This window comes from Parabacteroides distasonis (genome assembly GCF_004793765.1).
GTDB lineage: Bacteria > Bacteroidota > Bacteroidia > Bacteroidales > Tannerellaceae > Parabacteroides > Parabacteroides distasonis_A.
Window position 1 is genome coordinate 1 of sequence record NZ_SRYM01000008.1, and the last position, 57,671, is coordinate 57,671.

The following is a 57,671-nucleotide window of genomic DNA, read 5'->3' on the forward strand; positions in this document are numbered from 1 at the left end:
AGGAATCCCTTTATTTATTTCCTTTTTTGAGTGGAACGAGAACCGGTGAGGCGGCTTACAAGGAATCGTAACTACAGGGCGGCCGCGCCAAACCATCATCTGAAAGGCGTCCCCTCCCTCTTGCGGATCTACGGACTTTACCGTCACAGCCTTATAACAACGTGTTTTTTCGCGTGTTAAAATCCGGTTAACATTCCGGGGGCGGAAGGGGCTGATGTGCAAAGCTCTACCTTCGTAGTAAGTCCGGTCCTTAGGACTGGGCTTACTACGAGGGCAGAACGAGGGCAGAACGAGGGCAGGGCGGTCCTGTCATGGAGATGTTTCATTCGTACGGGAGATGAGGAGCATGTTGATCCAGGCTTGGTATTTTTAATATCAAATGATGAGACGGGTAGTAAAATGATGTGTTTGGGTAAAGAAAACCTAAGATCTTTTCTAATTCCTCGTTGGTTTCGGTATATGTATATCCCGAAGAAATCTCTAAAAACCGATATCAATTTTATTTTTGTCTGGTTATGAACGTAATTTGGGAGGTTGCCTTGTTAGAATATCGGTTGGCCCAGAATCAATCATTATTGGTCTATATCCCATATAATCCTAAAAATAGGTTAGCGAAAGGAGTGTACACTTGAGTATTCTTATTATTTTTGCGCTTTTAAAAGTAAGTACATGAATTTTGATATAGTGTTTGTGTTGCTGGCCCTAATCGGTATGATCGCAGCCTTGGTATGGGATAAGATGCGGCCGGGAATGGTTCTTCTGACAGTGGTCGTATTTTTTCTCTGCGTAGGCATTCTTACTCCCAAGGAGATGCTGGAGGGCTTTAGCAATAAAGGGATGATAACCGTAGCCATGCTCTTCCTTGTCAGTGAGGGAGTGCGGCAGAGCGGGGCTTTAGGCCAATTGATCAAGAAACTGCTTCCCGAGGGGAAGACCACCGTCTTCAAGGCGCAGGCGAGGATGCTCCCGCCCGTGGCTTTCGTGTCGGCGTTCCTGAATAATACGCCGGTGGTGGTTATTTTCGCCCCGATCATCAAGCGATGGGCGGAGGCGGTGAGGCTTCCAGCCACGAAATTCTTGATCCCTCTCTCGTATGTCACGATATTGGGCGGTATATGTACCTTGATAGGTACTTCTACGAATCTGGTGGTGCACGGCATGATTCTGGAGGCGGGATATGAGGGCTTTACGATGTTTGAGCTGGGGAAAGTCGGTATTTTTATCGCTATCGCTGGTATTTTATATTTGTTCGCTTTCTCGAATAAACTGCTTCCGGACTCGAGGACGGATACGGTATCCGAAGACGGGGAGGATGAGAATCCCGGGAATTTCCACCGGGTGGAGGCCGTGCTGGGCGCACGCTTCCCGGGTATCAACAAGACCTTGGGAGAGTTTAACTTTACCCGCCATTACGGGGCGATCGTGAAAGAGGTGAAAAGCGGCGGACAGCGTTTTACCCGTAATCTGGATACGGTGGTATTGCATGAGGGCGATACCTTGGTGCTGTGGGCGGACGATTCTTTTATCCCTACATGGGGTGAGTCTAGTGTCTTCTTGATGTTGGCGAATGGTAATGAGGCAACAGAGCTGGTATCGAAGAAGAAACGTTGGCTGGCTTTAGGACTGTTGATCTTTATGATTACGGGGGCGACGGTAGGAGAGTTGCCAGTCGTGAAAGAGGCCGTTCCTAGTATGCGCTTGGATATGTTCTTCTTTGTCTGCATTACGACAATCATCATGGCGTGGACGAAGCTTTTCCCGCCTAAAAAATACACGAAATACATCTCTTGGGATATCTTGATAACGATCGCTTGCGCTTTCGCTATCAGCAAGGCCATGGAGAATTCCGGCTTTGCCTCCATGATAGCCCGCCATATAATCGGTATGGCCGACAATTTGGGGCCGTATGCGTTGCTGGCGATTCTATTTATTATTACCAATATATTTACGGAGTTGATCACGAATAACGCCGCGGCGGCATTGAGCTTCCCGATCGCTTTGTCGGTGGCTACGCAATTAGGCGTTGATCCGACCCCATTCTTTGTCGTGATCTGTATGGCGGCGTCGGCTAGTTTCAGTACGCCGATCGGCTACCAGACCAACCTGATCGTGCAAGGCGTGGGAGGCTATAAGTTCACGGATTTCGTGAAGGTGGGCCTGCCCTTGAACTTGATCACGTTCTTGATCTCCGTGTTTGTAATACCTATGATATGGAAGTTTTAGAAAATAATATCTATCCGATTTTCGACCGTATGCTGGGTCGTGAGGATAAAGAGGCGCTTCTGGGGCAAAGGGGCGTGATGGTGTGGTTCACGGGTTTGAGTGGCTCGGGGAAAAGCACGATCGCTATCGCCTTGGAGCGTGAGTTGCATAAACGGGGATTGCTTTGCCGCATCCTCGACGGGGATAATATCCGCAGTGGTATCAACAATAATCTCGGGTTCTCGCCGGAGGACCGGGTGGAGAATATACGCCGGATCGCCGAGGTGGGTAAACTGTTTGTCGATACGGGTGTTATAACCATAGCGGCTTTTATCAGCCCGAACAACGAGTTGAGAGAAATGGCGTCCGCTATCATCGGTAAAGCGGATTTCTTGGAGGTTTACGTAAGTACGCCGCTCGCCGAGTGCGAACGCCGTGACGTGAAAGGCCTGTATGCCAAGGCCCGGAAAGGCGAGATCAAGGAGTTTACCGGGGTTTCCGCCCCGTTCGAGGCGCCGGAGCGTCCGGACCTGTCCTTGGATACCTCCGTATTGAGCGTGGAGCAATCCGTGAGCCGGTTGTTGGAGTTGATCGTACCGAAAGTAGAAATTAAACACTGAAAAAAGATATGTCTGATTACAAGTTAAGTCATTTACAGGAGCTGGAGGCTGAGTCTATCCACATCATCCGTGAGGTAGCCGCCGAGTTCGAGAATCCTGTTATGCTTTATTCCATCGGGAAGGATTCTTCCGTGATGGTCCGTTTGGCCGAGAAGGCTTTCGCTCCGGGTAAGGTTCCTTTCCCGTTGATGCACATCGATTCGAAATGGAAGTTTAAGGAGATGATAGAGTTCCGTGATTCTTACGCGAAGAAATTCGGCTGGAACTTGATCGTGGAGTCTAATATGGAGGCTTTCCACGCGGGCGTGGGCCCGTTCACGCATGGAAGCAAGGTGCATACGGACTTGATGAAGACGCAAGCTTTGCTTCATGCCTTGGATAAATATAAGTTCGACGCCGCTTTCGGTGGCGCCCGCCGCGACGAGGAGAAGAGCCGTGCGAAGGAACGTATCTTCTCGTTCCGCGATAAGTTCCATCAATGGGACCCGAAGAACCAGCGCCCGGAGTTGTGGGATATCTATAACGCCCGTGTGCATAAGGGCGAGAGCATCCGTGTATTTCCGCTATCGAACTGGACGGAGCTGGATATCTGGCAATATATCCGTCTGGAGAATATCCCGATCGTTCCCTTGTATTTCGCCAAGGAGCGTCCGTGCGTGGAGATCGACGGTAATTTGATCATGGCGGACGACGACCGCTTGCCGGAGCAATACCGGGACCAGATCCGTATGCGTATGGTCCGTTTCCGTACGTTGGGCTGCTGGCCGCTGACCGGCGCCGTGGAGAGCGAGGCGGATACGATCGAGAAAATCGTGGAGGAGATGATGACTACGACGAAGAGCGAGCGTACGACCCGTGTGATCGACTTCGATCAAGACGCTAGTATGGAGCAGAAGAAACGGGAAGGGTATTTTTAACACAGAAGAGACATGGCAGATACAAAATTAAATATAAAGGAATTCCTAGATAAGGACGAGCAGAAGGACCTGCTGAGATTCTTGACCGCAGGCTCGGTGGATGATGGTAAATCGACCTTGATAGGTCGATTGCTGTTTGATAGTAAGAAAATATACGAGGATCAGTTGGATGCCTTGGAGCGTGACAGCAAGCGTATGGGCAACGCCGGCGAGCATATCGACTACGCTTTGTTGCTGGATGGCTTGAAGGCCGAGCGTGAGCAAGGTATCACGATCGATGTGGCTTACCGTTATTTCAGCACGAACAACCGTAAGTTCATCATCGCCGACACCCCGGGGCACGAGCAGTACACCCGGAATATGATCACGGGTGGTTCCACGGCGAATCTGGCGATCATCTTGGTGGATGCCCGCACGGGCGTGATCACGCAAACCTGCCGTCACACCTATCTGGTATCTTTGCTGGGGATCAAGCATGTGGTACTGGCCGTGAATAAGATGGACTTGGTGGACTTCGACAAGGATACGTTCGACCGGATCGTGGCGGATTATAAACGTTTCGTGGAGCCGCTGGATATCCCGGATATCACGTATATCCCCTTGTCGGCCTTGGATGGCGATAACGTGGTGGAGAAGAGTGATCGCACGCCTTGGTATGAGGGTACGTCTTTATTGGATTATCTGGAGAACGTGCCTATCGACTTGGATCGTAATTACGAGGACTTCCGTTATCCGGTGCAATACGTGTTGCGCCCGAATCTGGATTTTCGTGGGTTTAGCGGCAAGGTGGCCAGCGGTATCGTGCGTAAGGGAGATACGGTGATGGCGTTGCCTTCCGGGAAGACCTCGAAGGTAAAGAGCATCGTCACCTACGAGGGGGAGTTGGAGCAGGCTTTCCCGCCTCAATGTATTACGATCACCTTGGAGGACGAGATCGATATCTCCCGTGGGGAGATGCTGGTGCACCCGGATAACTTGCCGATCCGCGACCGTAATTTCGAGGCTATGTTGGTGTGGATGGATGAGGAAGCCATGGATGTGAACAAGCAGTTCTACATCAAGCAGACCACTCATACGACACGTGCCCGTGTGGATAGTATCCGCTATAAGGTGAACGTGAACACGATGGAGCAATCTTCCGTGGATCATCTGGAGCTGAACGAGATCGGCCGTGTGGTATTTACTACCGGCAAGGAGTTGTTCTTCGATCCGTATAGGAGGAATAAGCAGACCGGCTCGTTTATCTTGATCGATCCGATTACGAATAATACGTCCGCCGTGGGTATGATCATCGACCGTGTGGACGCTAAAGATATGGTGACGGAAGACGCTTTGGCTACCTTGAACCTCCCGGAGATGGGAATCGGAGAGGAGCACTATGAGGCGATCCGTAAGGTTTGTGAGGAGTTGGGCCGGCAGGGCGTATCTGTGAAATGTATAACGGAAAAACGATAGGATATGGGATTGTTGGAGTTTGATAAGCTACCGATCAATACGTTGGTCGGGGCGGATTGGGATACGTTCAGGAAGGTGACGGCCCGGCAGCAGATAGACAAGGGCTTTAAGGGTAAGTATCGCCTTACGACCGGTGTTTGCCGCCTGTTGAGCGCCTTGAAGCCGATCGAGGATAGCCGGTTCAAGAAATTGGCCGATAAGCCGCTTGAGATGGACCCCTTGTTTATCTTGGGGCATTGGCGGAGTGGTACGACTTTTGTTCATAATATCTTCGCCTGCGATAAGCATTTCGGTTATACCACGACGTACCAGACGGTATTCCCGCACCTGATGCTCTGGGGGCAGCCTTTCTTCAAGAAGAACATGGCTTTCTTGATGCCGGATAAGCGTCCGACCGATAATATGGAGTTGAAGGTGGATCTTCCGCAAGAGGAGGAGTTCGCCTTGTCGAACATGATGCCTTATACATATTATAATTTCTGGTTCTTCCCGAAACGCTGGATGGAGTATTGCGATCGTTACTTATTGTTTAACGATATCACGGAGGAGGAGCGGCGGATCTTCATGGATACTTTCATGCGTCTGGTTAAGGTTTCCCTCTGGAATACGAACGGTACGCAGTATTTGAGCAAGAACCCACCGCATACGGGGCGTGTGAAGACATTGCTGGAGATGTTCCCGAACGCTAAGTTCATCTACTTGAAGCGAAATCCGTATACGGTATTCGAGAGTACCCGCAGTTTCTTTACGAATACGATCCAGCCATTGCGTTTGCAGGATATCACGAACGAGCAGATCGAGGCGAACTTCATCGAGGTATATCGCCGTCTTTTCTATAAGTACGAGGAAGAGAAGCACCTGATACCGGAAGGCAATCTGGTGGAAGTGAAGTTCGAGGATTTCGAGAAAGACGCTTTCGCCATGACGGAAAATATCTACGGGACATTAAACTTACCCGGCTTTAAGGAGTCTAAGGCGGATATAGAGAAGTATCTGGGCAAGAAGAAGGGCTACAAGAAGAACCAATACAAGTACGAGGATCGTACGGTCCGGCTTGTAGAGGAAAATTGGGGCATGGCCTTGAAGGAATGGGGCTATAGCTTATAAATAAAGGGTTAGATAGGTATTAAATTGATAGAGGGATGGGTTTGAGTTTAAGAAAGAAAGCGTTATTTTTGGCAATCGCTTGTATGCCTCTGTCCGTGGTTCTCGCGGACGGGGATGGGGTGACATCGGAGAATGTGGTGCCCTTCGCTTATGGAGACATGGATAATTGGATTGTCCGTGAGATTCATGAGTCTGGCATTATCGGGGGAAATACGAAATGGCTTTATGAGCTGGGACCCTCGGATACGATTGTCGGTAATACGGCGTTTCGTAATATGGGCGGTTCTCCGTGGGCTACTTCCAACGTGATGGCGAAAGTGGCGGGAGTGGTGAAAACCAATACGTCTGTTTTCCCGGAGAAACGGGGGGATGGGATGTGCGCCCGCATGGAGACCCGTTATGAGAGCGTGAAGGTTTTCGGTTTGGTGGATATCGAGGTGATCGCCGCCGGCTCCGTTTTTTTGGGTACGGTGCATGAGCCGATCAAGGGAACAAAAAACCCTCAAGCGATGTTACAATCAGGAGTGCCTTTCTCCAAGAAGCCGAAAGCGTTGCGGTTTGATTATAAGGTGAAAGCCGCTCCCGAGAAGAATCGGGTACGTAGTACGGGATTCAGCCGTAAGAGTACGGTGGCCGGGCAGGATTCCTTGGCGGTGATCTTGTTGTTGCAGAAACGATGGGAAGACGCGGAAGGGAATGTTTATTCCAAGCGGGTCGGTACGATGGTGCAACGCTATACGGAATCTACCCCTGATTGGGTAAATGACGCTACTTACCCGATCCTTTATGGAAATATAACATCCAAACCCGAATATAAACCGTATATGCGTATACAAGTAGAGGAACGTTATACGTTAAATAGTAAAGGAAAAAGCGTTCCTATCCAAGAGGTAGGCTGGGCGGAGCCGGGCGAGGCACCTACGCATATGGTGTTGCAGTTCACCTCCAGCCACGGAGGAGCCTATATCGGCTCTCCGGGAAATACGTTTTGGATAGACAACGTAGAATTAATATACTAATATGGTCGAAGCAAAGATAAAAGCCCTGCGTGATGAGCTGGAGCGGCATAATTATAATTATTATGTGCTTTCGGCACCGACAATATCAGACTTTGAGTTTGATAAGATGATGAAAGAGTTGCAGGAACTGGAGACGGCGCATCCCGAGTTCGCCGATCCGGATTCCCCGACTCGGCGAGTGGGGAGCGACCTCTCGAAAGAGTTTGAGCAAGTGGTACATAAATATCCGATGCTTTCGTTGGGTAATACGTACTCCGAAGATGAGATCCGTGATTTTTATGATCGTACGACCCGCTCCTTGAATGAGCCTTTCGAGATTGTGGCGGAACTTAAATATGATGGCACTTCTATCTCTTTGACCTATGAGAAAGGACGCTTGACGCGTGCCGTGACCCGTGGCGACGGTACTCGTGGTGATGACGTGACGGCGAATATCAAGACCATCCGTTCGGTTCCATTAAGACTCCGGGGTTCTGATTTTCCGGAGGAGTTCGAGATCCGTGGCGAGGTATTGCTGCCTTGGGCGGAGTTCGATCGCTTGAATAAGGAGCGGGAGGAGCAGGAGGAACCCTTGTTCGCCAATCCTCGCAATGCCGCTTCCGGTACGTTGAAACAGCAGAACCCGGCTATCGTGGCCTCCCGTAAGCTGGATGCTTATTTCTATTATTTATTGGGTGAGAACCTGCCGGCCGAAGGGCATTATGAGAATTTGCAGGCGGCTCGCGCATGGGGTTTTAAGATTCCGGACGTGATCCGCAAATGCCAGAGCCTACAGGATATATTCGATTATATCGCTTATTGGGATGTGGAACGTAAGAACCTGCCCGTGGCGACGGATGGAATCGTGTTGAAGGTAAACTCGCTTCGTCAGCAGAGGAACTTAGGTTTTACGTCGAAAAGCCCTCGCTGGGCGATCGCTTATAAGTTTCAGGCGGAGCGTGCCGAGACTCGCTTGAACTCGGTCTCTTTCCAAGTGGGACGGACGGGGACGGTCACTCCGGTGGCAAACCTCGAGCCTGTATTGTTGGCGGGGACGGTGGTGAAGCGGGCTTCCTTGCATAATGCCGATATTATCGAGGGGCTTGACTTGCATATCGGCGACCAAGTGTATGTGGAGAAAGGCGGGGAGATCATCCCGAAGATCGTGGGAGTGAATGTGGAGGCTCGTTCGATGCTGATGGGGGATAAGGTCCGCTTTATCCGTGTGTGTCCGGAGTGCGGGACTCCTTTGGTGCGTCCGGAGGGAGAGGCGGCGCATTACTGCCCGAACGAGTCGGGCTGTCCTCCTCAGATCAAGGGGCGTATAGAGCATTTCGTGACCCGGAAGGCGATGAATATCAATATAGGCCCGGAAACGGTGGAGGATTTGTACAACGCCGGTTATGTAAAAGACTCGGCGGACTTATATACGTTGACGGTTGCCGATTTATTGCGTCTGGAACGGTGGGCGGAGAAGAGCGCCCAGAATCTGATGTCGAGTCTGGAGGAATCCAAGCAAGTTCCTTTTGAGAGGGTCTTGTTCGGTCTGGGGATTCGTTTCGTGGGAGAGACGGTCGCTAAACGCTTGGCCTCGGCTTTCCATTCGATCGAGGCATTGGAGCAGGCGTCCTTAGAGGATTTGGTAGCCGTGGACGAGATCGGCGAGCGGATCGCCCAGAGTGTATTGAGTTATTTCTCGGACGAGAAGAACCGTACGTTGGTGAACCGATTAAAGGAACAGGGCTTGCGGATGGCGGTTTCCGAGGAGCAATTGGCGAATCGTTCCGAGAAGTTGAAAGGATTGACGATCGTGATCAGCGGGACATTTTCCAAGCATTCACGTGACGAGTATAAGGCGATGATTGAGCAACATGGCGGCAAGAATAGCGGTTCCGTCTCAGGGAAGACCGATTATATCCTTGCCGGCGAGAATATGGGACCGGCCAAGCTGGAGAAAGCGGCGAAGCTGGGTGTGAAGATTATCAACGAGGATGCGTTTTTAAATATGCTGGAATAAATGTTCACCAATTATTTTATCAAGAAGAAGATACAGGCTTTAGCGTCGGACGCCGGGGGACGTCCGCATCGTTCCCTTTCCTTGGATGAGGCACGTTCGCTTTTGGTCTTGTATAATATAGAGGATCACGAGGACGTCATGAGGGCCTTAGAGCCTTTGCGCAAGGCGAAGAAGGACATCAAGACGTGTGTATATGTGCCATCCGGAGGAACGGACATTCCTTTCGACGACTCCAATATTCCTGTACATTCAAAGAACGATCTCAACGCGTGGGGATTCCCTTCCGATGGTATCTTGAAAAAGGTGGGCGCTCTCAAGGCGGATATCTTGATCGATATCACCCGGCCGGGTTGTTATGCCTTGCAATACATCGCTCTCCGGCATCCATCCGCCTTCAAGGTCGGGATTAAGTATCCGGGCCAAGAATGGTACGACTTAGGCTTGACTGTAACAGATAAGGACGATATTCCGTATTTATTCGGACAGATATTATTTTATTTGCGTTCCATCCGTGCTAAATGATATAAATTCCTTATTTTTGCAGTGCTAAATAACAAAAAGGAATATTTTCCCCATGGCGGACATAAATTTAAAAGGAATGGGTGTGGCGTTGATCACGCCATTCAAGGAAGATGAGAGTGTAGACTACGAGGCGTTGGGCAAGCTGGTGGATTATCAGGTGCAGAACGGTACGGATTATTTGGTGGTGCTGGGAACTACAGCGGAAACCCCTACACTTACGGAAGAAGAAAAGAAAAACATTATAAACTTGGTAGTGACTCGTGTACGGGGTCGTATCCCTATCGTATTAGGTGTGGGAGGTAATTGTACACGGTCGGTTGTCGAGAAGTTGAAGACCGATAATTTCGAGGGTATAGACGCTATTCTCTCGGTCGTACCTTATTATAATAAACCTTCCCAAGAAGGAATTTACCAGCATTACAAGGCGATTGCCAACGCTACTCATTTACCGATCGTACTCTATAATGTACCGGGGCGTACGGGTGTGAACATGACGGCCGAGACTACGCTTCGTATCGCCCGTGAGTTCGACAATGTGATTGCTGTGAAAGAAGCTTCCGGCAATATCACCCAAATGGATGATATCATCAAGAACAAGCCGGCCCGTTTCAACGTGATCTCCGGTGACGATGGCATTACTTTCCCTTTGATGACGTTGGGTGCGGTGGGAGTGATCTCTGTGATCGGTAACGCCTTCCCTCGTGAGTTTAGCCGTATGGTACGTTTGGCCTTGGCAGGTGATTATGATAGCGCCCGTACGATTCATCATAGCTTCACGGAGCTGTTCAGCCTGTTGTTCGTGGATGGGAATCCGGCCGGCGTGAAGAGTATGCTGAATATGATGGGATTTATCGAGAACAGGCTTCGTCTGCCTCTGGTCCCTACACGTATCGTTACGTATGAGAAGATCCGTGAGGTTCTGCGACAGTTGAGCATTAAGTGCTGATCCGCTTTTAACGGCAACGATTCTTTCCATAGTACTTCCTTGAAAGTACTCAAGTAACCATAATAAGAGTACCGTAGTACTTCCTCGAAAGTACTGCGGTACTTTCATTATAGTACTATAGCGATACCCCAACTTCTCATACCGATACTTCAACGTTGATTTCGCTCACCTGCGTGCCGATGATGGTCTCCTTTATTCCTAAAGCGTACGATCGCTGGTTCTTTCGCTGCTCTGGCTGTGTCCCACGCAAGCCTTGAAGCGGGTGGAAGGATATTACCGACCTTGGACCGTATATTGGTTAGTAAGGTGAGAGTGCCGGATTTTAAGACGTGGTTTACGTCATGATAGGTTCTTTTTCAAAGTGAAGAAAAAAGTAACCCCTTTTCCCGGACTGCTCTTCGCGGATATTTGTCCTTTATGGAAATTAACCCCGTTTTTAACGATGGATAATCCTAATCCGGTTCCTCCGATCTTACGGCTGCGTCCCTTGTCGACCCGGTAGAAACGTTCGAATATGCGATTGATATGTTCTTCCGGGATACCCACTCCATTATCGGAGAAGCTAAAGTAATAATATTTAGGATCTTCTTTATAGCAGTTGACGGAAATCTTTATGTTTTCTCCCGCATAAGCGATCGCGTTGTCATATAGATTCCGGAATATGGAATAGAGTAGGGAGTTATTCCCGACCACGGTCGGATCTCCCGGAAGGATAATTTCCGATGTGATGTGTTTTTCTTCCATATCTTGTGAGCATTCTTTTTGTATCTCGGCGATAAGCTTCGTGATATTTACTTCCGTGAGGTCGAACATCTTGGATGCCTCGTCAAGTCTGTTTAATACGGAAATATCTCGTAATAATCCTGTAAGGCGGGTACTTTGGGAATAACAACGTTCCAAGAAAAATTGACGTTTGTCCGGACTCAAATCTGGGTTGGATAGGATTGTTTCCAAATACCCTTGAATGCTGCTGACCGGTGTTTTCAGCTCGTGAGAGACGTTCTGCGTAAGCTGTCGTTTCATCCGGCTTTCTTCTTCTTGACGGGATATATCATTGATGGAAATCTCATAACTATTATCGAGAAATAAAATACATTCGATCAAGAATATTTTACCGTTCTTGTCAATAGTCACGGACTCTCTTAATACTTTCTTTTTCCGATTCAGATTCCGGATATTCTTATTTAAGAAGGTACGGATTGGTTCTAATTCGGCTATATCAGTAACGTCTTCCACTTGGTGGATCTGGGTGTCGGATATGACATTTATGAATTGGATGAATAGGATGTTAGAGAGAATCTCCCGCCCTTCACTTGTAAACATGGCGAAGCCTTCCTTGGAATATTGGAAATGTTTGATAAGCTTTTCCCGTTCCATGGATAACTCGTTTTTCGCTTTCTGTTGCCGATGGTATAAGGTTACGATATTCTGTGAGATATCACCTAGTTCATCATTCGGGAAAACATAATCGACCGCAGGCATTCGGCCTTTTTCTACGTTTAATGCGAAATCCCTTAGTTTGGATATTGTTTTACCTATGCTGAAAGTAAAACGGGAAAGTACAAAGAAGAAAATCAAGGTCATCAATGCCATGAAATAAATGAAGTCCTTGTTTACCGTCAATATCCCTCTTACATATGGGTCGTAGGGCAGGGCTGAGCGGTAAATATAACCTCCTATATTCGATGCCGAATAGAAATACCTTTTTCCCGTAGATTCCGAGGAACGGATAGCGAATCCTTCATTGTATAACCGGGCTTTGCGTACCTCGCTCCGGTCGTTATGGTTATTAAACTCGTCCGTCCCGCTATTATCAAATAGTACGTCGCCGGACGGATCTATAATGCTTACCCGCAAATCCTTTTGAGGGATATCGTCCATGAAACTTATTACGGTCTGGTTGATGTCCGTACTTTGTTGGCATTTACGGAATAATTGATAATTATAGTTACTCAACACATTGTTCAACTTTTCTTGTGCGAACTCCCTTTCCCGCTGATATTGGAATAGCAGGAAACAGACCGTAAAGCCCAAGAACATAAAAAAGACCGACCAGAAAAGCCGTTGGCTAAACGGTATCCGGTGTCTTTTCTCACCATCTATCTTTACCATGATTCAGCGACAATATTAGCCTTCAAAACAATAACCGAAACCTAAGCGAGTTACGATGTTCTTTCCATAAGGACCTATTTTCTTACGTAACCGGGTGATGTTGACATCGATGGTACGGTCTAGAACATATACCTCGTCTTTCCAGATGCGAGACAGTATTTCCTCTCTGGAGAAGACGTTCCCTTTATTTTCCAATAGAAGTTTTAGTATCTCAAACTCTTTTTTGGTCAATGGAACTTCCACCCCGTCTACCGTAGCCTTGATACGTTTTGTATCAAGGGCTAGTGTCTCATACTCGAGTTTCTCGATCTCTTTTTCTTTTGATCGTTCGGAAGTTCTTCTTAGCACGGCCTTAACACGCGCTATCACTTGGCGGATGGAGAAAGGCTTGGAGATATAGTCGTCCGCCCCGAGATTGAACCCTGTGAGCATATCGTTCTCCGTATCTTTGGCCGTGAGGAAGATGATAGGGGTATTGGCCGTCTTCTCATCTTGTCGCAGGATACGTACCATCTTGAAACCGGAGATTTCTCCCATCATGACATCCAATAACAATAAATTGTAAACGGTCAGATCCTTTTTCAATGCCTCTTCCGCACTATAGGCGGTATCTACTTCATAACCTTCTATTTCTAAGTTGAATTTAAGGATCTCACACAAATCCTCTTCATCATCCACTACAAGAATACGAGTTGTTGCCATAAGCTGTTCTGTTTTTAAAAGAGGGCCTTACAGCTCTCCATATACAAATATAATTTCTTTTTGGCAAAGAACGGATATTCTTATTTCGGAGAAATGAAATATATGTTACATTGCTGTTAAGATCGCTCGGTCGTGGAGAGTACGTACGATACAAGTTTCTCTTGCGAGCTTATTGTGCGGAATTTTACTTGGGGTCCATGCATTCCGGCCTACAGAAACGGATGGTTAAATGAAAGAACCGTGTGGTCTAGAAGATATTTTACAATACAAATTCTCTAACAAATAAAATATTATGTATCTTTGCCGCATGACAAAGACATTTAAATCGGATTTGGTTTTGTAAACAATCTGTACTTTTCATACAGATTGTTCCTTCGTTTGTTCTCGGATAACTCCTTTCGAGAAAAATTTTTCATTGTTAAAATTTTAGTTTAATCCGCATACGATGATGAAAGCCTTGTAAGGCTTTCATCATCGTATGTAAAATATCGTAAAAAAATGAATACTGAAAATAAAACAATTCACGATTTCGAACTTGATTTAATTTGCGACTTTTTCTCCAATATGGAACGGCAAGGACCCGGAAGCCCTGAAGTGACATTAAGAGCGTTGAGTTTTATAGATAACCTCACCGATAAAATCTGTAATAGCCGATATCGGTTGTGGAACGGGTGGCCAAACAATGGTATTGGCTCAACATGTACGGGGACAGATTACCGGACTAGACTTTCTTCCCGATTTTATTAATATCTTTAATCGTAACGCAAGGAAGTTAGGCTTACAAGATAGGGTAGAAGGTATTGTCGGTTCGATGGATAGTCTTCCTTTTCAAAATGAGGAATTAGATCTGATTTGGTCGGAAGGAGCCATTTATAATATCGGCTTTGAACGGGGATTGAACGAGTGGCGTAAGTATTTGAAGACAGAAGGATATATTGCTGTTTCCGAAAGTTCGTGGTTCACGGACGAACGTCCTAAGGAAATCAATGACTTCTGGATAGATGTATATCCTGAGATAGATACGATTCCCAATCAAGTAGCCAAGATACATAAAGCAGGTTATCTTCCTGTCGCTACATTTATATTACCGGAAAATTGCTGGACAGAACATTACCTTGCCTCAAAGATCGAAGCCCAGAAGATTTTTCTTGATAAATATGAGGGAAATCAAATCGCCGAGGAATTCTGTGCGCTTCAATCTGTTGAGGACCAGCTATATCACAAGTATAAGGCTTTTTATGGCTATGTGTTTTTCATCGCAAAAAAGATAAATCCTTTTCAAAACTTGTAGACGAGGTGAAAAAGTATAAGATGAATTTCTAATCTTTAATAAAGTAGTGTGGGCATTCTAGGTAAAGAATGCCTACACTTTTCATTTATCCTTGTTGTTGAATAACTATTTAGAAAGGGATTTGACTATCCTTATTAGTTGATTAAGTTAAGGAGATAAATTTCGGATACTGTATTTGTCATGTTAAATTAAAATTTTGTATAAACAAAAGGGCGACAATGTCTGTTTAAAACAACAAACAGATGATTTTATTTATTAATCTAAATTAAGATATATGATACCGAAAGTGGAGATAGAAGCAGGCAAGGCGAATTTAATTTGTGAGATTTTAGGCGTTAATGATTTGCGGGACATTAACTTGCTTGATGAGTACCGTGATATATTTATAAAATCACAAAAAATTGCATATGAGAAAGAATCTGTTAATGATATGAATTGTACAGATTGAATTCTTTGATAGAGAGATTCTAGCTTATTTTATAGGATGGGAAATATATTGTTTACTAGTATATTATAGTTTTATTATGTTTCTTTGTTAGAAAACTATAGTTTGTTCGGCAGAAGACGATACACAAGTGACAAAAATTTATATACCAATAAAATGATTTAGTATGGAAGCGAAATTTTGCCAAAGTTGCGGTATGCCGCTACAAAAGAATGAGGAATATTGTTGCTATTGTTATAAGGACGGAGCCTTCACGATGAACTGTACGATAAGTTTCCGTAAAAAGCGTTTATCTGTGCTTCGGCCTGCCGGATTAGTTTCATCGGAATGCGGGGTTTCTTCTCGAAGAAGTCCATTTCTATTTGAATGGAATTTTTCTTAATGGAGCGGCTCCAATTGCCTATTATCTTTCCGTTGTACAAGATAACCGGATAGAAGGTGCCGAATCGGTTGAACGCTTTTGGATGATGTTCTAGTGGCAATACGTCCGTGCGGTTTTTGTAACTGATCAAGTATTCATCGAAGGCGGGGAGGAGACGCAGGACAGGTTCGCTCTCATTTTTTCCTTTCCATGATTGGTGGATGAAATATTCACGGGAATCGAACGTCTCGGTCATTAACTCCGTTTTGATCAGATTGATAGCGATCCTACACTCGGTAGCGGTTAACCCAGACCACCAAACAAAATCCTGCAATTGGGCCGGGGAGTGGCTTTGAAAATATCTGGATGCCAATCTCGCCAGAGCCTCTTCCCTGCAAAGCTCACGAGTAGGAGGGACACGTTCGTCCAATAAGGCGTAAGTCGTTTTCTTTCCTTTATCGATCCCGCTACAGACGATACCTTCCACCTCACCCCATGTAAGGAAAAGGTTTGCGTGATCCTTGGTGGGCAAAATCCCGGATTTTTGCAATTCCGCCGTTACTTCTTGTTTGGTCAGGCTTTTGTATCCTTCCAGTATCTTTCCGATCTGATCTAGGCATCTTGTGAATAGCGTTTTTTCTGTCTTCCCAAAATGTCCCTTGGCGTACGACATAACGGCAGCCTTGATACGCTTGGAAGATAGCATAAGCATCCAACGGATATCCTCGGCGGGCACGAAATGCCAAGTAGGACGCATCACATGGGTACGTAGAATATCACCTTTGTACAAAGCCTCATCTACCGTTTCAAGGGAAGAGGATCTCAAGCGAATACCGATCGCCCATTTGGCCATCTCATACTCCTGCGCTTGGATAGCGCCCATCCAAGAGACCAACTCTTTCGGGGTCTCAAATCGGGGTTGTTCCAATTGTTGGCTAGCTACTCGTATATGTGTTATCATAATATATGAATATAAACGCAAATGTACGAAATAAAGCGTTAAACATCCCATAATCTTGAAGATATACTCATTCTTTTTGTACCTTCACGCTAGAAACAATTAGTGAAGTTTATGACGATAGCGTATTTAAATGTGGCTACTGACCGGCAACACTTGGATATTCAAAGGAAAGAGATCTCTTCTTTTGCCGCAGCCAAGGATATCCATGTGGATAAATGGGTCATGGAAGTATCCGGAGAGAAAGCGAAACAACCGGGGCCAAAGTTAAAACTTGTTCTCGAACGCTTGAAGAAAGGGGATGCCTTGATCGTTTCGGATATTACCCGTTTGTGTCTTACCTTATATGAGTTGATGGGGATACTTACCGTTTGCATGGAGAAGGATGTGACGGTCTATTGTATAAACGACCGTTATATATTCGATGACCGGATGGATCGCCAGTTGATGATTAATGTATTCAAGCAAGTAGACGAGATTGATCACAGTCTGGTTTCCATACGTACAAAAGATGCTTTGGAACAGGTGAAAAGTACGGGAAAGCGGTTGGGACGTCCTAAAGGCTCGGAATCTAAGTTGTTCTTCTTAGACGCCCATAAGGGGGAGATCATGAACATGTTAGAGCGGGGAGAATCGGTAGGATCGATTTGCGAGCATTTCAACGTCTCTAAGAATACTTTTTATAAGTATAGGAAGAAATTCTTCAGATCGTAAGGATTGGTTTTAATACCAATCCTTTCGTTTCATATATAGCCAAGTCAATACTCCGGTAGCTATCATGATGGCCCAAGCGATGAAATAACCGTAACGCCAATCCAATTCCGGCATCATCTTGAAGTTCATACCCCATACGCCCACCAAGAATGTCAAAGGGATGAAAAGGGTGGAGACAATCGTCAACCGCTTCATGATGGCATTCATCCTGAAATCGTTATTGGATATATAAAGATCGACAAGGGAAGAGGTGATTTCCCGGCAGCTTTCTGTTGTTTGGATAACGAATTGGAGTTGGTCTTGCAGGTCATTATAGATCGGTAGGATATCCGGAGTGATAATCCCGTTCTCTGTTCGTAATAGTTTTGAGAATTGATCTTTCAGCGGTTGGCTATTCTTACGGATAATCATGTACTCATGGCGGTGTTGTTGGATCAGGGAACCCATATTTCCCTGATCGTTTTTAGGATCGAGCAAGGTCTCTTCTATATCCTCTAGTATCTCTTCCACTTTTGAGACCGATTCTACTAAATTCGCTATGATCGTGTTTAGAAGGAAAGCGAGTAGCAATCCACTGCCTTTTTTTCGGATGTTCAGCATGTTGGATAGTAGTGCTTTATGGACGGCCTCGAATACGGGGTTGTTGCTTTCCGTGAAAGTGATAACCGTATTGTTCGCTACCAGTATGCTGATGTGTTCGGACCGCATCTCATTATTGATATCGTAATAGCAGGAGTTTAATACGATAAGCATTCGTCCTTTGTATTCCTCCACTTTAACCACATGTTGGGGAGTCAGGATATCCTTAGCGTCCAGATTGTGCAGGCCGAAATCTTTTACGATACGGGTAATGGCATCCGCATTGGTCAATCCGCTAACCTCGAACCAATTGATCTGATTTGGATCGGTTAGTTTGCTGAAAGAGGTGTCGGTTATCCGCACCTCTTTCGTATGCAAAGATTGTTCGTTGTATTGCGTGAGACGGATGCCGGTTGCTGTCTCATGTTCACCGGCGTAATAATACTTGTCCGACAAATGCCGGTTGGATATATGTCTTTTCTTGTGTGTATATTCATACCGCCTCATAATAGGGATCTCTTTTTAATCAAACTCAACAACGGTGATGCCGGCACCTCCGAACTGCACATGTTCGTCTTGAAAACGACGGACACCGGGAACCGTGCGCAGATAATCCCGGATTAGCTGACGTAAGATACCTGTACCAGTTCCATGTAAAATGCGAACCTTACCTGCCCCGACTTGAATGGCATCATCGATAAAATAGGTCACGCTTTGCAATGCCTCATCACCCCTCATTCCTCTAACATCGATTTCTTGCTTAAAGTTTATCTTCTTCTCATGCATATTGTCAGTGGTCTGGGAGCTGACGAACGTGCTTTTCTGGATTTCCCGTTTGATCTGGCTTTTACTAACCTTCTCCAACTGCTCCAGTTTAACCGTACTTTTGATCATCCCGAATGCTACTACGGCCTGTTTTCCTTGTAGTTCCATAACGGTTCCGGCAGAAACCTGCCCTTTTAGGCGTACATTGTCGCCGACCTCTATCACCTCTTTATTAAATATCGGTCGGGCCGCCACTTTTTGTTTCTGTTTTTTCCGTTCGTTCCGTTCCTTGAGCTTGGCCATCTTGCGTGCGATCTTATCGTCCTCTTCTTCGGTCGCCATGACGGAGTTCTTAAACTCTTCCAAAGCTTTGCGAGCCAATTTGGTCTGTTCTTTTTCCGCTTGGGCCTCCTTGATCTCACGGACGGTATTCTCGATTTTGGCGTTAGCTTCCGCTAGAATACGTTGGGCCTCAGCCTTTGCCTCTCGGATGATCTCTTTACGTTGCTTGTTTACGGCTTCCAGATCTTGTTCGTAACGGGAAGTGACATCTTCCAGTTTTTTCTCCTGCTGACGGATATTCTGCCGTTTGCTTTCCCAGTACCGTTTATCGCGTACGATATCTTGCAAGTATTTGTCCATATTGATATAATCCGCTCCGACGTTCGCGGAAGCGTCGGCTATTACGTCCTCGGGCAGACCGATCTTGCGTGCGATCTCTACGGCGAACGAGCTACCCGGGTTTCCGATAGAAAGCTTGAACAAGGGCTGCATCAAATGGCGGTCGTACAACATGGCACCGTTTACGATACCCTCCGTATCCTCGGCGAAATGCTTCAAATTTTGGTAGTGGGTCGTGATTACGCCAAAGCTATGGTTCCGGTTGAAGCGATCCAATAAAGCCTCGGCGATAGCGCCGCCAATCTGGGGTTCCGTACCGCTACCGAACTCATCGATTAGGATAATGGTTCGCTCGTTACAATTCTTCACGAAATACTTCATGTTGGTAAGGTGGGAACTGTAGGTACTCAAATCGTTCTCGATGCTTTGCTCATCACCGATATCAATGAATATATGCTCAAAGATCCCGGTTCTTGATCGCTCATGCAAAGGGATCAATAAACCACATTGCAACATGTATTGAAGTAATCCGACCGTTTTCAGGCAAACGGATTTACCACCGGCGTTCGGACCGGATATGATCAAGATCCGTTTTTTCTCGGTCAACTCGATGTCGAGGGGAATAACCTGCTTGCCTTGTTTCTGTAAAGACAGGAATAAGAGCGGGTGCACAGCACGTGCCCAATCCATTTGTCGCTTATCCTCTACGATTGGCTTGATCGCTTTGACTTGCTCCGCAAATAACGCTTTCGCACGAATGAAGTCAATGTCGGCAAGAAACTCGTATGATTGCAGGATATCCGGAGCTAAAGGACGGATCACATTCGTGAATTCCGTCAGTATCTTAATGATTTCCCGGCGTTCTTCCCCTTCCAGTTCCCGGATGCGGTTATTCGCTTCCACGACCACCTCCGGCTCTATAAAGACCGTCTTGCCACTGGCGGACTCATCATGTACGATACCTTTTATCTTTCGTTTGAAGGCCGGGGCTACCGGGATCATCAAACGGCCGTCGCGCATGGTCGGTGTCACGTCCTTATCGACAACCCCGTCCGATTGCGCCGCACGGAGGATGGATTGCAGGCTGCGGGAAATACCGCTCATCGTGATCGTCATTTCCCTGCGGATTTGCGATAGGGTGGAGGAAGCGCTGTCCTTGACCTTGCCGAATTTATCGAGGATACTATCGATCTTTCCAATCAATTGGGGGAAGACAAAGATATCTCCCGCCAATTCAGTCAAGGCCGGATATTTGATTTCCTCATCGTCCATGGGCTTGAAGAAGCGTACGATGTCATTGATCGTTTGCAGGGAACGTTTGAGGTCGAACAACTCCCGTTCATCCAGCCAAGTACCTTCCGGCCGAATCCGTTTCAAGGAATAGCGCACGTCGAAGAAATAACTGGCGGGGAATTCCGTGTCTCCGTGTAGGATACGGATAAACTCGTCGGTTTGTTCCAACCGCTTGGACACGACCTCGAAATCGGCGGAGAATCCCATCTCCGCTACCCGCTCTTCTCCGAGCGGGCTTAAGCATTTTTCTGTGATTAAGTGACGGATCTTATCAAATCCCGTCTTTTGTTCAAAATTTTGTGGATATATCACGTGTTTGTAAAATCTTTATTTGATCTCTACCGTCACTTCGGTGCGAATGGTAGGACGGATAATTACTTCTAATTTTGTCTTGCCACGCTTTATATTAAATGTACAGGCGTTGTTGCCGGACGGATTAATATAAGGGGCGAAATAGTATAAATAAGAAAATGCCGGCAAGTAATCGGAGCTTTGAGACGCATCCGCTATTTGGGGATATTTGAATACGTCCCAGAACATGCAATACTTGAAACCGTTCGCGTCCGTAAACATCGTCTTCGGATCACGATATTGCATCGTGTTCGTGATAAAGCGTTTGTAGGCGGATGAGAACTCCTCTGCCGAATGATCCATCTTATGATGGCCGATCTTTTCTATAATGTCACGAGGGCGGATGCCTGCCGCATAAGCGGGAGAATTCTGATCTACGTCAACCACCTGATCCAATTTATCGATATCGTAACTGATACCCGTATAATTATAGGTCTTCTTGCTTACCTTGAACGGTACGTTACGTCCGTATTTCGTGTATGGATATTGCATACACATCAACGGGACATGCACCTGGGCGTATTCGTCCAAACGATAAGAGTCTTCCAGCAACTCGTTCGCCTCACATTCCCAAAGTACACGTCCGGGGATCTCTTTTTGATCGATGATACGGATACCGAATTGCAACAGATATTCGGCTTCCGCTTCGGCGGCGGCGTAATTCAAGAACGGGAATTTCTCCATCTTGCTGTGCGAGAAATTGTACCGGTAAGTCGGTTCTTTTTTTACTAACACTTTATTCGCTCCCAGATAGTTTGGGTTTTTGTCGAAAAAGTAGAAAGTCTGTATCAATAGATCCGGCTTTGCGATATCAACTGTAAGTCCTTTTTTGGTCAACTCGTTCTCGATGCATTCGTTGATGACCGTTTCCAGTTTACGGTTATTTTCGTCGATGGTCGAGAAGGCGAATGTATTGAAGTCGCCGAAATCTACGCCGTCGGATGTGACGGTAGTCTTGAACGGGCATACGAATTCTTGCTCATTGGTAGTCTCCAAGCTATACATCGAATAGGCGGACGCCAGCTGATCTTCCGTGATGGCGTTACTTTTCTTGCAATCCTTCTTTACCAATATTTGTTTAGAAGGAGAGGAAAGGTTGCTGATGGTCAATAGGACATCGTTTCTTCCGGAGGGATTCAGCAGTTGGGGGATCTCATCGACAGAAATCTCTGTCACAGGTACTCCGTTGATCTCCTCGATCACGTCATATTTCTTAATACCTGCTTGCTCGGCGGATGAATAAGGGATGACACTTTTAATGACCGGCTTGTTATTTCCCCAGTTCTTGCTCTGGCTGATATCGTATGTGAAACCTAGTCGGCAGATGGATACATTCCTGTTTTGGGCGGAAACCGTACAGACCGCTAATACTAATAGCAACGTTGACAAAATCACACTTCTCATCATATTCTGGAATTTTATTTACTCTAAAAAACTGTTTCGTTTAAAACATAGGCAAAGGTAAAGATATTTTTGATGTGGTGGAATAGTTGGCAATATATTTGCTGCTATAATAGTGTATGAACTTGATATGGATGCTGTGTATATACCTTTTAACGGTGTTTATATGGTGTCGTATTTCGCTTACAATTAATTAGTAATGAAAAAAATCAGATAGATTATGAGCAAGATGAATCCGAACGAGAAAGACGAAAACGCTTCAAAAAACGAAAACGTGAATAATGAGGAAGCGACAAATTTGCAGGAGGAACGGTCAAACGCGGCAGATGAAACTGCTGGCTCTGACAATGTGTCGGGCGAACTGGAAGCCTTGCAAAAGAAATATAATGAGTTAAACGATTCCCACCTGCGTTTGATGGCGGAGTTTGACAATTACCGTAAACGTACGATGCGTGAGAAGGCCGATTTGATCAAGACTGGCGGTGAGGGTGTGTTAAAGAACCTTCTTCCTATCATCGACGATATCGAGCGTGCTTTGCAGAACGTCCGCACGGCTGAGGATGTGGAGGCCGTTAAAGAAGGTGTGGACTTGATTTTCGGTAAGTTCATGGGGTATCTGTCTCAGCAGGGCGTGAAGCCGATCGAGGCCGTAGGCAAGCCGTTCAACACGGAGGAGTTTGAGGCTATCGCTACGATTCCCGCTCCGGAGCCAGACATGAAGGGCAAGGTGTTGGATTGTGTACAAACTGGATATACCTTATTTGACAAGGTAATCCGTCACGCTAAAGTAGTAGTGGGAGAATAATCGGAATATCGGCAAATAACAAATACAAGGATGGCTAAAAGGGATTACTATGAAGTGCTGGGCGTTGAGAAGAATGCTTCGGCGGATGAGATAAAGAAAGCGTACCGCAAGAAGGCGATACAGTTCCACCCGGATAAGAACCCGGGCGATAAGCAAGCGGAGGAGAACTTTAAGGAGGCGGCTGAGGCATACGACGTGTTGAGCGATCCGCAAAAGCGTCAGCGTTATGATCAATTCGGCCATGCGGGTGTCGGCGGGGCTTCACAAGGTGGCGGCTTCGGTGGCGGAATGTCCATGGAAGATATCTTCTCCCAGTTCGGCGACATCTTTGGTGGACATTTTGGCGGTTTCGGCGGCTTCGGTGGTTTCGGCGGTTCTCGTGGAGGACGCCGGGTGAACCGTGGATCGGACTTGCGTGTGAAGGTGAAGCTGAACCTGAAAGAGATCGCTAACGGCGTGGAAAAGAAGATCAAGGTAAAGAAGTATGTGCCTTGTTCGCATTGCCACGGTAGCGGGGCGGAAGGCTCGGAGGGTGTGAAGACGTGTGATACGTGTAAAGGTAGCGGTGTCGTTACCCGTATCGCCAACACGATCCTTGGGCAGATGCAGACGCAGACGACTTGTCCTACTTGTGGTGGCGAGGGCAAGATCGTTGTCAAGAAATGTACGGAGTGTAACGGTGAGGGCGTCGTTCGCGACGATGAGATTATCACGATCAATATCCCTGCCGGTGTAGCCGAGGGCATGCAGCTCTCCATGAATGGTAAAGGCAACGCCGCACGACATGGTGGAATCAACGGCGACTTATTGATCCTTATCGAGGAGGAACCTCATCCGGAGTTGATTCGTGATGAGAACGATCTGTTATACAACCTCCTGCTGAGTGTTCCGCAAGCAGCCTTGGGAGCCACGGTAGAGGTTCCGACCATTGACGGGAAGGCGAAATTGAAGATCGAGCCGGGTACGCAGCCGGGTAAGGTGCTTCGTTTGCGTAATAAAGGACTTCCTTCCGTCAATAGTTATGGTACGGGCGATCTGTTGGTGAACGTGAGCGTATATATCCCCGAGACTTTGTCGTCTACGGAGAAAGAGACGTTGAACGGATTGGAGAATTCGCCGAATTTCCAGCCTAATAAGACGATGAAAGAGAAAATCTTCAGTAAGTTTAAGCACTTCTTTGATTAACGAATAGAAAAGACTACTGTGTTCGTGTGAGAACACTATAGTATTCGTGGATAAACACAGTAGTGTTTGGAAATGAATACTATAGTGTTTATCACCGGAATACGGTAGTCTTTTTTCATAAGTTATAAAATGAATCTCCTATGAGAGTGTATATCCGTGGAGGAGATAAAGGAAAAAACGGCTTACAGGCGGTGAGCGTGCTTCTTGTATAAGCGGAAAAAGAAGTCCTATAGGGCGATATCTTGCCATTCGCCCTTCACAAGCTCGCGGGTAGACTTGAAGCCGGCTTGTTTCAGCAACTCGAAAGCCGCCCTCCGGCCGTCGTTCACCAAATCCGGATAATGGCAATCGGAGTTCACCATGACAGGGATATTCATTTCCCGCAGCCGTGATAGGTATTCCGCACGGGGGTAAAGCTCTTTTTTCTTGGTCCAGTTCTTGGTGTTGACCTCGACCATCAATCCTTTCTCCTTAACCAGATCCAGGCAAGCCTCAAAGGGCTTCCGATACCAATCTTCATCAAAATTGAAGATCTCGTATTTCTGCCCGTTCATATAGATCTTGTCCATATGTCCTACGATATCAATGCCTCCGGCCTCTATCATTTTCATCGTGGAATCGAAATAACGCTTGACAAGCAACCGGACATCTCCCTCGAAATGCCGCTCCACGGAGTGGGCGTATTCCCTGAATGAGCCGTCTATACAGACCATGTTCTCTTCGACCAGGTGCTCTGATACGGGCAGGAAGTGGATGGAACCGATCCGGTAGTCCAAAGGCAACTCTTGGAAATAGGGGATCGAGGCGTTATAGGTCTCGTCCAGATAATCAATCTCCAGGCCGGCATATATTTCCAGTTTATCGCTGTATTTCTGTTTCAGCCGTTTTATCTCTTGCAGATACTCCGGCATATCGTCTTTAGACATATTCCAGAAGGTCTCGAACGGAAGCGGTGAGTGGGAGGAAAAACCGTACGCACGGAACCCGTGTGTTATGGCGAATCTCACGAAATCCTCCGGAATACTTCTTCCATCACAAAAAGTACAATGACTATGGTAGTTACTGAGTTGCATGATTGTTCTTAGTGATTAAAAAGCCACATCCAGATCGTCTTGCCCGGATGTGGCCTTGTATTATGAATGAGAGAGATGTTATTTGATAACGCCTAGCTCTTTTCCTACCTTGATAAATGCGGCGATAGCCTTGTCCAGATGCTCGGTCTCGTGACCAGCGGACAATTGTACACGGATACGAGCTTGCCCCTTCGGTACTACCGGGTAATAGAAACCGGTTACGTAAATACCCTCTTCCTGCATCTTGGCGGCGAAATCTTGAGACAACTTAGCGTCGTACAACATAACGGCACAAATTGCGGATTGAGTCGGCTTGATATCGAAACCGGCTGCCAGCATCTTGTCGCGGAAGTAACTTACGTTGTTCATTAATTTCGTATGTAAAGCGTCGCTCTCCTTCAACATCTTGAACATCTCCAAGCTTGCGCCTACGATGGCCGGAGCCACGGAGTTGGAGAACAAGTAGGGGCGGGAACGTTGGCGTAGCATATCGATAATCTCCTTCTTTCCGGTCGTGAAGCCACCCATGGCGCCACCGAACGCCTTACCCAGCGTACCCGTGAAGACGTCTACACGTCCATAAACATCAAACTGCTCGGCTACGCCATGGCCCGTCGGTCCAACGACACCGGCAGAGTGAGACTCGTCCACCATAACCAATGCGTCATATTTCTCGGCAAGCTCGCAAATCTTGTCCATCGGAGCGACATTGCCGTCCATGGAGAACACGCCGTCCGTGGCGATGATACGGTGACGTTGGGCCTGCGCCTCTTGTAGGCAACGCTCCAAGTCCGCCATATCGGCGTTAGCGTAGCGGTAACGTTTAGCCTTGCATAAACGAACGCCGTCTATAATAGAGGCGTGGTTCAAGGCATCCGAGATGATAGCGTCTTCCTCGCCGAACAACGGCTCGAACAAACCACCGTTAGCGTCGAAACATGCGGCGTAAAGGATCGTGTCCTCTGTCTTGAAATAATCGGAGATGGCTGCCTCCAATTGCTTGTGCAAATCTTGCGTTCCACAGATGAAACGAACGGACGACATGCCATAACCGTGTGTATCCATGGCTTCTTTCGCGGCCTTGATAAGTCGTTGGTTATCGGACAGGCCAAGATAGTTGTTGGCGCAGAAGTTTAAAACATCACTTCCGGCATTTACTTTGATGTCGGCTCTCTGCGGCGTAGTAATGATACGCTCGTTCTTGTATAAACCAGCGGCTTTGATGCCTTCAAGTTCATTTGTCAAGAATTCTTTAAGTTTTCCGTACATAAAAACTTCGTTTTTTATTAGTATTTAGATGTGAGTAGTAGCTTCGTTGTCAAAGCGACAGACAAAGGTCTGTTTTTTTTTTGAATTTTAATACTAAAAAAGAGAAGAAATTCATGTCTAAACTGTTTTATTCTCTATACCTTTGCCGACGGAAAAAAACTTAAATCTCATTAAACGCGATGAAGAATGTATTAGTAATTGGTTCTACCGGTCAGATCGGATCAGAGTTAACCATGAAATTAAGAAGTATCTACGGTGGGAACATAGTAGCGGGTTATATCCCGGGTGCGGAACCTAAAGGCGAGTTGTTAGAATCGGGACCTTCCGCTATCGTGGATATCACGAACGAGCAGCAGATCGCTGAGACGGTATCAAAATATAATATTGATACGATCTACAACTTGGCGGCTCTTTTGTCGGCTGTAGCCGAGGCTAAGCCTCAGTTGGCGTGGAAGATCGGAATGGGGGGCTTGTTCAATGTGCTTGAGGTGGCCCGTGAGATGCACTGCGCCGTATTTACGCCGAGCTCTATTGGCGTTTTCGGTAACAATACCCCGAAAGACAAGACTCCTCAAGATACGATCCGTAATCCTCGTACGATGTACGGCGTGACGAAGGTATCCGGTGAGTTGTTAAGTGATTATTATAATATCCGTTTTGGCGTGGACACTCGTTCGGTTCGGTTCCCCGGATTGATCTCTTATGTGACACCTCCGGGTGGTGGTACGACGGATTACGCTGTCGATATTTACTATTCGGCCGCTAAGGGCGAGAAATTCGTTTGCCCAATCGCAGCCGGTACTTTCATGGATATGATGTACATGCCGGACGGCTTGCGTGCCGCTATCGAGATTATGGAGGCGGATTCTACGAAGTTCGTTCATCGCAACTCTTTCAACATTGCGTCGATGAGTTTCGATCCGGAGATCATCTTTAATAATATCAAGAAATATATGCCGGACTTCCAAATGGAGTATGAGGTAGATCCTTTGCGTCAGGCTATAGCCGAGTCGTGGCCGAACTCCTTGGATGACACTTGCGCCCGCGAAGAGTGGGGCTGGAAGCCGGAGTATGATCTGGATGCCATGACAAAAGACATGTTAGCTAAATTGAAAGAACGTTTCAATAAATAAGAGTGATGTTATAGCCTTGATTGTTTGTGGATAAAGGGGCCGGGGTATCATCGAGGGGATGATTCCCCGGCCTTGTTTTTTTACGCCGCTTATTTCAATAAATCCGGTCGGAGGCGTGCCGTACGCTCTTGTGCTTGTTGCAGGCGCCATTCATCTATTTTGCGTTGATGTCCGGATAATAGCACCTCTGGCACTTTCCAGCCTTTGTAATCTGCCGGACGTGTATAGACGGGAGGAGCCAGTAAGTCATCTTGGAAGGAGTCGGAGAGGGCGCTTTGCTCATCGCCGATCGCTCCCGGTATCAAGCGCACCACGGCGTCGGTTATGATAGCGGCGGCCAGCTCTCCTCCGGTAAGGACATAATCTCCTACGGATATCTCTTTCGTTATCAAGTGCTCACGGATACGATAGTCGATTCCTTTATAGTGCCCGCAGAGGATAATCATATTATTTAGCAAAGACATGCTGTTGGCCATGGGCTGGTTGAGTGTCTTACCGTCCGGGGAGGTATAGATTACCTCGTCATATTCCCGTTCGCTTTTCAACGCTGAGATGGCCCGGTCTATCGGTTCGATCTGCATCACCATACCGGCCTCGCCTCCGAACGGATAATCGTCCACTCGCCGCCATTTATTAGTGGTGTAATCCCGTAGGTTATGTAAATGAATCTCCGCTAATCCCTTATCTTGCGCCCTCTTGACGATAGAGCAATTAATCATCCCCTCGATCATCTCGGGAAGTACGGTAAGTATATCTATACGCATAAAAAATCAATTGAAATATTTAAAAACATCCGCAAAGGTACATCATTATTTCCGGAAAACTCCAACGATTTATCCTTAAACAGGGAAGCCGTACCAAATCTCTGTGAAGTGAAAGTTTGATCGAACAGGTATAAAACATACGTTTATCTCAATATAAAGTCTCCTATTACCCGATACATTTTATAATCGCCGTCGCCGTTTTTATAATCAGTGGCGGTGATTACAAAAACGATGGCGGTGATCGTACGATCACCGCCGCTGATTATAGAATGTAAGCTTATCCTTTATGTTATAAATAGGTTATAAGAAGAGAATATCAGTGGATGTGAACTGTTTTATATAAAGTTCGCAAGGATATTTCTTTTATGGTTTGAATTATTATTCGTACTTTTGTCCGTCAATTTGGCGGCTATCGATAGAGGCCGTCTCTTTTAGAGAATAAATTTTATAGCGATGAATATATCTTACAATTGGCTGAAAGAGTATCTTGATTTCGATCTGAAGCCAGAAGAAGTGGCTGTGGCGCTTACCTCTATCGGTTTGGAAACCGGTGGAGTAGAGGAAGTTCAAACGATCAAGGGCGGACTTGAGGGACTGGTTATCGGTGAAGTGTTAACTTGTGAGGAACACCCGAATTCTGACCATTTACATATTACGACCGTAAATGTAGGTGGCGAGGCCCCTTTGCAGATCGTATGCGGTGCCCCGAACGTGGCTGCCGGACAAAAAGTGGTCGTAGCCGTGAACGGCACGAAACTGTACGATGGTGATGAATGCTTTACTATCAAGAGATCCAAGATCCGTGGCGTTGAGTCCAATGGTATGATTTGCGCCGAGGACGAGATCGGTATCGGTACCGACCATAACGGTATTATCGTACTTCCCGCCGACGCTGTTGTAGGTACGTTAGCTAAAGATTATTATAATGTAAAGAGCGACTACGTGCTGGAGGTGGATATCACCCCGAACCGTGTAGACGCTACTTCCCATTTCGGTGTCGCCCGTGACTTGGCCGCTTATTTGAAGCAAAATGGCAAGCCCGCAGAATTGAGACGTCCTTCAGTGGACGCTTTCAAGATCGACGACGAGACACCGGGCGTAGAGGTCGTGGTAGAGAATACGGAGGCTTGTCCCCGTTATTCCGGTGTTACGATCAAGGGTGTTACGGTAAAGGAAAGCCCGGAGTGGTTACAAAACCGTTTGCGTGTGATCGGCCTTCGTCCCATCAATAACGTAGTGGATATAACGAACTTTATCCTGCATGAGTTGGGGCAGCCTTTGCACTCTTTCGACGCGGGTAAGATCAAAGGAAATAAAGTGATCGTCAAGGCGGCCGAGGCGGGTACGAAATTCGTCACGTTGGATGGCGTGGAGCGTACGTTGACCGATCGTGACTTGATGATTTGTAATGTAGAGGAACCGATGTGTATCGGTGGCGTGTTCGGCGGTTTGGACTCCGGCGTGACGGAGGAGACCACCGATGTGTTCTTGGAATCCGCTTGTTTCCATCCGACGTGGATTCGTAAGACCGCTCGTCGTTTTGGCTTGAACACGGACGCTTCTTTCCGCTTCGAGCGCGGTTTGGACCCGAACAATACGATGTATGTATTGAAACGTGCCGCCTTGTTGATACAAGAGTTGGCGGGAGGTAAGATAACGGGGGCCGTACAGGATGTTTATCCTACCGTGGCGGAACCGTATACGGTTGAGGTGACTTACGAGAAGATCAATACGTTGATCGGTAAGGATATTCCGGCAGAGACCGTGAAAAGTATCTTGGCAAGCCTTGAGATGGAGATCGTGTCCGAGACCGCTGAGGGCTTGACCCTGCATATTCCCGTATATCGTATCGATGTGCAGCGTGATGTAGACGTGATCGAGGACATTCTCCGTATCTACGGATATAATAACGTGGATTTCAGCGATAATGTGAAGTCCAATTTAAGTTACCAGACTCCTACGGATCGTAGCTGGAAATTGCAGAACTTGATCTCGGAGCAACTTTGTGGTTGTGGTTTCAATGAGATTATGAACAACTCCTTGACACGCTCCGCTTATTATACGGATCTGTCTGTTTATCCGGAAGCGCATTGTGTCATGTTGATGAACCCGTTAAGCGCAGATTTGAACTGTATGCGTCAGACCTTGTTGTTCGGAGGCTTGGAGAGCATCGAGTATAACATGAAGCGTAAGAATGGCAATGTCCGTTTCTATGAGTTCGGTAATTGCTATGATTATAATATTGATAACAAGAAGGAAGATGAGACCTTGGCGCAATTCAGCGAGGATTACCGTCTCGGTATTTGGGTAGCCGGCAACCGGGTGGAAAACAACTGGGCGCATCCGAACGAGAAATCTTCCGTTTATGAGTTGAAGGCTTGCGTAGAGAATATCTTGGTTCGCTTGGGTGTGGATATGAAACGGGTTATTTTCGGTAACTTGACGAATGATATCTATTCTTCAGGCTTAAGCATCACGACCGGTTCCGGACGTCAATTGGGTACGATGGGTATCGTAAGCAAGAAACTTCGTAAGATGCTGGATATTGATATGGATGTTTATTACGCAGAGTTGTCGTGGACACAATTGATGAAGGAGATCAAGAAAGCGAAAGTAACCTTCTCCGAGATTTCCAAGTTTCCCGCTGTTAAACGTGACTTGGCGTTGTTGCTTGATAAGGGCGTACAGTTTAGCGAGATCGAGAAGATCGCCAAGGATAGCGATCGCAAATTATTGAAGGAGGTATCTTTGTTCGATGTTTACGAGGGCAAGAACCTTCCGGCAGGCAAGAAGTCGTATGCGGTAAGCTTCTTTATGCAAGATGAGAGCAAGACTTTGAACGATAAGCAGATCGACGCTATCATGAAGAAGATCCAGACAAATCTGGAACAAAAGCTAGGTGCTCAATTGAGATAAGAATTTAATTACATAAAATAAAGATAAACTGATAAACATATGGGAAGAGCGTTTGAGTTTCGTAAAGCGAGAAAGTTTAAGCGTTGGGGTAATATGGCCCGTGTATTCACGAAGTTAGGTAAGGAAATCACGATCGCGGCAAAACAAGGTGGGCCGGAGCCCGAGAATAACCCTCGTTTACGTGCGTTGATGCAGAACGCCAAAAAGGAGAATATGCCGAAGGAGAACGTGGAGCGTGCCATTAAACGTGCCGTATCCAAGGACTTTACGGATTATAAGGAGATGAACTATGAGGGATACGGTCCTTTCGGTATCGCTATCTTCGTTGAGACCGCTACGGATAATACGACTCGTACGGTAGCCAACGTCCGTAGTTATTTCAATAAGAATGGTGGTTCTTTGGGAACATCCGGTAGCTTGGAGTTCTTGTTCGATCATAAATGCGTATTCCATATCGCTAAAAAAGAGGATATTTCTTTAGAGGACCTAGAGTTGGAGTTGATCGATTTCGGTGTAGATGAAGTCGAGGAAGACGAGGACGAGGTTGTCCTTTATGGTGAGTTCGCGCAGAATTCGGCGATCCAGAAATATTTGGAGGAGAATGGTTTTGAGATCTTGAGCAGTGAGTTCGTACGTATCCCGAACGATTTGAAGGAGGTTACTCCGGAACAGCGTGAGTCTATCGAGAAGCTTATTGAGAAGCTGGAGGAAGACGAAGACGTTCAAAACGTGTTCCATAATATGAAGGAGGACGATTCTGAGGAGGAATAACGTACGTTTATGCGTAAAAAAGCGACATCGAACTTGCCTCGATGTCGCTTTTTCTTTTTTGCAACGAATGTTTTATGTTTTTTACGTATTTTTGCGAGACTAGGACGAATAGCAATTTAACTTATATGATAAAAATGAAAAGGCTATTTCTTCTTTGTGCGTTCGTGAGTATGTTTGCGACGTGTAACGTTCCATGGTCGTCCGGAGGTTTATACGGATTATGGCAATGTACAAGATCTTTTGAATGAACTGGATGAGGATGATACTTTTACGAAGATCATTGATAAATTAACCGTTTATCCAGTGATGAAGATTCGTCTTTGCGGAAGGATCTTTTGATAGGAAGTTGATATAATAAAATAAGACGAGACTACTCTCATGGTTTATAGGGAGTAGTCTCGTTTTGTTTATAAAGAGTACTCTTGTTGTATCGAGAGTACTTTTTTGTTTGAAATTACTTTTTATCGATTTCTTTCAGCAATTCTTTTACCGCTGTTCTCAATTGCGAATCTTCCCCTTTGACAACTGTTTCCGGGGAATTAGCGACTTTAACATCCGGTTCCAGCTGTGTGTTCTCTAGGTAACTACCGTCCGACAGGCGATAACCGGTAATTGGTGTGCCGAATATCAGCGTCGGATCTTGCAGGGTTTCCCAAGAGACGGTAGTCATTGTTCCCGGTACGGGCATACCAACTAAACGTCCGATGTGTTGATGCTTATAAACCCACGGGGTTCCATGTGCGTTACTATAATTAGCCTCGCATTGCAACATGATGGAAGGTTTATTCCAGCGGCGGCTAGGCATATCGCAAGCCTCCCGGCCGCGTGTCACTTGGGTGAGGTATTTCTCTCCGCTGAACAAGATCTCGATATCCTCGTGCAAGCGTCCACCGCCATTGAAGCGGGTATCGATGACGATTCCCTCCCGGTCGTTATATTTACCTAGGATATCGGAGTAGACAGAGCGGAAACTAGGATCTCCCATGGATTGGATATGTACGTAGCCCAATCGTCCATTCGACCATTTATCCACGTCGGCGGCACGTTGTTTCACCCAGCGGGTATAAAGCAAGTTATTTAACTCACCGTTACTGATAGGCAAGACTACCTCTTCCCACCGTTCCTTGGTTTGTGGATTGTAGAGGGAAACCAAGGTCTTCTTTTTAGTCTTATTGTTCAAAAGCTTAGAGTAATCCAAGTCCGGGGTTATTTCCTGTCCGTCTATTTTCTCCATGATGGTACCGGCTTTCACTTTGGAACGTGCATGATCGAACGGGCCTTTTTCCACTACCTCGGCGATCAATAGACCTTTACCGCTATGGTTCCAATCGAAAAGTAGGCCTAGGTTGGCGGTAACATTGCCGCTCGACCCCGGACGGAAGCGTCCTCCGGTGTGAGATACGTTGAGTTCTCCCAGATATTCGCTTAGCAACTCCGCGAAGTCATAGTTGTTATTGATATGTGGCAAGAACTTACGGTAGGCGGCGGTCATAGCTTCCCAATTTACGCCATGCATATTCACGTTGTAGAATCGTTTTTGCTCTTGTTTATAGACATGGTCGAACATATACTCACGTTCGGCGGCCAAGTCCATTTTTAAGTTCGCTTGGTAATTGATCGGCGTTAGTTTCTCCGATCCCATATCCATCTTTTGCATGGAATTGCTACCCAACAAGAACAGGTTCTTACCCTCCTTGTCCATCTCCATGTTCGCCCATCCGGTATTCATCTTGTGGAGTAGCTTGGTCTCTTTCTTGCGCAAGTCCATTTTCCAGAGGTCGTATTTGTCTTCGAAAGCCGAGAAATAATATAAGGTCTCGCCATTCTTCGAGATGACGGCGCTACCCATTTCGGAGGAATTAGGAGTAAGACGTAGGATACGATCTTGGATTCCTTTCAGTTCCACTACGATATCCTTGGGCTTTTCGTCTTTCTTTCCATCGGCTTTATCTTCTTTTTTCTTGTCGCCGGTTACCTCTTTCTGCTCCTTTTCCAGTTCCTTTTGCAACTCATAATCCTCTTTGCTCAAGCGGAATTTATCATAAGCGTCTTGATTCATGAATACCAGCATGGCATCATTCAAGGAACCCCATGAGGCATGCGCACGCATTCCATAACGCTCGGTGGTAAATAGGATGGCGTTTCCATCCAGTACCCATTGCGGGGAGGTGCTGGTGTAACCACTATTGGTCAGGTTGGTGATCTCTCCGCCTTGTGCGCTAACCAAGCCGATATCCGAATAAGGATCGTGCTTGTTTCCGATAAACCGGAGCGTGAACCATTTACCGTCCGGCGACCATGAGTAATCGAAACCACCGGCTGTGCTATACCATGTGGAGCCATCCGTGACTTGGCGTACTTTCTTTGTCTCAAGGTTGACTACCATCAACCGCATACGATCTTCTATGAAAGCGAGTTCCTTGCCATCTGGTGAGAATTGAGGATAATTACGCTCTACGGTCTTAGAAGGCAGGAGAACTTCCTCTTCGATAATCGTTGCGTTCGGGAAATTGGCTTCTTCCTTACGTGCGATCTTAGCCAAGTAAAGTTGCCAGTTACCACCACGCTCGCTAGCATAAGCCAAGGTACGGTTGTCAGGCGAGAAGCATATGCCTGTTTCCGCTGCCGGGGTATGGGTGATTTGCTTAGTCGTGTTGTAATCGGCCGAGGTGACGAATACCTCACCTCTTAGGGTGAAAGCAATCTGCTTGCCATCGGGGGATACGGTGGCGGAGGTAGCTCCCTTGCTGGAATTCAGATCGGCGATTTGCTCTTGATCATCACGTATCAAGTCGATCCGCACTTTCTGCGGATTGCTTCCCGGACGTTGTGTATAGATCTCGCCATCGTATGTGTAGCACAATGTCTGATCGCTACCGGTAGAGAGGAAACGTACAGGATGTGTCTTGAACTTAGTAACTGCCGTTATAGATTGCGGGGTGTTGAGAGGGAATGAATATACATTGAAAGACCCACCGTTGCGTTCGCTCAGGAAATAAACCGTCTGTCCATCCGGAGCAAATACGGCGTTGCGGTCTTCTCCCGCATGGTCGGTCAAATTGGTGTGTTTCCCAGTTTGCGTATCATACATCCATATATCCCGGGTAACGGATGAGGTATGATGTTTACGCCATTCATCCTCGAAACCCTTACGATCTTGGTATAAGAATGTTTTTCCGGATTTATCGAAGCAAACCATCTCGGCGGGTGTTCCCAATACTTGCTCCGTGCGTCCGCCACCAACCGGCACTTTATAGAGTTCCGTCATGGACGAGGTCGGGAATAAGGCACTCTGGGCCGGATCTTGTATGGATGCGGAGAAGAGTACGTATTTACCGTCGGGAGTAAAGGCCGATGGAATCTCGGAGGCGGAATGAGTGGTGAGGCACTGTGCCGTTCCACCATTGGAGGGCATTACGAATAAATCGAAATTACCGTTACGATCGCTGGCGAAAGCGATTTGTTTTCCGTCCGGAGACCAGATCGGCGTACATTCATACGATGCTTGGGTGGTAAGTTGTATCGCTGTCCCTCCTTTGGCCGATACTTTATAAATATCTCCTTTGTAACAAAACGCTATCTCTGTTCCATCAGGAGAGATTTGCACATCACGCATCCACAAAGGGGTTACAGCGTAGCTGGTGGTCGCAAAGCCCAAGGCTATGCAGGTTAAAAGTTTTTTCATGTACTTAATGCTTTTTTAGAATGGTGCGAAGATACATATTATTTTGTACTCATCAGCCTGCTCTCTATTGAAATATTAACTGGATTCATCCTTTCAATTTCACGATAAATAACACAAGGCTTTCCCCTTGGGCCTCCGAGGGGAAAATATTTCGCAGATCCTCTCCGGATTTGCTGAAACAATAGGAATGGCAATAGGGATCGATAGGGTCCATTCGTAGCACATTACCGGTTTGATAAAAATTATCTTTTAATCCTTCTTTTACCTGCCAGTATTCTTCCTTCTCCGTATCATAACAGAAGGTGTAATTTCTGGACTCATCCTCTGCGTTATAGTATGTAGATACCCAGAAACGGCTGCCCATGCGGATTGGCAGCAAAGGGAGTGTATTCTTTCCGGCAAGGTTCTCCAAGGCTTGGCTTTGCCGCTTTTGCTTAATATATAAAGTGTCCCGTAATAAGTTCCCGGGTTGATAGAAGGGGGCGTAGGCATAAACCGTTCCGCTTCCGGGCTCCACCGCTACTTCCGGGGCGATACAACCGATCGGGCATGCGGAACGTTCCAGATCGACCGGACGGATCGTATGAGATTGTAATTTATGGAAAGAGGAATCGTATTCAACGATCTGTTTCTCAATCGTGGCGGTTTGCCCTGCTGTATCCCCATGAACACATTCCTCGGTGGTAAATATCCGGTTATTGTGCATGGATATGGATAGCATATGCCTATTCTCCGGAAGGTCGCATTTCAGTTTCTTGCGGGTAAGGAGATCACCATTGAATGAGTAATAGAAAATATCGTCCGTGTTTCCAAGTACGATCAGCTGCCGGTTGGCCGGGTTCACTACATACCCCGCTACCCGTATGTCATCCGGATGGGTGATGCGACAGATAAATTCTCCCTTGCGATTGAAACGGTAAAGCGTCTCATTGCTGATAAGGAATAGGTTGTCTCCCTCTTGACGGATATACTTGGCCTCCTTGATCGAATGCGTCCCTGAGTCCTGTAATGGAATGGCGATTACCTCATCTGCGATGTCAGACAAGGCTCCGGTAGGGTTGTTCCGGATCGATTCATTCGAGATTAACAGGTTATAGGCTTGCTTTCCGCAAACCAATAGAACAAGTAGTAATAAATATGTAAAGGTTCTTTTCATATCACCGCTAAATTAAAGAAGGATAAACCTTTTTATGATTTTTACGAATTGTTTTTATAAAACGTAGATCATCTGATTTTATTGGATAGGCCTAGAATTATTCTTGTAGAAATACCCAATTATCCCCCTCGGACATGGATTCTTTATAGGAAAAGCCTTCCCATGTGAATGCTTTTAATGCCTCCGGGTCAGAAATCCGGTTCTTTATGAGATAGCGGCTCATTTGTCCCCGGCACATCTTGGCGTAGATCACGATCGTCTCCGCTTTGCCGTTCTTCCAGATCTTGAACTCGGGTGTGATGATCCAGACGGATCGCTCCACCTCCTTCCACTGGAAAGAGGGTTGGATATCCAAGCTGGCTAGATTCAGTAGGATTCTGTCTCCCTGTCGGACGTCATGGATTAATGTATTTGTTTGCCTGTCTTTCCAGAAGGCGTACATATTCCCGTCGCCTAGTTCCGGGATTTTTACGTCGAACTCCATCCGGTAAGGCTTGATAAGGTCTAATGGGCGAAGTAACCCGTAACATCCCGATACGAAACGCATATGTTCTTGCGAGAAAAGAAAATCCTCCTCCGTGAAGTCTTTCGGGCTGATATTCTTGAATACGACACCGGTATAGGCGAGTATCGCTTGTAAGGGCTGGTTGTCTTCCGCATGAAAATCTTGGTATCTGCGGTAACATTCCGCCGCCAGTTTCGGGCTGAGCTTGAGGATACGACTTAATTCGTCAATGGAAAATTGGGTCATATGCAGGGCGATCTCGTTCGCCTCTTGCTGGAAACGTGGAGTCGTGCCTTGCGGCGCTTTTATCTTGGATGTTCCGGTCATTGTCTTAGCCGGAGATAATAATATCAACATATCTATATTGGATTTGGATTGATCGCATAAAGGTAATCCATATTAAGATTCAAATAGGGTATAAGCATCCCAATAAATCTTAAAGTATCTCGTCTCGAATGGGGGGGTTAATGGAGGAATGAGTCTTGGTGATAGAAATGTAATGAGGATTATGAAGATGAGAGACGTGAAGATGCAACCTATATTTCTTTTGATATACTCGGACGTCATAAAGGACGGTCAGCGAAGGAGAGGGGTACTTGCTACCATAAGAGTCTATTTTGACGCTGAGAATTTACTTGAGACTATTTTTTGGAAAAGTGCCCGTGGCAAGAAGTGAAACAAAACCTTTTTCTCTCTCTTTTGTTCTTTCTGAAAAGATACGTCCGAATGACATCCGAAATGGACGGTTTGACGGGGAGTTCTCTATTCTGTTTTATAATATTAAGACAAAATGTCATATTTTCGTTTTGGTATTTCTTTTGTAAGGATATAAGTGTAAAATAAATTTAGAAAAGAATATAAGAAAGGAGCTTAAATACATGAATTTAAACAATTTTACAATCAAGGCGCAGGAGGCTGTTCAACAAGCCGTACAGTTGGTTACTAAAAATAACCAACAGGTTATCGAACCTGTTCACTTGTTGAAAGCTGTCATTATGACGGGTGAGAGTGTTACTAATTTTATCTTTCAAAAATTAGGGGTAAACGCTCAAAACCTGAATATGGTACTGGATCGCCAAATCGAATCTTATCCTAAGGTTTCGGGAGGCGAACCCTATCTCTCTAGCGAGTCGAACGCTGTCTTACAGAAGGCGATCGATTATTCCTCTAAAATGGGGGATCAATATGTATCGTTGGAGCCGATCATCTTGGCGTTGTTTACGGAAAAGAGCACCGCTTCACAGATATTGAAAGACGCCGGCGTGACAGAGAAAGAGTTACGTCAAGCGATCGAGGAATTGCGTAAAGGAAATAAGGTGACAAGCCAATCCGCCGAGGAGACTTACGATGCCTTAGGAAAATACGCCATCAATTTGAACGAGCGTGCCCGTAGCGGTAAGCTAGACCCCGTGATCGGACGTGACGAGGAGATCCGCCGTGTCTTGCAGATCTTGAGCCGCCGTACGAAGAACAATCCGATCTTGATCGGTGAGCCGGGTGTAGGTAAGACTGCTATCGCTGAGGGGTTGGCCCATCGTATAGTTCGGGGTGACGTTCCCGAGAACTTGAAGTCTAAACAGATCTTCTCGTTGGATATGGGCGCGTTGATCGCCGGAGCTAAATATAAAGGCGAGTTCGAGGAACGTTTGAAAGCGGTGGTGAACGAGGTTACGAAATCCGAGGGCGAGATCATCCTCTTTATCGATGAGATCCATACCTTGGTAGGAGCCGGTAAAGGCGAAGGCGCCATGGATGCCGCTAACATCTTGAAACCGGCCTTGGCTCGTGGTGAGCTACGTTCGATCGGTGCCACGACGTTGGATGAGTATCAGAAGTATTTTGAGAAGGATAAGGCGCTTGAGCGTCGGTTCCAGACCGTTATCGTAGACGAGCCGAGTGAGTTGGATACGATCTCCATCCTTCGTGGTTTGAAGGAGAAATACGAGAATCACCATAAGGTACGTATCAAGGATGATGCGATTATCGCTTCTGTACAGTTGTCTACCCGTTATATCACGGATCGTTTCTTACCGGATAAGGCGATCGATTTGATGGATGAGGCCGCTGCCCGTCTGCGTTTGCAGATCGATTCCGTACCGGAGTCATTGGATGAGGTCTCTCGCCGCATTAAGCAGTTGGAGATCGAGCGTGAGGCGATCAAGCGTGAGAATGATAAGTCGAAATTAGAGCAGCTGAACAAGGAGATCGCCGACTTGAAGGAGGAGGAGACCAAGCAAAAGGCTCAGTGGCAAAGCGAGAAGGAGCAGATCAATAAGATCCAGCAAAATAAGATCGATATCGAGAACCTGAAGTTTGAGGCTGATAAGGCGGAGCGTGAGGGGGATTACGGCAAGGTCGCTGAGATCCGTTACGGTAAGATCAAGCAAAAGGAAGAGGAAATCAGGAAGGTACAGGCTAAATTAAAGACGATGCAAGGTGCCGCCGCTATGATCAAAGAGGAAGTGGATGGCGACGATATCGCCGACGTGGTATCCCGTTGGACAGGAATCCCGGTCAGCAAGATGATGCAGAGTGAGAAAGATAAGTTGCTACGTCTGGAGTCCGAGCTTCATACCCGTGTGATCGGCCAGGAAGAGGCGATCAACGCTATCGCCGATGCGGTTCGTCGTAGTCGTGCCGGCTTGCAGGATCCGAAACGACCGATCGGTTCTTTCATCTTCCTCGGTACTACCGGTGTGGGTAAGACGGAGTTGGCCAAGGCGTTGGCCGAGTATCTGTTCGATGACGAGAATATGATGACCCGTATCGATATGAGTGAGTATCAAGAGAAATTCAGTGCGACTCGTTTGATCGGTGCGCCTCCGGGATATGTGGGTTACGATGAGGGTGGACAGTTGACGGAGGCGATTCGCCGGAAACCTTACTCGGTTGTCTTGTTCGATGAGATCGAAAAGGCGCATCCGGATGTATTCAACATCTTGTTGCAAGTCTTGGATGATGGACGGTTGACGGATAACAAAGGCCGCGTTGTCAACTTCAAGAACACGATCATTATCATGACAAGTAACCTAGGTTCTTCCTTGATTCGTGAGAACTTCGAGAAGATGACACCCGCCACGCATGACAAGGTGGTAGACGAGACGAAGATCCAAGTACTGGAACTGTTGAAGAAGACGATCCGTCCGGAGTTCTTGAACCGTATCGACGATATCATCATGTTTACTCCGCTGAACGAGGAGGAGATTCGTAAGATCGTATCCTTGCAGTTGAGCAACGTGAAGAAGATGTTGGCTACAAACGGTGTTTCCTTGGACTTCACGAACGAGGCCTTGGACTTTATCGCCGACAAAGGTTTCGATCCTCAATTTGGTGCCCGTCCGGTAAAACGTGTTATTCAGAAGTATGTTTTGAATGAGTTGTCCAAGGCTTTGCTGGGGGGAACGGTAGACCGCAACCGTCCGATCGTGATCGATAGAAAAGACGATGGTTTGGAATTTAAGAATTGAGAGAGGCTTGAATGCTTGACGTTAAGCGTGAGTTATCTATAAAAATATTGTTAAGTCACATCCATAAACAAGCTTAATTGTTTTTGGGATATAAAATCAAAATATTTCCGTACATTTGCCGTTATTCAAACCAATTAAACAAGATTAATTATGAGCACGAACAATGACGAGTTACTTTACGATGAGGATGATTCCGTAAAATTTATCCAGAATTATCTTCCCCAAGAACTGAAAGGAAAGTTCAGTAATGACGATATCAACTATATTGTAGACTTGATCTACGACTTTTATGAATCTAACGGTATGCTGGATGATGATGGCGACGATGAGATCGAGATCGATGAGGAAGAGGTTGTAGATTATGTAATTAAGAACGCCCAAAAAGACGGCGTAGGTAAATTCGAACCGGAAGAAATCACTTTTATAGTACAAGGAGAACTTGAATATTGCGATTCAATCAACATGTTTGATTGATATTTGTTATATATATAAAGTTGTTTAAGTGAAATTATAGAAGATGATGAGGAACATTAAATTATTATCTGTTTTACTGCTATGTATGGCAGTGGTGTTTACGAGTTGTGGAACGTGGAATAACACGGCGAAAGGTACGGCTATCGGTGTAGGCGGTGGTACCGCTGTTGGAGCTGGTGTTGGAGCCTTGGCCGGAAATACCGCATTGGGTGCCGTGATCGGTGCGGCCGTAGGTGGTACAGCCGGTGCGTTAATTGGTAAGAAAATGGATAAGCAGAAGAAGGAGCTGGAAGCTACCCTGCCTGAAGACACGAAGATCGAGAGCGTGAACAACGGCGAGGCCTTGAAGGTTACTTTTGACTCTGGTATCTTGTTTGCCACGAACTCGAGTACGTTGAGCGACGCTTCTAAGAGTGCCTTGCGCAACTTCGCTACCAGTTTGAAGGCCAATCCGGATACGGATATCCGAATCATCGGCTTTACGGATAATACCGGTAAGGTGGATTATAATCAGACCTTGTCCGAGAAACGTGCGAAGAGCGTTTACGATTACCTGATGATGCAGGGTATAAGCACGGATCGTATGGTTTATGAAGGCAAAGGTATACATGATCCCGTGGCTAGCAATGATACTCCCGAGGGTCGTTCGTTGAACCGTCGTGTTGAGATCGTGATCTTGGCTAATCAGAAGATGATCCAAGAGGCTCAACAAGGAACGCTTCGATAAGTATTTTAAGCTATTTCTGCCGGAATCGAGCAGGTTATAGTGTATGAATTTGGGGACTGTCTTTACCGGATAGTCCCTTTTTGTTTAAATCGCAGGATAGGAAGGATGAAGAAGAATTTCGTGAAACGAGCTACTCAGGCGGATTATATCCGTCAGATGTTGGATGCCGGGGAGGGGCCTGCGATTATTTAGACTACAGCGACCATAAGCCCGTGGTATGGTTAGGATATGTTAATTAGCATGCCCGAAAGAATAGTTTTAGAACCTTTTTCAACTCATGCTGTTTTAATAGTGACTTATATATAAGCACAAATAATAGTATAAACTGTTTTAAACGTTAAAATGAGATGAAAAAGATTTTTCCTTTTTTTCTGTTAGTTCTTCTGCTGGCTTCCTGCCAAAAGGATCCGGACATGTCGAAATTGGACAATGATTTTCTGGTGTTCACGAATCACGATAAGGATGCGAAATTCGAATCGTTCACTACGTTTTACATTCCGGATAGTGTACTGGTTATCGGCACAAGCGAGAAACCTCAGTTCTGGACAGCCAATGAAGCAGACGATATTATCACTACATTGGTGAATAATATGGAAAGCCGTGGTTTCAAACGCACGCTAGACAAAGATAACGCCGACTTAGGTCTGCAAGTTTCTTACGTACAAAGTACTCAATATTTCGCTGATTACAACGATGGTTACAACTACCCGTACTGGTGGTGGAACTATCCGGGATATTGGAGTCCGGGTTATTGGGGACCAGGTTGGGGAAATTGGTATTACCCGTATCCTGTAGTGTATAGCTATAGTGTAGGTTCCTTGTTGACTGAGCTAGTGGATTTGGATACTCCTGTTGCTTCTAAGGCAGACGCTAAACTTCCGGTTCTTTGGACCGCTTACATGAGTGGCTTGTTGTCTGGTTCCGATAAATTCGATACTCAGCTGGCTGTTCGCGCTATCGAGCAAGCATTTGTACAATCTCCGTACGTAAAGAAATAATAATTCGAATGATTAAAAGTTTGAGATTCTATGAAAAAGATAAATAAATCAATCAAGTTAATCGCTTTACTCGTAGTTTGTATGGCGATGCCTACTCTGGCTGGCGCCCAGGTTTTGAAAAACGCATATTTCAATGTAGACTGGCAGATCAACTCTCCATTCAGCCAAGACTTTTCTAAAAAGACTAGCGGTTGGGGTGCTCACGCTGAGGGTGGTTACTATGTGATTCCTAATTTCGCTATAGGTGCGTTCATCTCTTATCATACAAATAATGAGTATGTAGATCGCCAGACGATTCCGGTAAACTCAACATCGGTAATTACTTCCGATCAACAGCATTCTATCTTCCAGTTGCCTTTTGGTGCGGCTTTCCGTTATAACTTCGCTCCGGAAGGACAGTTCCAGCCGTATGTTGGTACTCAGCTAGGTGCTAGCTACAGCGAGATGTCTACCTACATGAACGTGTTGAAGGTTTACGATCGTAACTGGGGATTCTATGTAGCTCCCGAGATTGGTATGACCGTGTACTTCACACCTCAGAAACAGATTGGCGTACATATGGCCGCTTATTATAACTACGCTACCAACAAGGGTGATGTCCTCAGCTATCATATCGATGGTTTGAATAACTGGGGTATCCGCTTAGGTCTAGCGTTCTGATAAACAATGTTTGTTCTTTTAAGTGTTTTATGGTTTAGGGAAACGGAGGGCAGTGAATGTCTTCCGTTTCTTGCTTTTATAAGATCTGTAGTTTCAGCCCGAATGAAAGGCTTAAATAATCTTTCGGCTTCAGGTAGCTGTTGCCGATAGCGTTTATTATATACAAATCGCAAGTGCTCAGAGCTTATACTGGTCTAAATGTAATTCTATAAAGCGAACACTTGCTTTATTTCCGTGAAGTCGGATAATACGATATCGGCTGTCTCATCTCCTTTATAAGCGCTCCAACCGATACTTTTTAGCCAGATTGTCTGGCATTCGATCCGGGTGGCGGGGACGATATCCTTATCATAGGAATCACCTACGACAACAATCTCGTCGGCGGGAAATCCCAGTTTGTCCACTCCTAATCGGAAGATCGCCGGGTCCGGCTTGCGGATACCTACGACCGCCGATTCCACGATAGCGCCGAATAAATGATCCAAACCGAAATCTTTCAACACGGATTCTATGTTCCCATAGAAGTTCGATACCAATACCAATGGGTATCGTTCCGCCAATCGCTCCATTATGGGTCGGGCGTTATCAATTGCCTTCCGGGCGTATTTGTAACACCAATCCGCTAATTGTTCCGGTAGCTCCGGGGTAATCACCTCGGCGGACAAATGCCCGTTGTCTTTCAACCATTGGATTTGTAAATCGCTTTTCAAGCGCAACATATCCAGAAACGTATGATGAGGCTTTACGATCGGATTCTTTCCAAGCGTTCTTTCTCCATGTACATAAGCATCACGGAAGACCGCTTTGGATACGGGAACCTTCAAGGCCTCATACGCCATCCAGATCACCTCAGCCCAGTGCATGCCGTTACTGTCTATCGTTCCGCCGTAATCAAAGAGGATTCCTTTTACTTTGTCTAAATTGAACATAATCGAATGGGGTAAAAAAAACGTTATAATTGTTTGCTGAAATCTTCACAAATATGCTCATGTTTTTTGATCATATAGAGCAACATCAAGTTTAATACGGTCAGCTCGAATACGAAATACAGCCAAGGCATGTCGATAAAAAGGCTTATAAACAGAGCGATCACCCGGGTATTGAATGATAGCATATTCGTATATTTCATCAATGGCAGGCTCTTCGTACGGAAAGCCTTACGGAACCATTCCGGCGCTTGTCCGTTGTATTTCTCACGGATGATGTTCATCATGTGTTGGAATTTGGGTGTCCACGCTTCTTGACCTACCGTATAATTAATGTAGAAGGTCTCAAACAATTTATAGATAAAGTCATGCTTCCAACTCATCTTCTTATAATTCTCCTTCAATTGGGGAGAGTGGGAGAGCTCGCTACCCGATTTACCTTTCAAGAACAACAAGTGAATATTACGATAATAATCCGCCATGGCCGCTTGCTTGCTATGGAAGAATCCCGTCGTAGCCGCCAATAGCCAGATCCATATTCCCCATTCCGGCGTGAGGCGTAAGCAGATAGCAGCGTAGATAGCGATAAACCAGAAATCGCCGGCAGCACCGTCCAAGATACGTCCCAAGGCACTTTTCTGTCCGGTCATACGGGCCAATTGTCCGTCTGCGCTATCATATGAGTTTGCCCAGATTAACAGTAGCATGCCGATCACGTTGATAGCAAGGCTTTGGAAATAGAAACAGATACCTGCCGCTATACCGATAAAGATACTGGCGGTCGTGATGCTATTGGGCGATACTCCCAATTTATTAAAGAACAAAGCCCATTGGTAACCAATGGGACGATAGAAATGAATATCGATAAACTCCTCGGTGTCCAGAGATTTTAAGGTTGACTCCAGACTGGGAGTAGACTTAGTCTTACTCATGATTGATTTTGTTAAAACGATTTTAGATGTGTTCTCGCATAAGATCCCAGATGCGACGTGCGATGTTTGGCGCCGCTTCTTCCCGGCAAGGGGCGAAACTGGGCCAATCGTTGAAATCGATAATTCGCATGACACCATCCTCGGAGACGATACAATCTCCCCCGTATATATGCACGTTCAATACCTCCGCAGCCTTGTGGCAGAGCAGACGAAGCTGCGCTTCGTCGAAGGGGATCCCCTTCGCTGTTCCATTGATAGCCTCTAAACCAAATTTACTATGATGCATGTTTGACGGATAGAACCAATAAAAGAAATCGGTTCCGACCACCCCATAAAATTTCACCAAGTCGCCTACCAGATGCTCATTGATTACCGCCGACGGGATACCACGGATGGCGTATTCCTTCAATATGCTTCTCGCCTCTTCCGGGTTTCTCACGTAGGTGACGTCTTCCCGGTGGATGGCGTGGAAATCTCCCCGTTTGATCCAGCAATTAAAGAAACCTGCTTTCTCAAGGGCTTCTGTCGGATCCTCATCTGTCCGTAGGATTAAACTTTCCGGATGGGAGATATGATTGGATAATAGGAGGCGGGTCATTTTCTCACGGGTACAATTCTCGATCCCGTAACCCGAGTTCACCACGAAATAGTTTTTATCCTCTAGTTCTTGCAGCTTATGGATGGACTTCCAGTCTCTTACCATATTGAAGATACCCTTTTCCTTCGGGTCTTGCAGCAGCAGATCCGATTCGATATATTCGTTTACATCGCATCCCAATTTTCGTAAATGCTGGGCTGTCAAGGCGAAGATCGCCGCGTCGTTGCCGATATGATTGGGGGAGAATTGATTTCCTCTGCGGATACCTGCTAAAGTTAATTTACTCATTGTTAGACAGTATTCTTTATGACTTTAAAAATGATTCGGCTTTCAAAATGTCTTCGGCGTGATCCACGTCGATGATCTTGCTGAAAGGATAGGCCTTTAACCTCAACCCCTCGGCGATGAGCTGCCGTTGATAATTGCGCATTCTCGACATTCCCTGCGAGATGGCGTTGTTCAATACCCCCAGAGCCGGACGCCTCAGGCAATAGATACCTCCCGATATATAACGGCAATCACCGTCTGCCTGGTCTAGGAAATTCCGGATGCAAAGTCCGTTGTCTGTTTCTACATATAAGGGCTTCTCGTCGTCAATAAAATCGGTGACGGCCATCAGTCCGTCCAGTTTATCCTCTTGGATGAACTGTTGGATGTAGCCGCTGAACTCTTCTTCCTTGAAGATCGTGTCTACGGTAGTTAAACAAATCTTATCACCGTCCAGATAATGACTCAGTTCGTAGAAGCTGTGCATAGAGCTGGGGGTGGATTTTACCAATAGGTAAAAGGGTACAGGTAGTTGCAGGGCCTTCAGGTAATCCTGCACCTCGGTCATCTCCTCGTTTACGATGATACTGATAGAAGTAGCGTTATTTTTCAAAAAAACGTTTATCAACCGGTCTATCAGAGCGACACCGTTGAGCCTAACCAGAGGCTTTGGCCATTTAACACCTTCTTGCGCCAAGCGGGAGCCTTCGCCGGCGGCAATGATCGCATAATCCATAACTTTTATTTATGTCTTGAAATAATTTTGCAAAGTTACAAGATTTCTGAGATAGTTTTAGGCTGTATGGTTGATATAATTGGTCAAAATTTCTATAAATCGGGACTGTTTGGTTAGAAAAACAAAGAGGTTATAAAGAGCCTGATTGTTTTTTTGAAAATAATTATCGTTTTATAGTTGCTAATTCAAATAGAATGCTTTCCTTTGTACCATGAACAAAAGATAGTTTGTATAGCTCTTTTATCTTTTAGCATTTATTCATCAGTGATGATAATACATTCTTTTAGAGATTGACTTCACCAACCATCCTTGTTTTATTATTAATTTTTATTTTTTATATCATTTTCATATGAATATTTACATTGGAAACCTGAATTATCGGGTAAGAGAATCGGACTTGCAACAGATTCTGGAAGAGTATGGTGTTGTAGATTCAGTTAAAATCATTGTTGACCGTGACACAAAACGTTCTAAGGGCTTCGCTTTCGCTGAGATGCCTAACGCTGCCGAGGCTCAAAAGGCTATCGAGGAGTTGAACCAAGCTGAGTACGAAGGTCGTCAGATGGTTGTTAAAGAAGCTATCCCTAGACGTTAAATTTTAGAAGAAAGAAATTTTAAAATAAGACGAAAAAGCGGGGAAACGAGGTGAAAACTTCCGTTTCCCCGCTTTCTTTTTCCTGTGTATTTTGATTATGTTCGCAAGAAATTTTAAGAGTGATGAAAAATATAGGTGTTAGGAGCCTCATTGCGGGTCTTTGCTTGATGGGGTTGGGGAACAACTGGTTTCCTTCGCTGAAGGCGCAGATCGTGGATCATGTCTATAAGACAGATTATCATATCGATCCGGAGAAGGCCCGGGAGTTGTCCGTGGAGTTGGATAATATTAGCTTCTTCAAGGATAACGAATATACGGGTAAATTTACCAAGGGGTATTCGTTGCCGGGACTTTGGGTACAGGGCAAAGCGGTTTATTATCCCTTGCGGAATATCAAGTTGGAGGCGGGTGTCCATATGTTGATCTATCATGGGGCGAATAAATATCCGAGCATGGCTTATCAGGATATCGCTTATTGGAAGGGAAACCAATACCAAAAAGGGGTACATGTGTTGCCCTATTTCCGGGCGCAGATGGCCCTCTCGGATCATGTGAACATCGTGCTGGGAAATATTTACGGCGCTTCGGACCATAATTTGATAGAGCCTCTTTATAATCCGGAATTGAATTTGACCTGCGATCCCGAGGCAGGCTTGCAGTTGTTGTATGACTCGAAAGCTTTCGATTTGGATGTGTGGGTGAACTGGCAGAGCTTTATTTTCCGGGAGGATGTGCATCAAGAGGCGTTTACCGTCGGGATCTCTTCACGGGTAAAGTACAACGACCCGGCTTCCCGTTTCCATTTCTATACGCCGGTGCAAGGATTGGTGCAGCATAGGGGAGGCGAGATCGATACGATCTTCAACAATTCCGTGCAAACCTTGATGAATGGCGCGATCGGTGTCGGAGGTGTATGGAATACCGGACATCGTATTTTCAAGAACTTGAACGTGGAACTGGATGCTACCGGTTATTATCAGCAAGCGGGAGAGATATGGCCTTTTGACAACGGATATGGCTTGTATGCCCGTGCTTCCGCCGATATCTATGATTTCCGGGTGAAAACATCGTATTGGACTTGCAAGGATTTCATCTCTATGTTTGGTAGCCCGTTTTTCGGGGCGGCCTCGATGATTGATGCGGGGAGTACGTTCGATCGTCCGCAGATGATCTATCTGGGGGTGGAATATTCCCGGCAACTGGCGAAAGGTTTCTCGATTGGGGTGGATGTGGATGTTTTCCATCATCTCTCCGGAGATATGAATGATGCGGAGGGGGTAAAACAACCGATGGGAAGTGCCACGAGTTTTACGGCAGGGGTTTATATGCGTATCAATCCGTCTTTCCTGATTAAAAAATTTTGATCATTATCTTCATACAGAAACACAGTAGTATCCGGTTATGAATACTACTGTGTTTTTCTATGAATACTACTGTGTTCGGCCGTGAATACAATAGTGTTTTTATTCAATTACTAAATCGATCTTTTTCAGTGCCTTATCGTCTGATGAACCTCCATATAGGATTTGGTATTTACCCGGGCGAACCTCCATGGTCTGTGTATTGTCATTGAAAGATTGGAAAGCTTTCGGTTCTAATTGGATGCTAACCGGTTCTTCGCTGCCAGCCTTCACGTTCACACGTTTGAATGCTTTCATCGCTTTTAACGGTCCGGCGGGATCGTTCGGGTTCTTGATGTAGATCTGAGCGACCTCGTCACCATCCATCTTGCCTGTATTGGCGATATCGAAGGAGAGGGTAACCGATTCGTTGGAAGCGATCTTATCTTTTGATAACTTGGCGTTCTTATAATCGAATGTCGTATAGCTCAAGCCGTAACCGAATGGATAAAGCGGAGCCTGCGTCATGTAACGATAGGTACGGCCCTTCATGCTGTAATCTTGGAAGTCCGGAAGCTGATCTACGGATTTATAGAACGTGATCGGCAAGCGTCCGGCCGGATTATAGTCTCCGAATAAAACATCGGCCACAGCTGTTCCACCTTCTTGTCCGCCATACCAAGCGTTCAAGATAGCGTTTACATGATCGTTCTCCCAATTCAACGCCAATGCGCTACCCGTACATACCACGTATACCACAGGCTTCCCGGTGGCTACCAAGGCTTTGATCATCTCCTTCTGTATGGCCGGGATCTCGATATTCGTGCGGTCGCCTTTCCGGAAACCTTCAGCGTCTACCGGCATTTCCTCACCTTCCAGACGTGGAGAGATACCACCTACGAATACGATGACATCTGCGTCTTTAACCTTGCTGGCCGTAGCTTGGAAATCTACGGGTGTGCGTACGCCTACCGTAAAGTTCAGGTCAGCGCTGCCCGTGCGTTGCATATATTCGATCTTCACGGGATATTTCTCACCTTTCTTAGCGTTTAGCGTATAGATCTTTTCTGCTCCATACTCGTTTTCCCATACCTCGGCAACCTTCTCCGTACCGATATACAGACGGAAAGCGTCGTTTCCGGATAGTTTGAACTCGACAGGACCATTTATCGGAGACTCGAACTCACCCGTGAAGCGAGCCGTGAAATTCGTCAGGTTTACGTTCGGGGCAAATTGGGTGTTACCTCCGGTGGTGTAATGAAGCTCTTTCGCCAACCCTTTGTAGACGGGGGTACCCTCGAACTCGGTATTGTTGAAGAATTCGGAGGCGAAACCCTGTCCCGCCGTGGAAGATACGTGGCTACCTAGGTCTGTCACGACAAAATCGGCGGTATGGTTACAACCCAGCTCATAGATAACCTCTGCGTTCGGGACTTTATTGCGGATACCTTCCACGATCGTGACGGTCTTGCTAGGGAAGCCGTTGTAGTTGGCCCATAACATGGTAGAGTCCGCCGCGTTCGGTCCGACTACGGCGATCTTCTTGATATTCTTGTCCAGCGGAAGCGTATTATTCTTGTTCTTCAGCAAAACGATACTTTTACGTGCCATATCCAGTGCCTTGGCGATATGCTCCGGGCTCTCGACTACGCTGTAAGGTATCTTAGAATAAGGAACCCGCTCGTCCGGATCGAACATACCTAGCTCGAAGCGACCTTTCAGCAGGCGGCGTAAGGATACGTCCAGATCTTTCTCCGAGATCTTGCCGTCGGCCAAGGCTTTGTTTAACGCACGGTAGCTACCGCCACATTCTAGGTCGGTACCGTTTAATACGGCGTCGGCGGATGCGCTCTCAGCGTCCGGGTGCGTCTCGTGGCGAGGCGTATTTTTGTCTTTTCTCCAGAAATCATCGATAGCACCGCAGTCGGACAGGATGATATTGCCGTATCCCCAGCTATTACGCAGGATATCGATCAATAATTTGTCGCTGCTACAGCAAGGTTTACCCTCGAAACGGTTGTAGGCGCACATTACCTCTTGTACATCGCCTTCCTTAACTAATGCCTCGAAAGCCGGAAGGTAGGTCTCGTACAAGTCGCGAGGGGTAGCTTCAGCGTTGAATTCGTGGCGGTTCCATTCCGGGCCGCTGTGTACGGCGTAATGCTTGGCGCAAGCGTGTGTCTTATAATAATTAGGATCATCGCCTTGCAATCCGCGGGTTACGGCTACACCCATCTTCTCGGTCAAGTAAGGGTCCTCGCCATAGGTTTCCATACCCCGTCCCCAGCGAGGGTCACGAAAGATATTGATATTCGGGGTCCAGAAAGTAAGACCTTTGTAACGGTCGTACTCCTTGTCTTTCTGGTATTGGTGGTATTTGGCACGGGCCTCGTCGCTGACCATCGTGAAGGTCTCGTGAACGGCGTTATCGTCGAAGGTAGCCGCCATGGCGATCGCTTGCGGGAATACGGTCGCACGTCCGGCACGAGCCACACCGTGAAGAGCCTCGTTCCACCAGTCGTAGGTAGGGATTCCCAAACGCTCGATGGCGGGGGTTACATTCATCATTTGGCCGATCTTCTCTTCCGGTGTCAGCCGGGATAATAGGTCGTCAATACGTTCCTCCAAAGGAAGATCCGGATTCCGGAAAGGGTAATCTTGTTGTTTTTCACTACAAGAGGCGGTGAGTAGGAGGGTGATCACCGCTACTGTCAGTTGTTTCATTTTCATGTTATTAAATTTTAGATATTGTTTATCTTACATTATTACTTATTGTAAACTATTTTGAGATAGATCGTTATCTTTGATATTGCTGATGCAAAACTACGATTTTAGAAGCATTTTTTCAAACAGGAACACTTAAAATAGGTTACTTTTGTGGTTATTCATTTAAAAGCCCTACTTTTGCCGTAACAGATTAAAACACGAAAGAATGATGAAGAAGTATCTATTTTTATTACTGATAGGGGCCGCTAGTCTGACGGCCTGTGGAGACGATGACGATCCCGTTGTTCCGGAATTGAATAAGTTAACGAAAGTTTCTTGTTATAAAGACGGAGCTTCAAGCCCGCTTTTTACCGCGGATATCAATTATACGAGCGATGGCAAGATCTCAAATATAAATTTGGGAGTGGATAAGTTATTGTTCATTTATTCGGATGGTAAATTCTCGGTCACAGGCATTCATTCGGGTGAGGCTATAGAGGAATATACCTTAAGCGGAAATGTAATTACAAGTAAGAGAATCTCTCAAGAGAATCCATACGCCAGCAACGAGACCTATGTAAGCGATGAGTATTCCTATCGTTATTCGGGTTCGAATTGGGTGTTGACTTCTTGGAATGCGCGTTGGCCAAAAGAACTTGGGACGGGATATGAGGAGAGAAGTTATCCAGAGTACGAGAAATATACATGGGAAAATGGCAACGTGATTCTGTATGCCCAATCTTTGGATAGCCGGGAGATGAGGTACGAGTATAGCGTGGTGGAGGCTCCTAAGAACTTCCCTTTGCGAGTGATCGGTTCTTTCTCGCCAGTTGGCTTTGAGTCCGTAACTCCTCTGAACTTGTTATACGGTGTCCAGAACAGGAATCTTCCGATCCGTGCCTATACTTATACGATTCCTAACCAGAGCGAGGTGAAAGCTGAGTACAAATACACCTATACTACCGTGGGGGATTATATAATGGGTATGACTATCGATGAGAATGACGGAGGAACCGTAAGCTCTTATAAATATACTTTCGAGTATAATTTCGTTGTGAAGTAAGGAACTATGCCTTGTTTGGTTTAATTAACATACACATATGCAGCATTTCCGTTCTAAAATGCATTTCTGATTTTATAGAATTAAAATGTTGATTAGTTTGATGGATAAACTTAGAAAGGAAGTATTATGAACGGATTCTTTAATTTTAGGAAATTAGTTGTAGGTGTAATGGCGGCTACTTGTTTTATGGGGTTTCAATCTTGCTTGGATGATGATGACGATTATCCTTACAGTAAAATATTGCCGAATGCGTTGGTGACGGTTAAGCCAGTCGATGATGGTTCATATTTTCTTCAACTGGACGATAGCACGACCTTGTTACCTATCAATATGACCTCTTCTCCCTTCGGACAGAAAGAGGTGAGAGCGTTGGTGAATTTTGACGAGACGAATGAGCCTAGCGGGATTTATAACAAGGCCGTAAATATTAATTGGATCGACAGCATCCTTACAAAACCAATCGCTCCGGATTTGGGGGTGACTAGCAACGATTCGATCTATGGCTCTGACCCTGTGGAGATCGTGAACGATTGGGTTACCATCGCCGAGGATGGATATCTGACACTCCGTTTCAGGACAATCTGGGGAGACCACAATAAGGCTCATTTTGTAAACCTATTGGCTGGCAAGGACCCAGAGAACCCTTATGAAGTAGAGTTCCGCCATAATGCTTACGGCGATATATATGGCACATATGCGGATGGGCTGGTCGCTTTTAAATTGGATAGCCTTCCGGATACGAATGGTAAGACGGTTAAGTTGAAATTGAAATGGAAGTCATTCGATGGTGATAAGTCTGTGGAATTTAATTATTGTTCCCGCAAATCTACTCCGGTAAAAGCATCCATAGCTGCCGAGAGAAGCACCTTAAATTTGAAATAGGTAGGTTTCTGAATAAAATAGGTGTGGGGATTTGGAAGGGAGAAATCTCCATACCTTTTTGAGAGTTCTTTTACTTGTTATTAGGGAAGGACTTTTTTTATGGATAGAAACAAAAAAAGGACTCTGAAAAGAGTCCTTTTTATTTGTGGGCAGTGATGGATTCGAACCACCGAAGGCGAAAGCCAGCTGAGTTACAGTCAGCCCCATTTGGCCACTCTGGTAACTGCCCTTTCTAATACATCCTTCGAGCCTCTTGTCGGATTCGAACCAACGACCCCGAGATTACAAATCACGTGCTCTGGCCAACTGAGCTAAAGAGGCATCTGTTATTCGTTTGCGGGTGCAAAGGTAGTAATAATATCTTACGATGCAATAGCTGGAGGCATTTTTTTTCAAAAGGGAACGAAAAAAGCCGTCTGGGAAAACTCCCGGGCGGCTCTTCTCTACACGTAACTTACATCAAATTAAATCAATATCTCTTACTAACGGTTTCCCAATCGATAATTCCCCATAATGCGTTCAAATGATCCACACGGCGGTTCTGGTAATCCAGATAGTAAGAATGCTCCCATACATCGAATCCCATGATCGGAGTCAATCCCTTAACGACCGGGTTACTACCGTTGGGTTCTTTGGTAATTGAAAGTTTACCGTCTTTATCTTTAGCCAACCATACCCATCCTGAGCCGAACAAGCCTGTACCGGCAGCCACGAACTCTTTCTGGAAGTTCTCGAACGATCCCCACGTAGATTTGATAGCCTCGGCTAGCTTACCCGTAGGCTCGCCACCTCCGTTCGGGGAGAATTGGGTGAAATATAGATTGTGATTCAATACTTGACCGGCATTATTGAAAATGGCTCCGTCAGACTCACGAACGATTTGCTCCAACGGAGCGTTCTCGAATTTCGTGCCCTCAATCAGTTTATTAAGGGTATTTACATAGTTCAATAAATGTTTTCCGTAATGGAAATCAATTGTTTGTTTGCTGATGACTGGTTCTAAACCGTCGTTTGCGTACGGTAGCTGGATTAACTCGAATTTCATAACTTCTTCTTTTTTATCTGTTATTTGACTATTTGTGATCATTAATAATAAACTCAAACATAGTGTAAGCATTGTCTTCTAGTTTTTTATGTTGATTTACTATATAAACAGAGCCGAGGGGATGAAAGTTTTGGGTTCGGTGATAATTTTTAGTGAAAATATGTTTGCGGCTAAAGTTTTATAGGGAAAACTATGCGCTATATATCGCGAAAGTTTCTATTTTTGTGCGCTCTTAAGTTTTTATTAATTAGTAAAACATATTTGTAGATGGTAAAGAAAGTTGGGAATTTAATTCCAAACACCTTTTTTATTACAAAAGGAAGTGGTGAATCAGACTTGGAGAAGCACGCTGGTTCTTACCACATGGCTCTTTATGACGCCGGTATCTCTGATTTCAATATCATGACATATTCGTCAGTGATACCCGCTACGGCACATCTGGCAACCATGGATGAACTAGACCTTCCTCCATTTGGTTCGGAAATGAAAACGATCATGGCTGTATCCCATGGATATCAGGATGAGTTCGTGTCTGCTGGTGTGGTTTACGCATGGATGTATAAGGATGAGAACTTCGACGAGAAGGTTGGTGGTCTTGTGTGTGAGGTCAGCGGACGTTATCGCATCGAGGAACTTGAGTCTCGTCTGATCCGTGTTATCAACGATCTTCACCAGAAGACATATGGGAAGTACTATCTTGGAGAGCTTAACTTTATCACCGAGGGAATCACGATTGAAAAACGCTATGGAACGGCGTTGGCCGCCCTTTGCTTCGTGGATTTTCTTCAGCCGGAAATAGAGGGATAAGTTGTGTTGAGTATTTTTGTGATATTTATAGAGCCGGTTTCTTTCAAGAGCCGGCTTTTTTGTTAACTTTGAACAACAAAAAACATATAAAAATTGTTTTTGTATAAATAAAAAGAAAAGTTAGGTTATTATGAAGTATGTTGGGGCTCACGTGAGTGCGGTCGGTGGGGTTGAGAATGCCCCCGTTAATGCCCATGAGATCGGTGCGAAGGCTTTTGCCCTTTTCACCCGGAATCAGAGGCAATGGAAGTCGCAGCCGTTGAAGGCGGACAGTATCCGTTTATTTAAGGAGCGGTGTGAGGAGTACGGTTACGATCCGGGATGTATCTTGCCGCACGATAGCTATTTGATCAATCTGGGGAACCCGGACGCCGAAGGATTGCGGAAATCCCGTGACGCTTTTTTGGATGAGATGACACGTTGCGAGCAACTGGGACTGAAAATGCTGAATTTCCATCCCGGAAGTCATTTGGGGAAGATGGAGGTGAATGCTTGCCTATCCCGCATCGCCGAGTCGATCAATATCACGTTGGCTCAGACGAGTGGCGTATGTGCCGTGATAGAGAATACGGCGGGGCAAGGCTCGAACTTGGGATATACCTTCGAGCAGATCGCCTATATTATAAATGAGGTAGAGGATAAGAGCCGGGTGGGAGTATGCCTCGATACAGCACATACGCTTGCCGCCGGTTATGATATAAAGACACCGGAGGGGTTTACTGAGACATTCCGTCATTTTGACGAGGTGGTCGGCTTTTCTTATTTAAGGGGTATGCACTTGAACGATTCCAAAAAGGATCTAGGATCACGTGTGGACCGGCACGAGAGTATCGGTAAAGGCTTGATGGGCCTTGATACTTTCCGCATGATCATGACGGATCCTCGTTTCGACAATATGCCCTTAATCCTAGAGACCCCGGACGAGGTGTTTTGGCCGGAGGAGATACAACTTCTATATAAACAATTAAAATCCTGATCATATGTTCATTTTAATGCCTGTCATTTTTGTCTTAGGAATCCTTGCTATTGCCTTGGAGGATAAGATTAAAATCAATAAAGCGGCCATAGCGTTGTTCATGGCTATCTCTATGTGGATGATATTGATGTTCGACGCTTACAATATCTTCGTCGAACGCTCCAGTACGATTTTTCAGGAGTTCTTGACCCAGAATCCGGAGATGGCTAGCTTGCCCCCGCATGAGCAATTTATTAATTTTATATCTAATCGTGCGATTGTTTATCATTTAGGAAACGTCTCCGAGACACTTTTCTTCGTGATGTGTTCCATGTTGATCGTGGATATCGTGGATAAGCATGGTGGTTTCAGGGCCGTTACCGGGTATATCCGTACGCCGAATAAACGTAAACTATTGTGGTATATAAGTTTCGCTACTTTTTTCTTCTCTGCCTTATTGGATAATTTGGCGGCCGCTATCGTGATCATGGCGGTGTTGCGTAAGCTGGTTCCGGATCGTACGGATCGTTTGAAGTATGCCTGTATGGTGATTATAGCGGCGAATGCCGGTGGCTCATGGTCGCCGATTGGTGATGTGACGACCATCTTGCTTTGGGTCGGAAAGAATATCTCGGCGATGCACCAGATCTCTCATGTATTTATCCCCGCTTTGGTTAATATGTTGGTACCGTTGACGATTGCCCATTTTTGGTTGTTCAAGAAAGGATCTGCCTTGCGTGTGCTGAGCGAGGAGGAGCAAGGCGACGAGTACATACCGGAGATACCGAATCGTTCACGCCGGATGATCTTCGTGATCGGCGTGCTTTCCTTGGCGTTGGTGCCTGTCTTCCAGA

At 46.0% G+C, this 57,671-nt stretch carries 47 protein-coding genes, 2 tRNA genes and 2 pseudogenes (1 of these 51 running past the window's edge); 31 read left to right on the forward strand and 20 right to left on the reverse strand.

Annotation, left to right across the window (positions count from 1 at the left end):
• Window positions 1-669 precede the first annotated feature (669 nt).
• From E5342_RS04225 to dapA, 9 genes are read left to right on the forward strand one after another with little or no spacing between them, the layout of a single operon-like run.
• The gene (locus E5342_RS04225) at window positions 670-2,223 is read left to right on the forward strand and encodes an SLC13 family permease (protein ID WP_135958885.1); all 1,554 of its coding nucleotides are present in this window, start codon (window positions 670-672) and stop codon (window positions 2,221-2,223) included.
• Window positions 2,211-2,822 carry an adenylyl-sulfate kinase gene (gene cysC, locus E5342_RS04230; protein WP_057316959.1) on the forward strand — a complete coding sequence of 204 codons (612 nt, stop codon included), beginning with the start codon at window positions 2,211-2,213 and terminating at the stop codon, window positions 2,820-2,822. The genes E5342_RS04225 and cysC overlap by 13 nt, the downstream gene beginning before the upstream one ends.
• Window positions 2,823-2,830: 8 nt before the next feature.
• Complete coding sequence (gene cysD, locus E5342_RS04235; RefSeq protein ID WP_005857432.1) at window positions 2,831-3,739, forward strand: sulfate adenylyltransferase subunit CysD; 909 nt, start codon at window positions 2,831-2,833, stop codon at window positions 3,737-3,739.
• A 12-nt stretch (window positions 3,740-3,751) separates the two neighbouring features.
• On the forward strand, window positions 3,752-5,194 hold the full coding sequence (cysN, locus tag E5342_RS04240; RefSeq protein WP_005857430.1) for a sulfate adenylyltransferase subunit CysN: 1,443 nt from the start codon (window positions 3,752-3,754) through the stop codon (window positions 5,192-5,194).
• A 3-nt stretch (window positions 5,195-5,197) separates the two neighbouring features.
• Window positions 5,198-6,301, forward strand: coding sequence for a sulfotransferase family protein (locus E5342_RS04245; protein WP_022191973.1), 1,104 nt, complete (start codon window positions 5,198-5,200; stop codon window positions 6,299-6,301).
• A gap of 35 nt (window positions 6,302-6,336) precedes the next feature.
• Window positions 6,337-7,320, forward strand: a complete 984-nt coding sequence (locus tag E5342_RS04250; RefSeq protein ID WP_008772341.1) for a PCMD domain-containing protein — start codon at window positions 6,337-6,339, stop codon at window positions 7,318-7,320.
• A 1-nt stretch (window position 7,321) separates the two neighbouring features.
• Entirely contained in the window at window positions 7,322-9,316 is a 1,995-nt protein-coding gene (ligA, locus tag E5342_RS04255; protein ID WP_121734666.1) for an NAD-dependent DNA ligase LigA, read from the forward strand.
• Window positions 9,317-9,838 carry a DUF6913 domain-containing protein gene (locus E5342_RS04260; protein ID WP_121734665.1) on the forward strand — a complete coding sequence of 174 codons (522 nt, stop codon included), beginning with the start codon at window positions 9,317-9,319 and terminating at the stop codon, window positions 9,836-9,838.
• A 52-nt stretch (window positions 9,839-9,890) separates the two neighbouring features.
• Window positions 9,891-10,784 (forward strand): 4-hydroxy-tetrahydrodipicolinate synthase, encoded by an 894-nt coding sequence (dapA, locus tag E5342_RS04265; RefSeq protein ID WP_121734664.1) that lies wholly within the window; start codon window positions 9,891-9,893, stop codon window positions 10,782-10,784.
• 339 nt (window positions 10,785-11,123) lie between these two features.
• Here the strand turns inward: dapA and E5342_RS04270 are convergent, their stop codons facing one another.
• Window positions 11,124-12,896, reverse strand: a complete 1,773-nt coding sequence (locus E5342_RS04270) for a sensor histidine kinase (RefSeq protein WP_135958886.1) — start codon at window positions 12,894-12,896, stop codon at window positions 11,124-11,126.
• 15 nt (window positions 12,897-12,911) lie between these two features.
• Window positions 12,912-13,598 carry a response regulator transcription factor gene (locus E5342_RS04275; RefSeq protein ID WP_135958887.1) on the reverse strand — a complete coding sequence of 229 codons (687 nt, stop codon included), beginning with the start codon at window positions 13,596-13,598 and terminating at the stop codon, window positions 12,912-12,914.
• A 498-nt stretch (window positions 13,599-14,096) separates the two neighbouring features.
• Here E5342_RS04275 and E5342_RS04280 point away from each other — a divergent pair.
• From E5342_RS04280 to E5342_RS04285, 3 genes and pseudogenes are all read left to right on the forward strand, one after another.
• Window positions 14,097-14,889: pseudogene (locus tag E5342_RS04280) on the forward strand (class I SAM-dependent methyltransferase).
• A gap of 274 nt (window positions 14,890-15,163) precedes the next feature.
• A complete protein-coding gene (locus tag E5342_RS19285; RefSeq protein ID WP_168354448.1) occupies window positions 15,164-15,337 on the forward strand; it encodes a hypothetical protein in 174 nt (57 codons plus the stop codon).
• A gap of 163 nt (window positions 15,338-15,500) precedes the next feature.
• Window positions 15,501-15,605 (forward strand): annotated as a pseudogene (locus tag E5342_RS04285) (zinc ribbon domain-containing protein); the annotation flags it as partial.
• Here E5342_RS04285 and E5342_RS04290 read toward each other — a convergent pair.
• Window positions 15,586-16,656, reverse strand: coding sequence for a winged helix DNA-binding domain-containing protein (locus E5342_RS04290; RefSeq protein WP_135958888.1), 1,071 nt, complete (start codon window positions 16,654-16,656; stop codon window positions 15,586-15,588). The pseudogene E5342_RS04285 and the gene E5342_RS04290 sit on opposite strands and share 20 nt — an antisense overlap.
• A 111-nt stretch (window positions 16,657-16,767) precedes the next feature.
• On the opposite strand from E5342_RS04290, the gene E5342_RS04295 reads away from it, so the two are divergent.
• Window positions 16,768-17,367 carry a recombinase family protein gene (locus E5342_RS04295; RefSeq protein WP_121734661.1) on the forward strand — a complete coding sequence of 200 codons (600 nt, stop codon included), beginning with the start codon at window positions 16,768-16,770 and terminating at the stop codon, window positions 17,365-17,367.
• 9 nt (window positions 17,368-17,376) lie between these two features.
• On the opposite strand, the gene corA is transcribed toward E5342_RS04295, so the two are convergent.
• From corA to E5342_RS04310, 3 genes are read right to left on the reverse strand one after another with little or no spacing between them, the layout of a single operon-like run.
• Window positions 17,377-18,453 (reverse strand): magnesium/cobalt transporter CorA, encoded by a 1,077-nt coding sequence (gene corA, locus E5342_RS04300; RefSeq protein ID WP_121734660.1) that lies wholly within the window; start codon window positions 18,451-18,453, stop codon window positions 17,377-17,379.
• Between the two features lie 15 nt (window positions 18,454-18,468).
• Window positions 18,469-20,937, reverse strand: coding sequence for an endonuclease MutS2 (locus E5342_RS04305; protein ID WP_121734659.1), 2,469 nt, complete (start codon window positions 20,935-20,937; stop codon window positions 18,469-18,471).
• Window positions 20,938-20,952: 15 nt separating this feature from the next.
• A complete protein-coding gene (locus E5342_RS04310) occupies window positions 20,953-22,383 on the reverse strand; it encodes a DUF4136 domain-containing protein (RefSeq protein ID WP_121734658.1) in 1,431 nt (476 codons plus the stop codon).
• A 214-nt stretch (window positions 22,384-22,597) separates the two neighbouring features.
• On the opposite strand from E5342_RS04310, the gene E5342_RS04315 reads away from it, so the two are divergent.
• The gene (locus tag E5342_RS04315) at window positions 22,598-23,182 is read left to right on the forward strand and encodes a nucleotide exchange factor GrpE (protein ID WP_121734657.1); all 585 of its coding nucleotides are present in this window, start codon (window positions 22,598-22,600) and stop codon (window positions 23,180-23,182) included.
• A gap of 30 nt (window positions 23,183-23,212) precedes the next feature.
• Window positions 23,213-24,367, forward strand: coding sequence for a molecular chaperone DnaJ (gene dnaJ, locus E5342_RS04320; protein WP_121734656.1), 1,155 nt, complete (start codon window positions 23,213-23,215; stop codon window positions 24,365-24,367).
• Between the two features lie 227 nt (window positions 24,368-24,594).
• Here dnaJ and E5342_RS04325 read toward each other — a convergent pair whose 3' ends face one another.
• Together E5342_RS04325 and kbl are read right to left on the reverse strand one after the other, a co-directional pair.
• The gene (locus tag E5342_RS04325) at window positions 24,595-25,440 is read right to left on the reverse strand and encodes a histidinol-phosphatase (protein ID WP_135958889.1); all 846 of its coding nucleotides are present in this window, start codon (window positions 25,438-25,440) and stop codon (window positions 24,595-24,597) included.
• A 78-nt stretch (window positions 25,441-25,518) separates the two neighbouring features.
• Window positions 25,519-26,709, reverse strand: a complete 1,191-nt coding sequence (gene kbl, locus E5342_RS04330; protein WP_009017507.1) for a glycine C-acetyltransferase — start codon at window positions 26,707-26,709, stop codon at window positions 25,519-25,521.
• A 179-nt stretch (window positions 26,710-26,888) separates the two neighbouring features.
• Here kbl and E5342_RS04335 point away from each other — a divergent pair, with 179 nt between their 5' ends.
• On the forward strand, window positions 26,889-27,842 hold the full coding sequence (locus E5342_RS04335) for an NAD-dependent epimerase/dehydratase family protein (RefSeq protein WP_121734654.1): 954 nt from the start codon (window positions 26,889-26,891) through the stop codon (window positions 27,840-27,842).
• A gap of 89 nt (window positions 27,843-27,931) precedes the next feature.
• On the opposite strand, the gene trmD is transcribed toward E5342_RS04335, so the two are convergent.
• Entirely contained in the window at window positions 27,932-28,606 is a 675-nt protein-coding gene (gene trmD / locus E5342_RS04340) for a tRNA (guanosine(37)-N1)-methyltransferase TrmD (RefSeq protein WP_121734653.1), read from the reverse strand.
• Window positions 28,607-29,059: 453 nt separating this feature from the next.
• Here trmD and pheT point away from each other — a divergent pair, with 453 nt between their 5' ends.
• The 3 genes from pheT (at window position 29,060) to E5342_RS19290 (ending at window position 32,632) form a co-directional block, all read left to right on the forward strand.
• A complete protein-coding gene (gene pheT, locus E5342_RS04345; protein WP_135958890.1) occupies window positions 29,060-31,522 on the forward strand; it encodes a phenylalanine--tRNA ligase subunit beta in 2,463 nt (820 codons plus the stop codon).
• A 39-nt stretch (window positions 31,523-31,561) separates the two neighbouring features.
• Window positions 31,562-32,293: a YebC/PmpR family DNA-binding transcriptional regulator gene (locus E5342_RS04350; RefSeq protein WP_135958891.1), complete on the forward strand. Its 732-nt coding sequence runs from the start codon at window positions 31,562-31,564 to the stop codon at window positions 32,291-32,293.
• A gap of 174 nt (window positions 32,294-32,467) precedes the next feature.
• A complete protein-coding gene (locus tag E5342_RS19290; protein WP_160217431.1) occupies window positions 32,468-32,632 on the forward strand; it encodes a hypothetical protein in 165 nt (54 codons plus the stop codon).
• A gap of 115 nt (window positions 32,633-32,747) precedes the next feature.
• On the opposite strand, the gene E5342_RS04355 is transcribed toward E5342_RS19290, so the two are convergent.
• From E5342_RS04355 to yaaA, 3 genes are all read right to left on the reverse strand, one after another.
• Window positions 32,748-35,978, reverse strand: a complete 3,231-nt coding sequence (locus E5342_RS04355) for a S41 family peptidase (protein ID WP_135958892.1) — start codon at window positions 35,976-35,978, stop codon at window positions 32,748-32,750.
• A gap of 85 nt (window positions 35,979-36,063) precedes the next feature.
• Window positions 36,064-37,134 carry a 6-bladed beta-propeller gene (locus E5342_RS04360; protein ID WP_135958893.1) on the reverse strand — a complete coding sequence of 357 codons (1,071 nt, stop codon included), beginning with the start codon at window positions 37,132-37,134 and terminating at the stop codon, window positions 36,064-36,066.
• Window positions 37,135-37,231: 97 nt separating this feature from the next.
• Complete coding sequence (yaaA, locus tag E5342_RS04365; protein WP_135958894.1) at window positions 37,232-37,996, reverse strand: peroxide stress protein YaaA; 765 nt, start codon at window positions 37,994-37,996, stop codon at window positions 37,232-37,234.
• A 521-nt stretch (window positions 37,997-38,517) separates the two neighbouring features.
• Between yaaA and clpB the strand changes: the two genes are divergently transcribed.
• The 5 genes from clpB (at window position 38,518) to E5342_RS04395 (ending at window position 43,965) form a co-directional block, all read left to right on the forward strand.
• Window positions 38,518-41,106, forward strand: coding sequence for an ATP-dependent chaperone ClpB (gene clpB / locus E5342_RS04375; RefSeq protein ID WP_121734647.1), 2,589 nt, complete (start codon window positions 38,518-38,520; stop codon window positions 41,104-41,106).
• 150 nt (window positions 41,107-41,256) lie between these two features.
• A complete protein-coding gene (locus tag E5342_RS04380) occupies window positions 41,257-41,580 on the forward strand; it encodes a hypothetical protein (protein ID WP_121734646.1) in 324 nt (107 codons plus the stop codon).
• Between the two features lie 46 nt (window positions 41,581-41,626).
• Window positions 41,627-42,307, forward strand: coding sequence for an OmpA family protein (locus E5342_RS04385; protein WP_121734792.1), 681 nt, complete (start codon window positions 41,627-41,629; stop codon window positions 42,305-42,307).
• Between the two features lie 347 nt (window positions 42,308-42,654).
• The gene (locus tag E5342_RS04390; protein ID WP_121734645.1) at window positions 42,655-43,305 is read left to right on the forward strand and encodes a DUF4136 domain-containing protein; all 651 of its coding nucleotides are present in this window, start codon (window positions 42,655-42,657) and stop codon (window positions 43,303-43,305) included.
• 30 nt (window positions 43,306-43,335) lie between these two features.
• Window positions 43,336-43,965: an outer membrane beta-barrel protein gene (locus E5342_RS04395; protein ID WP_121734644.1), complete on the forward strand. Its 630-nt coding sequence runs from the start codon at window positions 43,336-43,338 to the stop codon at window positions 43,963-43,965.
• Between the two features lie 206 nt (window positions 43,966-44,171).
• Here E5342_RS04395 and E5342_RS04400 read toward each other — a convergent pair whose 3' ends face one another.
• From E5342_RS04400 to E5342_RS04415, 4 genes are read right to left on the reverse strand one after another with little or no spacing between them, the layout of a single operon-like run.
• Window positions 44,172-44,894 carry an HAD family hydrolase gene (locus E5342_RS04400; protein ID WP_121734643.1) on the reverse strand — a complete coding sequence of 241 codons (723 nt, stop codon included), beginning with the start codon at window positions 44,892-44,894 and terminating at the stop codon, window positions 44,172-44,174.
• A 23-nt stretch (window positions 44,895-44,917) separates the two neighbouring features.
• Window positions 44,918-45,823, reverse strand: coding sequence for a CDP-alcohol phosphatidyltransferase family protein (locus tag E5342_RS04405; RefSeq protein ID WP_135958895.1), 906 nt, complete (start codon window positions 45,821-45,823; stop codon window positions 44,918-44,920).
• Between the two features lie 22 nt (window positions 45,824-45,845).
• Window positions 45,846-46,709, reverse strand: coding sequence for a hypothetical protein (locus E5342_RS04410; protein ID WP_135958896.1), 864 nt, complete (start codon window positions 46,707-46,709; stop codon window positions 45,846-45,848).
• A gap of 16 nt (window positions 46,710-46,725) precedes the next feature.
• A complete protein-coding gene (locus tag E5342_RS04415; RefSeq protein WP_121734640.1) occupies window positions 46,726-47,424 on the reverse strand; it encodes a nucleotidyltransferase family protein in 699 nt (232 codons plus the stop codon).
• 349 nt (window positions 47,425-47,773) lie between these two features.
• Between E5342_RS04415 and E5342_RS04420 the strand changes: the two genes are divergently transcribed.
• Window positions 47,774-48,019, forward strand: a complete 246-nt coding sequence (locus tag E5342_RS04420; protein ID WP_005856718.1) for an RNA recognition motif domain-containing protein — start codon at window positions 47,774-47,776, stop codon at window positions 48,017-48,019.
• Window positions 48,020-48,141: 122 nt separating this feature from the next.
• Complete coding sequence (locus E5342_RS04425; protein ID WP_135958897.1) at window positions 48,142-49,383, forward strand: hypothetical protein; 1,242 nt, start codon at window positions 48,142-48,144, stop codon at window positions 49,381-49,383.
• 99 nt (window positions 49,384-49,482) lie between these two features.
• Here the strand turns inward: E5342_RS04425 and xyl3A are convergent, their stop codons facing one another.
• Window positions 49,483-52,089, reverse strand: coding sequence for a xylan 1,4-beta-xylosidase (gene xyl3A, locus E5342_RS04430; RefSeq protein ID WP_121734638.1), 2,607 nt, complete (start codon window positions 52,087-52,089; stop codon window positions 49,483-49,485).
• A gap of 205 nt (window positions 52,090-52,294) precedes the next feature.
• On the opposite strand from xyl3A, the gene E5342_RS04435 reads away from it, so the two are divergent.
• Window positions 52,295-53,128 carry a DUF5032 domain-containing protein gene (locus tag E5342_RS04435; RefSeq protein WP_135958918.1) on the forward strand — a complete coding sequence of 278 codons (834 nt, stop codon included), beginning with the start codon at window positions 52,295-52,297 and terminating at the stop codon, window positions 53,126-53,128.
• Window positions 53,129-53,254: 126 nt separating this feature from the next.
• Window positions 53,255-54,010 carry a NigD-like protein gene (locus tag E5342_RS04440; RefSeq protein ID WP_135958898.1) on the forward strand — a complete coding sequence of 252 codons (756 nt, stop codon included), beginning with the start codon at window positions 53,255-53,257 and terminating at the stop codon, window positions 54,008-54,010.
• A gap of 146 nt (window positions 54,011-54,156) precedes the next feature.
• Here E5342_RS04440 and E5342_RS04445 read toward each other — a convergent pair.
• The 3 genes from E5342_RS04445 to E5342_RS04455 form a co-directional block, all read right to left on the reverse strand.
• Window positions 54,157-54,239: transfer RNA gene (locus E5342_RS04445), tRNA-Tyr, on the reverse strand.
• An 18-nt stretch (window positions 54,240-54,257) separates the two neighbouring features.
• Window positions 54,258-54,331, reverse strand: a tRNA-Thr gene (locus tag E5342_RS04450).
• A gap of 148 nt (window positions 54,332-54,479) precedes the next feature.
• Window positions 54,480-55,127 (reverse strand): superoxide dismutase, encoded by a 648-nt coding sequence (locus E5342_RS04455; RefSeq protein ID WP_135958899.1) that lies wholly within the window; start codon window positions 55,125-55,127, stop codon window positions 54,480-54,482.
• 195 nt (window positions 55,128-55,322) lie between these two features.
• Here E5342_RS04455 and E5342_RS04460 point away from each other — a divergent pair, with 195 nt between their 5' ends.
• From E5342_RS04460 to nhaD, 3 genes are all read left to right on the forward strand, one after another.
• The gene (locus tag E5342_RS04460) at window positions 55,323-55,862 is read left to right on the forward strand and encodes a pyruvoyl-dependent arginine decarboxylase (RefSeq protein WP_121734634.1); all 540 of its coding nucleotides are present in this window, start codon (window positions 55,323-55,325) and stop codon (window positions 55,860-55,862) included.
• 130 nt (window positions 55,863-55,992) lie between these two features.
• Complete coding sequence (gene nfo / locus E5342_RS04465) at window positions 55,993-56,838, forward strand: deoxyribonuclease IV (protein ID WP_121734633.1); 846 nt, start codon at window positions 55,993-55,995, stop codon at window positions 56,836-56,838.
• A gap of 4 nt (window positions 56,839-56,842) precedes the next feature.
• On the forward strand, window positions 56,843-57,671 hold the 5' portion of the coding sequence (gene nhaD / locus E5342_RS04470) for a sodium:proton antiporter NhaD (RefSeq protein WP_121734632.1). The gene runs 581 nt beyond the window's last position; 829 of the gene's 1,410 nt are visible here — the first part of the coding sequence; its start codon is at window positions 56,843-56,845; its stop codon lies beyond the right edge, outside the window.

Excerpts from the sequence above, each read along its gene's own strand:
- E5342_RS04225 (WP_135958885.1), top strand. The coding sequence starts at position 670 with ATGAATTTTGATATAGTGTTTGTGTTGCTGGCCCTAATCGGTATGATC.
- cysC (WP_057316959.1), top strand. The coding sequence starts at position 2,211 with ATGGAAGTTTTAGAAAATAATATCTATCCGATTTTCGACCGTATGCTG.
- cysD (WP_005857432.1), top strand. The coding sequence starts at position 2,831 with ATGTCTGATTACAAGTTAAGTCATTTACAGGAGCTGGAGGCTGAGTCT.
- cysN (WP_005857430.1), top strand. The coding sequence starts at position 3,752 with ATGGCAGATACAAAATTAAATATAAAGGAATTCCTAGATAAGGACGAG.
- E5342_RS04245 (WP_022191973.1), top strand. The coding sequence starts at position 5,198 with ATGGGATTGTTGGAGTTTGATAAGCTACCGATCAATACGTTGGTCGGG.
- E5342_RS04250 (WP_008772341.1), top strand. The coding sequence starts at position 6,337 with ATGGGTTTGAGTTTAAGAAAGAAAGCGTTATTTTTGGCAATCGCTTGT.
- ligA (WP_121734666.1), top strand. The coding sequence starts at position 7,322 with ATGGTCGAAGCAAAGATAAAAGCCCTGCGTGATGAGCTGGAGCGGCAT.
- E5342_RS04260 (WP_121734665.1), top strand. The coding sequence starts at position 9,317 with ATGTTCACCAATTATTTTATCAAGAAGAAGATACAGGCTTTAGCGTCG.
- dapA (WP_121734664.1), top strand. The coding sequence starts at position 9,891 with ATGGCGGACATAAATTTAAAAGGAATGGGTGTGGCGTTGATCACGCCA.
- E5342_RS04270 (WP_135958886.1), bottom strand. The coding sequence starts at position 12,896 with ATGGTAAAGATAGATGGTGAGAAAAGACACCGGATACCGTTTAGCCAA.
- E5342_RS04275 (WP_135958887.1), bottom strand. The coding sequence starts at position 13,598 with ATGGCAACAACTCGTATTCTTGTAGTGGATGATGAAGAGGATTTGTGT.
- E5342_RS19285 (WP_168354448.1), top strand. The coding sequence starts at position 15,164 with ATGATACCGAAAGTGGAGATAGAAGCAGGCAAGGCGAATTTAATTTGT.
- E5342_RS04290 (WP_135958888.1), bottom strand. The coding sequence starts at position 16,656 with ATGATAACACATATACGAGTAGCTAGCCAACAATTGGAACAACCCCGA.
- E5342_RS04295 (WP_121734661.1), top strand. The coding sequence starts at position 16,768 with ATGACGATAGCGTATTTAAATGTGGCTACTGACCGGCAACACTTGGAT.
- corA (WP_121734660.1), bottom strand. The coding sequence starts at position 18,453 with ATGAGGCGGTATGAATATACACACAAGAAAAGACATATATCCAACCGG.
- E5342_RS04310 (WP_121734658.1), bottom strand. The coding sequence starts at position 22,383 with ATGATGAGAAGTGTGATTTTGTCAACGTTGCTATTAGTATTAGCGGTC.
- E5342_RS04315 (WP_121734657.1), top strand. The coding sequence starts at position 22,598 with ATGAGCAAGATGAATCCGAACGAGAAAGACGAAAACGCTTCAAAAAAC.
- dnaJ (WP_121734656.1), top strand. The coding sequence starts at position 23,213 with ATGGCTAAAAGGGATTACTATGAAGTGCTGGGCGTTGAGAAGAATGCT.
- E5342_RS04325 (WP_135958889.1), bottom strand. The coding sequence starts at position 25,440 with ATGCAACTCAGTAACTACCATAGTCATTGTACTTTTTGTGATGGAAGA.
- kbl (WP_009017507.1), bottom strand. The coding sequence starts at position 26,709 with ATGTACGGAAAACTTAAAGAATTCTTGACAAATGAACTTGAAGGCATC.
- E5342_RS04335 (WP_121734654.1), top strand. The coding sequence starts at position 26,889 with ATGAAGAATGTATTAGTAATTGGTTCTACCGGTCAGATCGGATCAGAG.
- trmD (WP_121734653.1), bottom strand. The coding sequence starts at position 28,606 with ATGCGTATAGATATACTTACCGTACTTCCCGAGATGATCGAGGGGATG.
- pheT (WP_135958890.1), top strand. The coding sequence starts at position 29,060 with ATGAATATATCTTACAATTGGCTGAAAGAGTATCTTGATTTCGATCTG.
- E5342_RS04350 (WP_135958891.1), top strand. The coding sequence starts at position 31,562 with ATGGGAAGAGCGTTTGAGTTTCGTAAAGCGAGAAAGTTTAAGCGTTGG.
- E5342_RS04355 (WP_135958892.1), bottom strand. The coding sequence starts at position 35,978 with ATGAAAAAACTTTTAACCTGCATAGCCTTGGGCTTTGCGACCACCAGC.
- E5342_RS04360 (WP_135958893.1), bottom strand. The coding sequence starts at position 37,134 with ATGAAAAGAACCTTTACATATTTATTACTACTTGTTCTATTGGTTTGC.
- yaaA (WP_135958894.1), bottom strand. The coding sequence starts at position 37,996 with ATGTTGATATTATTATCTCCGGCTAAGACAATGACCGGAACATCCAAG.
- clpB (WP_121734647.1), top strand. The coding sequence starts at position 38,518 with ATGAATTTAAACAATTTTACAATCAAGGCGCAGGAGGCTGTTCAACAA.
- E5342_RS04380 (WP_121734646.1), top strand. The coding sequence starts at position 41,257 with ATGAGCACGAACAATGACGAGTTACTTTACGATGAGGATGATTCCGTA.
- E5342_RS04385 (WP_121734792.1), top strand. The coding sequence starts at position 41,627 with ATGAGGAACATTAAATTATTATCTGTTTTACTGCTATGTATGGCAGTG.
- E5342_RS04390 (WP_121734645.1), top strand. The coding sequence starts at position 42,655 with ATGAAAAAGATTTTTCCTTTTTTTCTGTTAGTTCTTCTGCTGGCTTCC.
- E5342_RS04395 (WP_121734644.1), top strand. The coding sequence starts at position 43,336 with ATGAAAAAGATAAATAAATCAATCAAGTTAATCGCTTTACTCGTAGTT.
- E5342_RS04400 (WP_121734643.1), bottom strand. The coding sequence starts at position 44,894 with ATGTTCAATTTAGACAAAGTAAAAGGAATCCTCTTTGATTACGGCGGA.
- E5342_RS04405 (WP_135958895.1), bottom strand. The coding sequence starts at position 45,823 with ATGAGTAAGACTAAGTCTACTCCCAGTCTGGAGTCAACCTTAAAATCT.
- E5342_RS04410 (WP_135958896.1), bottom strand. The coding sequence starts at position 46,709 with ATGAGTAAATTAACTTTAGCAGGTATCCGCAGAGGAAATCAATTCTCC.
- E5342_RS04415 (WP_121734640.1), bottom strand. The coding sequence starts at position 47,424 with ATGGATTATGCGATCATTGCCGCCGGCGAAGGCTCCCGCTTGGCGCAA.
- E5342_RS04420 (WP_005856718.1), top strand. The coding sequence starts at position 47,774 with ATGAATATTTACATTGGAAACCTGAATTATCGGGTAAGAGAATCGGAC.
- E5342_RS04425 (WP_135958897.1), top strand. The coding sequence starts at position 48,142 with ATGAAAAATATAGGTGTTAGGAGCCTCATTGCGGGTCTTTGCTTGATG.
- xyl3A (WP_121734638.1), bottom strand. The coding sequence starts at position 52,089 with ATGAAAATGAAACAACTGACAGTAGCGGTGATCACCCTCCTACTCACC.
- E5342_RS04435 (WP_135958918.1), top strand. The coding sequence starts at position 52,295 with ATGAAGAAGTATCTATTTTTATTACTGATAGGGGCCGCTAGTCTGACG.
- E5342_RS04440 (WP_135958898.1), top strand. The coding sequence starts at position 53,255 with ATGAACGGATTCTTTAATTTTAGGAAATTAGTTGTAGGTGTAATGGCG.
- E5342_RS04455 (WP_135958899.1), bottom strand. The coding sequence starts at position 55,127 with ATGCTTACACTATGTTTGAGTTTATTATTAATGATCACAAATAGTCAA.
- E5342_RS04460 (WP_121734634.1), top strand. The coding sequence starts at position 55,323 with ATGGTAAAGAAAGTTGGGAATTTAATTCCAAACACCTTTTTTATTACA.
- nfo (WP_121734633.1), top strand. The coding sequence starts at position 55,993 with ATGAAGTATGTTGGGGCTCACGTGAGTGCGGTCGGTGGGGTTGAGAAT.